Here is a 54,818-nt window from a genome sequence, read left to right on the forward strand (position 1 = left end):
CTCGGAATCGACCGCCGCGATGGCGTTCTCGATCTCCTCGGTGATCTCGACCTCGATCTGCTCCAGTACCGCGAGGAACAGTCCCCGTTTGTCGCCGTAGTGGTGGTGCAGCGCGCCCCGGGTGACGCCTGCCTCGGTGACCAGCCCTTCGGCCGAGGTTCCGGCGAAGCCGCGCTCGGTGAACAGGCGGCGTCCCGCCTGTTCGAGCGCGGCCCTGGTTGCGCGAGACCGGTCTTCCTGGCTACGGCGTGGCATGCAGCCGAGTGAACTCCAGGATCGATTCGGCGAGCAACTCGGGCTGGTCCTCCGACACGAAGGTGTAGGAGTCGTCGATGAGCTTCAGTTGCGCGTCCGGCAGGTCGCGGGCCAGGCGTTCGGCGAACGAAATCGGGAACAGCCGGTCCTCGCGCGCCCAGGCCAACAGCACCGGGATGTCGACGTCGGCGAAGTGGCGCGCGGCTTCCAGCGTGTAGCGGCGATGCGCCGATTTCAGGAAGCGGCGCAGGTCTTTCCGGATCGCGGCGGAATTGCGGCTCGGCAGCAGATAGGAGTCCACGATCTCGGGCGGAACGGGCCGCTTGGTGACCCATCCGAAGGCCAGCGGCAGGCGGTGCAGCGCCCGGATCCGCAGCGCCTCGGTGAGGGGGCGCAGCGATCCCGGGATCTTCGCCAGCAGCGGAAGCGACGTGAACTGCTGCGGCAGGAAGCTCTCGTAGCTGTCCACCGAGACGAGCACGACGCGGCCGACGCGGGACCGGTCGCGGGTCAGCAGCACCTGGGTGATCGCTCCGCCGGTGTCGTTGGCGACCAGGGTGACGTCGGTGAGGTCGAGACGTTCGAGGAACGCCGCGATGAGATCGGCGATGCCGATGGGGGTCAGTTCCGCGTCCGGGACCGGGATCTCGTGCGAGCCCAGCGGCCAGTCCGGTGCCAGGCAGCGGTATCCGGCCGCGGCGACCACGGGCACGACTTTGCGCCAGACGTCCGCGTTGACGAGCAGGCCGTGCACGAAGACGACCGGAGCGCCCTCCCCCGTCTCGTGATAGCGAATGCGGCCGCCGGGCAGATCCACCTCGTGGGTGCGGCCGAGAGCTGTGCTGGTTGCCATGGGTCCTCCCAGTGGTCGGGTTCCCGTCCACTGTTACATACATACCGTATGTATGTCTAGATGCGGCTCGATGGATCAGCGGAAGACAGCCTCCACCGCGTCCTTCGAGGCCATCACCGCGGTCGCCAAGGAGGCGACGCCCGCGACGGACTCTCCGACCGCGTGCAGGACACCGGTGAGAACGATCCGGTTCGGCCGATCCTTCGCCGCCTCGACCGCCGCGCGCCGAGTCGTCTCCTCGACCAGCTGCCGGTCCTCCAGGTCGATGTCGCACCCACTGATCCGGTCGAGCAGATCGCTCAGCGAAGAACGCAGATCCTCCACCGCCTTCGATGGGGCCGCACCGTCGCTGCCGATCCGCCTCCGTCGGGAACGCACACCACAGTTCCCGCAGAACGGGTAGCCGTGGCGGTTGAAATGCTGACACTCGGCGCATCGCACCTCGCCAGCCGAACATCCGGCTCGGGTCGAGCCGAGCGGAACCCGGAAGCCGTGCCAGGTATGGTCGGACACCGCCGTACCCGGGTTCGTTTCGGCTCGACACGAATCCTTGTCGGCAAGATCTTGCTCCAGCACTAGGGGATGCCGAGCATCGCGCGGAACTCCGCCTCTCCCAGCTCGTTCCACCGCTCCCGCGTTCCCCGCAGCAGCGTGTCGAGATCCACTCGGTACCTGCCGGAGGACAAGCTGCTACCGCAGGCGATCAACCGTGCGGCCAGGCCGGCCAGCGCCCCCGCGAGAGTCACCGCGGTGGCCAACTGCGGCCACGAGGGCAGGCTGCGGCCGACTTCGGTCAGCGAGTAGCGCGTCCGCGGCGTGACGTCGCTGCCGACGATGGCGGTGGCCAGTTCGATCCGTCGCGCCGGATCGCGCAGCTCGGTCGCCGTCAGGTCGGTCAGATCGCCCGCCCGGCCGTGCAGGAGCGGATAGTCCGGTTCCAGGTCGTAGCGCTCCACGTCGACGAAGGAGCTGTCGCCGTGATCGGTCGCCATCACCACGGGGATGCCGAGCGCGCGGGCGCGCTTGCGGATGTCCACTTTCAGCGCGAGGTCGTCCATCTCCTCGATGAGGACGGTCAGGGGCGCGGAGCCTCCCGGCCCACCCAAGTAGTCCGAGGCGTTCTCCGGCCGGTACCCCTGGGGGAAGGCGGTGATCTCGCTATAGGGGTCCAGCTCCAACGTACGGCGTTGCGCCAGCGTGAGTTTGGGTTCGCCCAGATCGCACACCGAGGCCTGGAGCCTGTTGAGGTTGGTGCATCCGAGAGTGTCGTGCTCGGCGAGCCGGAACCGCCGGGCGCCGGACAACGCGCAGACCGCCAGCGCGGAAGCGCCCACACTGAGCCCGGCCACTCCCACCACGGCGTCCGACCAGGCCCGTTGCTCGTCACCGGTCAGCAGGTGCCGGTTCCTGGCCGTGCGCAACCGCCAGAACTGCTCGCGGTCGGGCAGTTCGACGATGGTCCGGCGCCACGGGTACACGATGTAGCGGCTGATCCGGTCTACGGCCGCACCGTCCCGCCCCGAGGTCAGGTAGTCCTCCAGCGCTGCCGCCGCGGCCGGGGTCCCCGCGGCGAGTTCGGGCCGCTCGATCAACGCGAGTTCCCTTGCCGCGCTCGCCCAGCCGTCGACCAGCCGGTACCCGGATCCGGGTGCGCACAGTTCGGCGATGCGCCGCTCGTCGTCTGCCGGATGCAGGATTTCGATCATGACCGCGTCCCCGTCCACCGGTGCTTGACGCCCGTCTCGAAGCCCGCGCTGCCGTGCCGGTGCAGGCTGATCTGCGGCTCGGCGGCCGAGCCGAGCGCCCGATGCAGGCGGCGGTACTCGCTGTTGGTGCGCAACAGGGCATCGACCACCTTCCGCTCCAGCAGCGCGGTGAATCCGCCCGCGGGGCAGACGCCGTCGCGGAGTTCGACGCGCAGCCGCAAAGTCTGCTCGAATCGTGCGTCCGTGTCGGTCACCAGCACGAATTTTCCCGTGACCGTCGGACCGACGTCCGGGTCCTCCAGCGCGGCGCGGATGTTCTCCGGGTAGATCTCCAGCGCGTAGAACGACGCGGCGACGTCGGTGCGCCGGTGCAGGGCGAGGAACCCGCAGGAGTCGGCGGAGGTGCGCACCGGCAGACGGTGACCGTGCGCATCGAGGACGGCGGCGAGCTCAGCGGCGGAGAAGATCCGGCCGACATCGTTGATCCGGTAGCGCAGCAACGGGATCGCGGTATCGGCGCTGAACAGGAATCGGCCTTCGGCGTCGACTTCGGTATACCGATACTCCGCGTCGTACTCGACGAAGGTCGGCTGCGGGTGCGCCTCGCCGAACAACGCCTCGCTCAGCGCGGGATCCGCGCCGGCCGCGCGACGGACGGCGACACTGGTGCGCGTCTCGCAACCCATGATGCCCGCGTCGGCGGTGCCGTAGACGACGCGGATCTCCCCCGGCTGCCCCGGCTTGCCGATCCGGTCGAGCACGTAGTCCCGCCATTCTTCGGTGATGGCCTCGCCCGCCAGCAGAATGCGCAGATTCTGGCGCAGTACCTCGGCGGGCGCCCGATCCAGCACATCCTTGACGAACGGGGGGTAACCGGCCAGGACGACCTGGTCGTAGTGCGGGCCCAGTTCGGCGATGTCGGCCAGGATGGTCTCCGGTTCGATGCCGGGTGCGATGGTCGAGATGCGGTGCCCGCGCTGACGCATCGCGGTGGCCGCCGCGTAGGTGTAGGTGCCGCCGATCCAATTGCCCATCGCGAAGCCGACGACCAACAGCGTGGACCGCTGCCGCGTCTGGAAGCTGTCGCGGAACACCCGCGAGTAGAGCTCGATCGCCTCTTCCTGGGCGACGAGGTCCCTCGGCCAATAGCTGGGCCGGCCGGTGGAGCCGGAACTGCACGACCACGTCCCGGCCGAAGCGACGTCGCCGTGCCAGAGCAACATGCGCAACGGGTAGTGCCGCAGGTATTCCGCTTTGGTCATCGGCGGCAGCGCGGCGAAGTCATCGGCGGTTCTGATGTTTGCCGGTTCGATTCCGCGGCGCGCGAGGAAGTCGGCGTAGGCCGGCACGTGGATCGCCGCCCGGTGGAAGGTATCCAGGGCGCGGCCGAATCCGGGCCTCGGCCGGGTCGGCAACGACAGTGATGGTGCGGACATGGTGGCTGTTTCCTTTCCTCCCACTGCGGCGATGCGCGGAGCACGTTCGCGGCGTGGGTTCAGGAAATAGCCTCTGAGCAGTGCGTACGGTCGAGAAAGAAGTCAATACAAGGTCCATACGACACGCCGCGCCGCCGCCCGGATCTCGCTAGACTCCGGTCATGACCGATGGGGGCGGGAGGCGGGTGGATCCTCGATCCATCTCCACCCGAGAGGAATTCGCGGCGGCCTTCACACGGCTGCGCACTACCGCCGGGTTGACCGTCCGCCAGGTCGTCGACGACTCGGGAGGCCTGCACGGCACGGTTAGCGGATGGTTCGCCGGTCACCATGTGCCGACCGAGCAGAACGAGCGGATGTTCCGGGATGTGCTGACGGCGTGCGGCGTTCGTGACCCGGAGGGGCAACAGCGGTGGCTCGCGGCGGTCCGGCAGGTGCGTCCGACGAGCGGACGCAGGCGTAGCCAGGGACCTGTGCCATACCGGGGCCTGGAACCTTTTCGACCCGATGACGCCGAATGGCTCTTCGGCCGCGCCGAACTCACGGCGGATCTGCGACAGCGCGTTTCGTCGCTCGCCGGATCCGAGCAGCGGATACTCATCGTCACCGGCGCCTCCGGCTCGGGGAAGTCCTCGCTGCTGCGCGCCGGACTGCTACCCGCGCTCCGGCGCGAAGGCCGCACGGCCGCGGTGGTCACTCCGGGCGCGCATCCGGCACAGGTACTCCAAGACCCCGCCGACGTCCTGGTCATCGATCAGTTCGAGGAGACCTGGACACTGTGCCTCGACGACGGCGAGCGAGCCGACTTCCTGGCCGCGCTCGCGGGCGACGCGAGCGGCCGAACCCACGTGCTGGGACTGCGCGCGGATTTCTACCGCCACGCCGCCGAAGAGCCGTTCTTGCACCACGCGCTGGCGCATCATTCGGTCCTGGTCGGGCCCCTGAGCAAACAGGCGCTGTGCGACGTCATCATCGAGCCGGCCCGCAAAGCGAACTGGACCGTGGAAGACGAACTCGTGCAGTTGCTGATCGTGGAACTCGCGCCGCGCGGGTCCGCCGAAGCTCACGACACCGGCGCTCTCCCCTTGCTGTCGCATGCTCTGCTGGAGACCTGGCAGCGGTCCAGCCGCCGGAAGATGACCGTCGCCGACTACAACGCCGTCGGCGGAATCGCGGGCGCCATCGAGCAGACCGCCGAGACCGTGTATCGCGGTCTCACCGAGCCGCAGCGGCAGATCACCCGCCGCACGTTCCTGCGACTGCTCAACATCGACGACGATGTCACCACCCGTCGCCGGGTGCAACGCCAGGAGCTGTTCTTCGACCACGACTCCGTCGCGAACGTGAACACCGTGATCGAGCGGTTCGCCACGCACCGCCTGCTCACCGTCGAGGAAGAGACCGTCGCGATCACGCACGAGGCGCTGATCGGCGCCTGGTCCCGGATGCACCGGTGGCTCGACGAGGATCGTGAGAGCCTGGCCGTACACCGCAGGCTGACCCAGGCCACCCAGGTCTGGCTCGACAACAACGAGGACCCCAGCGCGCTGCTCGGACCCGCGAGGCTGGAGTTCGTCCAGGAGTGGACGCGCGACGACGGACATCGGCGAGACCTCAACCAGCACGAACGCGACTACATCGCCGCCAGTATCGCCCATCAGGCGGAGATCCGGGCCGGAGAACGCCGCCGCACCCGGATCTTGCAGCGGATGGTCGCCGGCTTGGCGACCGCGCTGATCGCGACGATCGTCTTGACCGGTGTCGCACTGGTGGCCCGGTCGAACGCCGCGCACGCGCGAGACGAGGCGCTGTCGCGCCAGATCGCGCTCCAAGCGGAGCGACTGCGCGGCACCGATCCCGCGCTCTCGGCGCAGCTCGCGCTCGCGGCCTTCCGCATCCAGCCCACCCTCGAAGCCCGCTCCGCGCTCTTGGACAGCACCGCGGTGCAGACGCCGACCCGGCTGCTCGGACCCGACGGCGGCACGCTGGTGGCCACCGACCGCTCCGGAGTCGTGCTCGCCGTCGGTCGCAGCGACGCCACGATCGACCTGCACCGCCTGCACAGGAGCACCCGTTCCGGGCAGCCCGGATCGGCGGATTTCCGCAGCCGCATTCCCGCGCCCCGGCCGGGAGCGGTTCTCGGCTCCGTGACGATGACGCCCGACGGCGCACTGCTGGCCGCGGCATTCGGCAGCCACATCGATCTCTGGGACATCGCGAACCAGGACGCACCCCGGGCGCTGGCCACCCTCGCCGGAACCGGCGTCCAGTACCGCACCCTCGATCTCGGTCCCGACAAGCGTTCCCTCGCCGCGACGACCACCACAGCGGAGATCGTCCGATGGGACATCACCGACCCCCGGCAGCCGATTCCGTTGCCCGCCTGGCAACTTCCCGCGGGCGCACCCGTCATCGCGTTCGCCCCGAACGGGAAACTTCTCGCCGCCGCGGGAAACGCGGGCGCACTGCGCATCTGGGCCACCGGCCGGGACTCTCCGCTGACGGACATTCCGCCCGACGGTTCCACGGCGCAAGCATTGTCGCTGCGATTCAGTCCGGACAGCTCCGTTCTCGCCGTCCCCGGACGCGCCAACGAGGTACGCCGCTGGGATGTGCGCGACCCGGCCGCCCCGGCGCCACTGCCCGCGCTGCGTGGATTCACCAGTTATGTCAACGACGTCGCCTTCAGCCCGGACGGCACACGGCTGGCCGCGGTCAGCTCGGACAACAAGACGCACGTGTGGCGCCTGGACACCGACCAACTGGAGATGGAACTGCCCAACCCGGTCATCGTGGTGTCGGTGCGCTTCGCCCTCGACGCGCACGCACTGATCACGGGCAGTCTCGACGGCACCGTCCGGATCTGGCCGCTGCCCGGCCCGGTCCTGCGCGGGGCACAGAGCGTGGTCTTCCAGACACCGATCGATCGCAGCGGGAAGCTCTTGCTCGTCGGCACCGGCGCGGGCGACGGCAGCGCCCACCTGTGGAACCTCGGCGATCCCGCAGCACCCGTCGAATACGCCGCGCTGCCCGTCGGCGCGGATGAGAAGAGTTGCGGAGCGGTCGCGCTGGCGATGGACGGTTCGACGGCCGCGGTCGGCACCCGTGCCGGGCACGTACTGCTGTGGGACCTGCGCGATCCGGCGCACCCCCGGCCGACATCGAAGGTGGCCGCCGTCAACGGCATCGTCTCCGCCATGACCTTCACCCCCGACGCCAAGACATTGGTCGTCGCGGGCCAGGACGATCCGACTGTGACGCTGTGGGACCTCGGCGACCTGGCCGCCCCGCGATCGCTCGGCGCGGTCTCCACCGGTCCCGGCCTGCCGGGTATCGCCGCCGTCGACGCCGCGGGCGCCCAACTCGCCATCGCCACGTCCAACGAGTCGGTGTTCCGCTGGGACATCCGTGATCGCGCCCGCCCGCGGGAACTGCCCGAGCTCTCCGGATTCACCAACGATCTGGCCGCCGTGGCCTTCAGCCCCACCGCGCCGATCCTCGCCGCGGGCAGCATGGACCACACCGTCAAACTCTTCGACCTGTCCGACCCGGAGGCGCCCCGGCATCTCGCCACGCTCATCGGCGCCGCCGACGCGATCATCACCGTCAATTTCGGCCCCGACGGCACGCGACTGGTCGGCGGCGCCAGTGACAACGGCATCTGGGTCTGGGACATCACCGACCCGCGCGACCCGCGGCGGCTGGCGGTGCTCAATGCCTACACCGGTCGGGTCAACGATGCCGTCTACGCGCTGGACGGGGATTTGCTGCTCGCGGCGGGACCCGACCGGATCGTGCGCGTCTGGGCGACGGACGTCGACGAGGTCGCCGCCGAACTCTGCGACAGCGGCAGCGGGCCGATCACCGCCACCGAATGGCAGCGCTACCTTCCGACCATCGCCCAGCACGGTCTGTGCCCGCGGTAGCGCACTGCCGGGCAAGATGTTGCAGCTCCTTACCGCACGGAGGCAACCATCGACGAAAAGGTCGCGTGGGGCGGCTATTACGGGCCGAGAGAGCCGGACGGAGTGCCAGATCCGGCGTCGATGATCTCCCCGTGCGCGTCCGCGCGAGGCCCATACTTATCTTCTCGCCGCGGGACGGAAAGTTTCCATCGGGATCACGAGAGGGGAAACGATTCATGCGACTTCTCGTCGCTTCACCGCTCGGAAACGTCATCGAACCGACGCTGTCGGCGTCCTTCCCTGCGGCGAAGGTCATCGTCGCCCGCGACCGGGCAGAGGTGGTCCACGCTGTCACCGGCATCGAGAAACTCGACGTGGTGATCGCGGACCTGGTGTGGAACGACCCCGAGCAAGAGTTCCGCTTCGACGGGCTGGATGTCCTGGACATGGTGCGCGAAAGCCGGGCGGGCACTGCTGTTCTGCTGGCAGGCCAAGGGCACAGCATGGAGCAGGATCACTTGGACGAGGCGTATCACCGGGCGGACGAGATCGCGGGTGTGCACGAGAAAGCCACGGGGGTAGCGGCGCTGCTCTCGGCGATACGACAAGCGGCCGACGGCGAACGCCTGCCGAATCGGCGCGCGACGAACGGTATTCCGTCGCTCTATGAACTTTTCACCGGACGAGACGGAGTAATCGCGGGCCGGCTCGCCGGGGCGATCGCCTCCGGACGCACGTGGGACCCCGCGTCCCTGGCAGCCGCGGCCGAGGTCGATCTCGACGCGGCCTATTCGCTCGCCGACGGCTATCTCGGACGAATCATCGCGCAACGGCTGGAGAACGAATCCCACGGAGAGCTGACCTCCGCCGTTGTGTACCGCTGGTGTGGATTACACGCGCGCTATCTGATGAGTTGGTGTCGCCGCAACGGGCACACGGAGGTTCTGACGCATGGGGACGAGAGCTGATGGCGATCTGCGGACTCCCGATGCGGAGCGTGCCGTCACGTGAATCGCGGACCGAGGACATCGGCATGGCCGTTGCGGCGGCACCAACTGATCAGATAATGCGCGTGCTCACCGCACCAGCGGAAGACCGCCCCCTGGGTCAACGGCGTACCCTCCGGCAACTCCTTGCGGGCGAGAATGATCGGCCCGATATAGGTGTTGGTGGCCTTGTTGGCGGTGTTGAGACCCACCCGGGCGACTTGGGCGAGAGAGTTGTAGTCCCAAGCGGATTTGGCCGCGATCGCACCGGCCAACCGGCCCGCCGTCTCACCACGCTGTTCGGTGAACAGCGCGCACAGTGCGGGCGGCCCCTGCCGCGGGAGCGCGATCTGTTCACTGCGGCCGGTCGCGGCGCGCTGGATGGCCGCGAGCAGTGCGGGGACGCCGGATGACTTGTCGTAGAACTCGGCGATCTCGGCCGCCCGCAGGCGCGCCTCGTCGAGGTGATCGCTCTCCATGCTGTGCCCTTGCGCGGCGAGCAGGACCTCGCTCTGCCGTTTGGTGTCACGGAGCAGGTCCAGGACATCCAAACCGTCGAAACGGTACTCCATTTCGGGTTTGTTCCAGATCAGATCCGAGATGACCACGTCGAACCGAAAACGTCCCACGATTTGACCGCGCACCTCGTCTACATCGGAGGCAACCGCGACGGTCGATGCCGGAAAATATTGCGACAGTGTGGGAGCGATGATTCCCCCCAGTGGCGAGGCGACGAGTACTCGTAAGCTCGGTTCCATATCGCGATCTTCATCGCTGGCGATACACGTCGGCAAGACGTCGAACGTCTTTCGAACCAGTAGGTTTCATAGCGCGCGGACCGAAGCGAGATCGGCAACCCGGGCAGAAGACCGGGATTCGAACCCCGGTAGCAAGATCTTGCCGAGTACGGGGCACTCCGAGCAATAATCCAGCGACATCGTCAGGGCACGGCAACAATTCGGTCCGCCGCCGATAATACGGGCCGGAAATCACTGCGAAGTTCGCTGATTACTTGCCCTCCCCGACTTATATGATTCTAAACCTGTGCACCCCGATGGCTCTGGAGCACAGTTCCCACTACCGGAAGGCCGATAATGGCTGAAGTGTGTCCGCAATGCAGCAAGAAGACCGGAATGGACATCGGCGAGAAGGATCGTCAGGGCTGGCAGAAATACCAGTGCCAGATGTGCAAATTCGAATGGAAGGCGCCGAATCCCTGACCGCTCCCGCCGACCGTCCGGTGCGTGGCGGGCGTCCGAAGCCGACGCGTGCCACCACAGGAACCGCACCGGGTCGAATATTTCGCAGTATTCGTTTTTCATGCACCGTCACCAGGTGCATCGGGAGGGCAAACAGTGGCATATACCGTCGGTATCGATCTCGGTACCACGTATTCAGCGGTCGCCGTCGTCGGCGCGAGCGGTAGGCCGGAGATCCTGGTCAACCGGGACGGCGAGCGACTCACGCCGTCGGTGGTCTTCTTCGACTCCGAGAGCGTGCTGGTCGGCTCGATGGCCAAACGGTCCACGGTGACCGCGCCGCTGGATGTCGCGCAGTTCGTCAAACGGCAGATGGGTAACCCGGACTACCGATTCGTCACCTCCGACGACCGCGCCTACTCGGCCGAGGAAGTGTCGGCGATGATCCTCAGACGACTGAAGGAGGACGCCGAACTCGTCCTGGGGCAGGGGCAGGTCACCGACGCGGTGATCACGGTCCCGGCGTTCTTCGACGACGCGCGACGGCGGGCGACCAGGGACGCGGGCACGATCGCCGGTCTCAACGTGCTGCGTGTGGTGAACGAGCCGACAGCGGCCGGGCTGGCCTTCGGACTCGATCGCGGCAGCGGCACCGTCATGGTGTACGACCTGGGCGGCGGCACGTTCGACGTCACCGTCATGCGCATCAGCGACGGCGTGTTCGACGTGCTCGGCACCGACGGGTTGCACGAACTGGGCGGCTTCGAATGGGACAACCGGCTGATGCAGCACCTCAACGAGGAGTACATGGCCCAGGGGGGCGGCGATCTCACCGACGCGTTCGAGACCGAAGCCGACCTGCGTGAGAAGGCCGAACTCGCCAAACGCACGCTCAGTTCGACCCGGTCCACCCGAGTGGTGCTCAGTCACGACGGTGTCACCCGAACACTCACCGTGACCCGCGAAACGTTCGAAGACCTCACCAGCGACCTGCTCAACCAGTCGCGGGACCTGGCCCACTCCCTCGTGGAGGAGTTGAGCCTGCGGTTCGCGGACATCGACCACACCTTGCTCGTCGGCGGGTCCACCCGCATGCCCATGGTGGCGACGATGCTGGAGGAACTGACCGGCAAGCCACCGCTGCGGGCCGGAAACCCCGACGAGCTCGTGGCGCTCGGCGCGGCGCTGCGTGCCGAAGCCGAGACGTCGTCGAGCGCGGCGCGCAAGCCGGTGATCCTCGACGTCACTTCGCAGGCGCTGGGAACGGTCGCGCTGAACGACAGCTTGCAGCCGGGCAACAGCATCGTGATCCCGCGCAACACCAAGATCCCCGCCAAGGCGAGCAAGGTGTTCGGCACCGTCGCCGACGGCCAGACCGAAGTGCGGATCTGCGTCACCCAAGGCGACGACGAGGACATCGACCACGTCCGGTTCGTCACCAAAGGAAAATGGCCCGACGGCGGGCAGCTTTTCGCCATCCCGCCTTATCCGGCGAACGCTCCGGTCCTGATCACCTTCCACTACGACATGGATCAGACCATCCAGGTCGAAATCACCGACCTCACCGCGGACAGATCACTCGGCACGTTCGAGGTCGACAACGTCGCCAATCTCAGCGCCACCGATATCCGTGCCGCCCGCACGAAGAACGAAAATCTCGAGGTGAATTGAACATGACCACGACAACCGAAGAGTTCGTCAACTACTACGAAATCCTCGGCCTCGCTGAGACTGCCGACGAGGATGCCATCAAGACGGCAATCCGCGAACAGCGCAGAATGTGGAACAAGCGCGCGGGCCAGTCCGATCCCGTGAAACGCGCGCAGGCCGAAGCCCGGGTACGCCACCTCGGTCAGGCCGAACGCGTGCTGCTCGACGCGAACCGACGACGGCAATTCGACCAGCAGGCCGGACAGTATCGGCCGACGAGCAATCAACCGGCGCCGGTGGCGCAGAGCGGCCGGGACTGGCTCGGCCTCGCCCGCGAGTACTTCGAGCGCGGTAACGCGCCCTCCGCGTACTACTGTGCCCGCGAGGCGATCTCGGTCAACGGCGCCGACCACGAGGCGTGGGCGGTGCGCGCGAACTCGTCGTTCGTCATGGGCAACTACAAGGACGCCGGCTTCGAGTTCCGGGAAGCCATCGGTCTCAAGCCCGACAGCCCGGAATACCACTTCGACTACGCCGAAGCGTTCCTGGCCACCGGCGCGTTGAACGAAGCGCTCGGCGAATACGAGACGGCACTGCGTCTCGCGCCCGGCGAGCCGCTCTACCGGACCGCCATCGCCAACGTCTACTTGCAGCAGAACAAGAACGACAAGGCGCTGGAGCTGATGGAGGATGTGGTCCGGCATCATCCGAACGAGCAGATCTTCCAGTACTACCTGGCACTCGCGCTGGAACAGGTCAACCTCGGCATGTGGTCGCAGGTGCGCAGCGGAGCGTACTGCATCACCTCCGAGGCCCAGATCGCCGTCACCCGCGACATGTCCGGCCGCGCGTTGAAACTCCGGTTCGACGACGGTCCGCTGCGCGCCTCGCTGCAAGAGAACATCGAACTCGCCGACAAAGCCGCCGAGGCCAGGTGGTTCCACACCGGCATGGGCCCGTGGGCGGTGGCCCTCATCATCGGCTTGGCCCTGATACCCATGAAGGGCATCGGATTGCTGATCGTCGCCGCCGTCGTCGCCGGCTACACGCTCACCCACCGCATGCCGGTCTGGAAGCACAACTCGAAGCGGTACGACATCGTCAAGCGCGGCATATGACGGCCCCGCCCGGTACCGATGATCCGCTGACAACGCTGGCCGGAGAGATCGCCCAACTGCGCGACCTGTTCCACCGCCGGTTGCTCGAGGACAAGGCGAAGAATCGAGCCCTGGACGATCTGCACGAGCAACTCTCCCTCGCCCGCGGAGGGTTCGCCGAACAACTGCTCGCCCCGCTGTTCCGTGAACTGCTCATGCTCGTCGATCGCGTGGCGTCGCTGAACGACGAGCACGACGAGGTGCTCGGCAGCATCGTCGACGAACTGCACGAGGTTCTCGAGCGCCGTGGCGTCCGGCGCGTGCCCGCCAGGGCCGACTTCGATCCCGACATCCATGAAGCGGTCGCCGCCGAGGCTTCCGGCCGATCGCCGGGCTCGGTGCTGCGGGTCGTGCGCCCCGGATACGTCATGGGTGCGCGCCTCTTGCGACCGGAACAAGTCGTCGTCGCGGCTCGCTCGGCGCGATCCGAGTCCGTCGAGACGGAATCCCATATCGAAAGGTTCGAATAATGCGCAAGTCCCTCCGCACCGCCGTTGTGCTCTCCGCTTCGGCGGCATTCCTCGGCCTGGGCCTGCCGAGCGCGTCGGCGGCGCCGACCACCGTGAGCGGCACCATCGGGTGCATCAACAGTGCCTCGCCGGTCGGGGTCTGGGTCCAGGCCAAGACGTCGAAATCGGGTTGGGCGCAGACCAAGGTCCCGGTCCGGCTCGGCGGCCACTCCAAGGTCGATTATTCCTTCACGCTCGACAAAGGCGGCGACTACCAGGTGCACGTCGGGTGCGGGGGGACACCGCAGAAGTGGGCGAAATCGCTGAAATCCAAGGATGTTTCGGGCGCCAAGAACGATTTCCTCTGCAACGACATGGAGAGGTTCTCGGTGGCCGCGTTCAACGCACTGGTCGGCCGGATGTTCGGCAGGCCCGATCTCACCCAGGGCGTGCCCTACGGCGAGTGCAAGCACATTCGCTGAGCCCCCATAGCCGCGCACCGATATGGACGATTGACCAACTTCGCGCTACCGTCTGGTGGATCACGACGAGACGGAGCTCACATGATGGTGTCCGATCCCGCACCCGACACGCGGCGGCTGGGGCTGGCCGAACAGGCGGCCGCGATCGCGGGCGGCGCGATCACGTCGACCGAGGCGGTCGGCGAGGCACTGGATCGGATCGACGCGGCCCAGGGCACGCTCAACGCCTTCCGGATCGTGCGCCGCGAGCGGGCTCTGGCCGAGGCCGCCGACGCCGACCGGCGCTGGGCCGCGGGCGAACGGCTGCCGCTGCTGGGGGTGCCCGTCGCGGTGAAGGACGACACGGACGTCGCGGGTGAGCCGACCGCGTTCGGCTGCGGCGGCGATTTCGCGCCGAAGACCGAGGACGCGGAATCGGTCCGCCGCCTGCGTGCCGCGGGCGCGGTGATCGTCGGAAAGACCAACACCTGCGAACTGGGCCAGTGGCCGTTCACCAGCGCCGCGTGGTTCGGGCACACCCGGAACCCCTGGGACCGCACCAGGACGCCGGGCGGGTCCTCCGGCGGCGCTTCGGCAGCCGTCGCGGCCGGATTGGTCCCGGCCGCCCTCGGGTCCGACGGCGCGGGCTCGATCCGCATCCCGGCCGCCTGGACGAATCTGGTCGGCATCAAGCCACAGCGCGGACGCATCTCGACTTGGCCGGAGGCCGAAGCGTTCTACGGCCTCACCGTGAACGGACCGCTGGCGCGCACCGTCGCGGACGCGGCGCTCCTGCTGGACGCTGCGTCCGGTCCGCACCCGGGAGATTCGCATACGCCGGAGCCGATCAGCGCCTCGGACGCGGTGAGCCGCGATCCGGGCCGGTTGCGCATCGCCCTCTCGCTGCGTATTCCGTTCACCGCGACCAGAACCGTCCTGGATCCCGAGGTCGAGCGAGCCGTGCGAAGCACCGCCGACACCCTGCGCGAGCTCGGGCATACCGTGACCGTGGCCGACCTGCACTACGGCATCCTGATCGGCGCCTCGTTCCTGCCGCGTTCACTCGCCGGAATCCGGCGGGTATTCGGCCGTATGCCCGGCCTCGAGGTAGACCCGCGCACCGCCGCCAACGCCCGGATCGGGCGCGTACTCGACGGCCCCGCCCTCTACGCGGCACGGCAACTGGAACCCCTGCTGCACAGGCGAATCGGCCACTTCTTCCGCGACTACGACGTCGTCCTCGCACCCACCACCGCGACTCCCCCGCCGCGCGCCGAGGAGATCGACGGCATCGGCGTCAACGCCACCAACAACCTCATCACCGCGGCCTGCCCCTACACCTGGCCCTGGAACGTCCTCGGCTGGCCGAGCATCAACGTCCCCGCCGGCTTCACCGCCGCCGGTCTCCCCGTCGGCGCCCAACTGATGGGCACGGCGAATTCCGAACCTCTGCTGATCTCGTTGGCCGCCCAGCTCGAATCGGAACTCCGATGGCACCGCCACCACCCGGACCCGTGGTGGTGATCCGAACCCGAATCCGGCTCGGGCCGTATCGGTTCCGTATCAAGCGGGCTGACGCACGCACCGTGCCGAATCATGCCCGGCATCCATCGGCGCGATGTACCTTGTGGATGCGCCGAGTCCCCGCACACGTGTCGGTACGGCCGCCGCCGGGCCCCCGCGGGTTCCGAGCGCAGAGGCCGCGACCTCTCGGCCGACCCCGGAACGGGAGGAGGGCCCCGATGGCCGATCGTCATTCGGTAGACGCTCATGTCTTGGTGGTGTGCGACGAGGTACTACTGTCGACTCGGTGCCGTGGGGACGTATTCGCAGGCCAGCGGCGTCTGAGCTGAGGAAGCCGCGGCGATCGGGCCGAGGGCGTTGTTGTGCTGACCAGATCCGACTTGATCGCACGGGCATATGCCCGCTTCGCCCAGCACTTGAGCAACGAGATCAGGAGAATCGCCAGGGCTGATGCCGAACACGGCGTCCGGCCCTTCGCTCGGGAAGCCGAGGGTGCGGCTCGAGTACTTTCCGACGCCGACAGAGGTTTTCGCCACGAATTCGGTACCGGCGACCCGTCATTCCCGCATCCCCTGTCGGAATCCGGGTCCACATCGCCGGATCGTTTCTACAACGGAGCACGCCTGTGGCAGGTCGATCAGGTGTTTCCCAGGGCTTTTCGCGGTAGAGAAGCCTCAGCCGAGGATGGCTATATCCGCACGGCGTCGCACAGCACCGCCGGAGACGTCGTATACCTGACCGACGGCACAGACATCGCCGGAGTGTACGGAACGATCACGAGCTGGACCGATGTCCGCGACGGCACGATGCGGTTCCACCCCGCGGGCATGGTCCTGGGTATCGACGCCAACCGTATCCGGGTGAATCCGATGATCGAAGAGGGGCATTCGGCGGCCAACTTCATCGAAGGCGTCAGCGATCGCGTATTCACCACTCCGGGCCGGGTGGACACATCCAAAATCGTCAGCGTCGAATTCCAGACCTACGACGACATCATCAGCAACCCCGAGGTAACCCTGGTCGCCGACGGGTTCCCCGGCTTCGAAGGCCTGAGTCAGCAGGCGCTACGCGACCCCGCAGTAGTCGCCGATCGCCTCTCCACCATCGCCGACGCCGTGCGCAGGAACTACCCCACGATCGACGTCACCACCGGCGCCAACCATCTCTCCAGCGACGAAGCCATCAGAACCTTCCTGGCGACATGAGGAGCAGAAGCAGTTGCCGCCGCTCGGATAGCACGATTGTCACGGCTCCAGGTAAAGGCGTTCGTTGGGCAAGCGCGGCAATCCGGCCGGATCACCGGGGATTACGGTCACCGCGTCCGGATAGTGGTAGGCGCGCCAGTCCTGGACGAAGCGCGTCGCCGCGGTTGTACAGGCGGCGAAATTCAGGCGTAGATCGTGGAATTGGATCGACAGGTGCACGTCGTCTTCTTCGGGGCGCGGTGAGGGCTGGGATTCCATAGCGTCAACGCCTGGGCTGCGGTCGGCAAGCTCGGATCGACTCGATGATGGCCATGCCGGAGGGGCGGAAGGCGTCCCGTGGGGGTGCGACCCAGACGCGGAATCCCGCCTGCCGGACACCGGGTGAGGGCAACGCGATTTGTGCGCCGAAGCGTGATACCGAAACGTTGAGCCGGAACAACTCGGCGAACAGCCTGTTCTCGTCCGGCACGTCCGGCACGATGAGGAAGGTCCATCGTTTCGAACGCGGATGCGAGACGATCGGACCGACTCGCACACCCAGATTGTGCATACGAGCCTTCACCGCAGCTCCGAGCTGATGAGGCATGGTGATCGCCCCGACGCTGCCCGCAGGCACGATGATGCTTCCGATTTCGGGTTGGACCCTGGCGGGTAACCCGCAGGTCTCACGATAGAAGCGGCACCGCGTCAACGGCGTGTCGGCCTGCACCGGCGGCAGCACCTGAGTGTCCTCCAACCCCATCCCCGCATCTCCCTGCTCGTGGTGTGATGAGCACCCGGCGCCGAGGAGCACGCGCCACCGATCGGCCGCTCACAGCCGATCGGTGTGCCGTTGGGCGCAACGGCATCGACCCGGCACCGGGTGCAGGACCAGCATCCGGTGGCGAAGCGACGTAATACAGGTACGCAGCAGGCATTTTGGTCCTACTCTTCCGGTATTCGACACGTCCAGGTGAGGGTGGGGCCAGCGATGATCGACAAGTGGACCGGCGCTGACGTTCTGGCGCTTCGGACAGCGATGCGGCTGACGCAGGAGGAGTTCGCGGCGGTCTGCGGGCGTGCGGTACGCACGGTCGGGAAGTGGGAACAGCAGGGCAGTCGAGCCGCACTGAGCCCGCGCTCCTCGGATGCCATGGACACGGTGCTGGAAGGTCTCAGCCCCGAGCAGGCGTACCGGTTCTACAACGATGGCGCATCGCTGACGACTGCGATCGCCACCTCGTCACCGCCACCCCGCCTACACTCGTCTCTGGATGCCGAACTGAGGACGTGGGTCGAAATGAACCGACGTGAATTGCTTCGCCTGTTCGGCGGCGTTTCCGGCGGATTGCCTGCTGTCGCCGCAATCCTGGCGGGCCTCGATCCGGACGAGCAACGGCGAGTCGGTGAAGTGCTTATCGAGCCGGGCCGAGTCGACAGCACGACCATCGGCCACATCGAGGCTGCGATGAAGATCGCGTCGTCACAAGAGGACCTTTACGGTCCCTACACCGTAATACCAATGGTTTCCGCTCAATTGTCCATCGCGTCCGCTCTGCTGCGTGAGTCACCTGCGCATTTGCGGCCCCAGCTGCTGATTGTCCACAGCAAGCTCGCGAGACTGGCGGGTTGGATGCAGTTCGATATGCACGATTTCGATTCCGCGAGCATGAGTTACGCGCAGGCTCGCCAGTCCGCGCATGAGGTGGGTGATGACGCCCAGGTGGCACTCGTCCTATGCAACATGAGCTACCTCGCAGTATGGAGCGGCTCCCTGCGCGCGGGAATCGACCACGCGGTGGCTGCGCAGAACTGGGCGCGGTCGGTGGACGATGGTCTGCTTCGCTCATACGCCGATGTCATCGCGGCATACGCCTACGCCCACACTGGACGCGACCAGGCATGTATCGCAGCGCTCGACGCCGCAGACGCCACGCTGGACAATGTTCCACCGGCAGTGAATTCTGTCGCGCATTTCCATAGGCCAGGGTTGTCATTGTCGTTTCGAAGCGACTGCATGTACCGGCTCGGACGTGCCGCCGAGGCACAGCATGCCGCCGAATCGTCACTGGGTCTGATTGGGGACGGCTCCTACCGGGTCGCCCGCAATCGGGCAATGGCCTACATCGACCTAGCACACGCCCATATCGCTGGACGGGAGATCGATGAAGCGGCCCAAGTCATCGGCAAAGCAGCCGATATGACAACGTCGTGTCGTTCGGATCGGCTCATCGGCATCATCTCCGATACGCGAGCGGATCTCGCCCCGTGGACAGACGCGCTGTGCGTGCGCGAACTCGACCAACAGCTAGCGGACTGTGGACTCCTCATCTCACGAGCATAGATATCGAACTCGGCACTGAATGCCACTATGTTCAGAGGATCGAAATCACCCTGATCTCGAAACCACAAGGGCGGTGGCGAAGTAACTGGAATCACCGAGATCGCAGCGGAATTCCGACAGCTCGCTGATCGGGAAACTCTGCCGACGCTCGCGGCTGACACGAACGGAGAATGACTCCATGGCCGAGGACTTCACGTGGGATCACTGGTGGTGGCGACCGGGATGGAAGCCGGGCAAGTCGTTCTACACCTGGCACATCACCTTTGACGATGATTCCCCGGCCGGGCAACTGGTCGAGATTTTCGCGCCGACTCTCTCGCAGATCCCCACTATGGATCCCGTTGCTCGCGAAGGACTGCACATCACGCTACAGGGCGTCGGATTCACCGATCAGGTGACGACAGCAGACATACAGCTGATCAGCGAGGCCGCCGCGAACTACCTGTCCCGACGCGGGCCATTCGACGCCCTGATCGGACCACCGCGTGTGGATAAGGAAACTATCGGTATGCCGGTCGCGAACCCGGAGTGCCTCAAAGAAATCCGCGACGATTTGCAACACGCCATCGCCGATACCTGGGGCAGCGACCAGGTGCCCGAGCGTGGCGACGACTTCCGGCCCCACTTGTCGCTCGCCTACTCCACCGGAGTGGCATCGATGCCTGACCTGCGCAACCTGCTCGCTCGAAATGAGCTGGGGGATATACAGATTGCGCAGGCAGTGGCGGCGGTATCGCTCATCGCACTGAACCGGGACAACCATCGATACGAATGGCGCGAGATAACCAAGATTCCGCTGGGCGTGCGGTGATTCCGGCGCAGGACATGTCAGAGCACCGCACCGAAATCTCCGACACGTTCCATCAGGCGAGGAGATCAACCTGTAAGCGCGGTTCGCTGCTCAGCATTCCGGTCGCCCTGTCGGGAGCAGCGCCGGATGTCGGTCGCGGCAACACCATTCCCGGATGGACAACGCCCAGCGGGTCTCCCGGAAACCGCATGGAGACGACCGAACCGCTCAGAACCCGAGTTTGCCCAATTGTTTGGGATCCCGCTGCCAGTCCTTGGCCACCTTCACGTGCAGGTTCAAATAGATCCGGGTGCCGAGGATGTGTTCGATCTGCTTGCGGGCGTTGGTGCCGACTTCTTTCAGGCGGGAGCCGCCCTTGCCGATGACGATGGCCTTCTGGCTGGGGCGCTCGACGTAGAGCAGGGCGTGTACGTCGAGCATGTCCTCCCGCTCCTCGTAGGGCAGGACTTCCTCGATGACCACGGCCAGTGAGTGCGGCAGTTCGTCGCGTACGCCTTCGAGCGCGGCCTCGCGGATGAGCTCGGCCATCAGCGTTTCCTCCGGCTCGTCGGTGAGTTCGCCGTCGGGGTAGAACGCCGGGCCCTCCGGCATCTTCGAGGCGATGACGTCGACGAGTACCTCCACCTGCTCGCCCTTGACCGCCGAGACCGGCACCACGTCGGCATCCGGGCCGAGTAGCTGGGAGACGGCCATCAGTTGTTCGGCGACCTGGTCGCGGCTCACCTTGTCGATCTTCGTGACCACGCCGAGCAGCGTGGTCTTCGGCGCCATCTGCCTGATCTGCTGCACGATCCAGCGGTCGCCCGGACCGACCTTCTCGTCGGCGGGGATGCACAGCGCGATCACGTCGACTTCCGAATAGGTATCGCGCACAAGGTCGTTGAGCCGCTGACCGAGCAGAGTACGTGGGCGGTGCAAGCCGGGGGTGTCGACCAGGATCAACTGCGTGTGCTCGCGGTGCACGATGCCGCGAATCGTGTGCCTGGTGGTTTGCGGGCGCGACGAGGTGATCGCGATCTTCGCACCCACCAGCGCGTTGGTCAGCGTGGACTTGCCGGTGTTGGGGCGACCGACGAAACAGACGAATCCGGAACGGAATTCCCGCGCGTCAGCCACCGCGAACCTCGCCGGACTCGGCGCTCACCGCGTCGGCCGCGTCGGCGGAGTCGTCGACGACCTCGAACACCGCGCCGTCGCGGTCGGTGAAGATGATCCGCGCCTCCGCCGACACCTCGCGCACCGCGGTCACACCGAAATCGGACAACCGCCCGCCGACCACGACGGCCGCCTCGAATCCCTCCGCGCCGCTGGACAACGCCGCCGCCACGGCGGCTTGCAGCGCGGTCAGCCGCAGTGCGGTCAACGTGACCTCACCGGCGGCGTAGGTGCGGCCGTCGGTGTCCCGGATCGCCGCTCCGCTCGCCCCGCCGGTGCGGCCGAGCGCGCCCCTGGCCAGCACCACCAGTTTGTTGTCCTCGGCGTCCAGTTCGGTCATTCGCTGTCTCCGTCCTCGTCGCGATCGGCAGGGATCTCCCGCTCCGATCCGTTGGCCTTGCGCTTGCCATTGGCATTGTCCCCGTTGGTCTTCCCCGCGGGGACCTTCTCGCGCGCTTTGCGTACCACTACGGTGTTCACCCGCATCCGGCCCCGCGCGTCCGCGCCGCCTTCGCCGCGCAGCACCAGCCCGTGCGCCTCGATCTTCGACCCGGGCAGCGGCACGCGCCCCAGCTCGTGTGCGAGCAGGCCGCCGACGGTGTCGACGTCCTCCTCGTCGATCTCCAATCCGTACAGCTCACCGAGGTCCTCCACCGGCAACCGGGCCGAGACGCGGTAACGGCCGTCACCGAGATCCTCGATGGGCGGGGTCTCGTCGGTGTCGTACTCGTCGGCGATCTCACCGACGATCTCCTCGAGCACGTCCTCGATGGTCACCAGACCCGCGATGCCGCCGTACTCGTCCACCAGCAACGCCATGTGGTTGCGCCTGCGCTGCATCTCGTCGAGCAAAGTGTCCAGCGGTTTGGAGTCGGGCATGAACACCGCGGGCCGCATCACCTCGCGCACCCGCACCTTGCGGCTGCGATCGGTATACGGCACCAAATCCTTCAGATAGACCACGCCGAGGATGTCGTCGACGTTCTCGCCGATCACCGGGATCCGCGAATGCCCGGAACGCACCGCCAGCGACATCGCCTGCGCCGCGGTCTTGTCCGCTTCGATCCACACCATCTCGGTGCGCGGCACCATCACCGCGCGCGCCGGTGTGTCGCCGAGTTCGAAGACCGACTGGATCATGCGCCGTTCGTCGTCGGCGACCACGCCGCGCTCACCGGCCATCTCGACCACCTCGCGCAGCTCGATCTCGGAAGCGAAGGGGCCGTTGCGAAAACCTTTACCCGGGGTGATCGCGTTACCGATGAGGATCAGCAGCCTGCTCAGGGGGCCGAGCAGCGCGCCGATGAACTGTAGCGGCAAGGCCGCGGCCAGCGCGATGGAGTACGCGTGCTGCCGGCCCAGCGTACGCGGGCCGACGCCGATCACCACGTAGGACACCAGCACCATCACCAGCGCGGTAACCAGCAGCGCCCAGTTCTCCCCCCAGACCGTCATCAGCCCCGCCGCCAGCAGCACCGTGGCGCCGATCTCGCACAGGATGCGCAGCAGCACCATGAGATTCACGTAGCGCGCCCGGTCGGCGACGACCCGGCTCAACCGCACCGCGCCGGGCCGGTCGGCGCGCATCATGTCGTCGACGCGGGCGGGCGAGATCGTGTTCAGGGCGGAATCGACACCGGCGAAGACCCCACCCACCGAGATGAGCAGGACCGCGAGCAGAACGAGGGTCAGCGAATTCACGCTTGACCCGAGGAGTCACCCGGTGTGGTGAAGCCCGCCTTGCCCAGCAACCGCGCGTCGCGTTCGGCCAGCTCGGCGCGCCGCTGAGCTTCCCGCAGGCTCTCGTACCACTCCTCGAGCAGCCGGGCCTGCAACGCGAACATCTCCTTCTCCTCCTCCGGCTCGGCGTGGTCGTAGCCGAGCAGGTGCAGGACGCCGTGCACGGTGAGCAAGGCGAGTTCCTGATCCAGGGAATGCCCTGCCTTGCGCGCCTGCCCGGCGGCGAACTCCGGGCACAACACGATGTCGCCGAGCATGGACGGGCCGGGTTCGGGGCTGTCGGGCCGCCCGCCCGGCTCGAGCTCGTCCATCGGGAAGGACATGACGTCGGTCGGGCCGGGTAGGTCCATCCAGCGCATGTGCAGATCGGCCATGGTGTCGAGATCGACGAGCACCATCGACAGCTCCGCGGCCGGGTGCACGTCCAACCGGGCGATCACGAACCGCGCGACGCTGACCAGCTCTTCTTCGGGTACGTCGATACCCGACTCGTTGGCGATCTCGATGCTCACCCGAACAGCCTACGATCCCCGCTATCGCGTCGGCGGAGCGGAGCCCCGCCCGGCGAGACGAGTTATCGCCGGTCCGACCGGTTCGCCGCGCGACGCTGCGCTCGGTTGCCCCCGTAATGCGGGGCGACCTGCGGGCGCGTCTCGGCCTCGAAGCGGTCGTAGGCATCGACGATGTCGGAGACCAGCCGGTGGCGGACCACGTCGCTACTGGTCAATTCCGCGAAGTGGATGTCTTCGATCTCGGTGAGGATCTCGCTGGCGGCACGCAGACCGGACCGGGCGCCGTGCGGCAGATCGACCTGGGTCACGTCACCGGTCACCACGATCTTCGAGCCGAACCCGAGGCGGGTGAGGAACATCTTCATCTGCTCGGCGGTGGTGTTCTGCGCCTCGTCGAGGATGATGAACGAGTCGTTCAGAGTGTTGTGCGTAAGGAGGAAGTCTTCGGTGACATACAGCGAGTCGCTGGCAGCCACTCGGATGCACACTGCTTCTTCGGTGCCGACGGATTCGATTCGGTCGATGAAACGCATCGGCCGACCGCCACCGGACTCTCGGTACTTCGTCGCCTTGCGTGCCAGCCGGAACGGCGTGACGCCTTCCGGCAACCGGATATCGAGAACGTGCGCATCCGACCGATGTGTGACCGACCGGCCCCTCGCCAACCCAGGCTTCCGGCCTTCAGCAGCCCTGGTCCGAACGGTGACGACCCCACCGAGCGATTGGACCAGGAACACGACGTCGTCGCGCAACTGTCGGGATACCGTCGAGAATTGGATACGGCAGGTTCGACCACTCTGCGTAACCGGACCACCATCCGAGTCGAGCAATCCCTGCAGAACACCCAATCTGACTTCGTAGTCGTTGAGCAGGTATTCGCGAGGGACGAACTTGGTATCGGATCGGGTGCCCGCGAGTCCGAGTTGCCTGGCGATCAGGGTCACCGGGTTGGGGGTAGTGACCGGCTCACCCGGACGCCGGATTCGACCGATCACATAGTCGACCTCGGACGTCCGGCGAAGAACAACGCCGGGGATCGCTTGTTCGAGCGCTGCGGCCAGTTCCGGATCGTTGGTCGCAAAGCTGGGGGTTGTGCTGCCTGTGAGGCATCCATCGCCGAGTAGCAATCCCAGGGCGTACGGATTCATCGGCACCATGCGCGCTTCGAAACGAACAGGCCCGCTCAGGACCGGCAACTCGTAGCGGTGGTAGTGCGCTGCTCGAAGATTTCCGATCATCTCCTTTGTTTGCAGCACACGCGGCGGCTTGCCCCGACGACGGTCGGAACGCGTGTATACCGACCACAGATGGTCGCCCGACGCGAGCGTGGATGCGCCATCCTGCGTGTAGACCCGGTAGATCTCCTTGAAACCCTGTGGGTAAACGCCCAGTACCTCGGTGGGATGTCCGTTCGACCCGATGACGAGGTCACCGACCTGCAGCTCGCCGATCGGGCGGAAGCCCTCCGGAGTCAAAACCTTCGTATGAAGCGGTTGCGCCCGGCCGCGCATGTAGGCCAGCGGCGCGACCTCGATGACACCGGCCGCCATCAGCTTCGGAATTGCCTCCGGGTCCATCATGTCGTGCAGCGCGTCGTAGAGCGGGCGCAGATACGGATCGATCTTCTCGTTCAGCGTGCCGGGCAGGAAGCCGAGCCGCTCCCCCGCCTCGACCGCAGGGCGGGTGAGGATGATCCGGTTGACCGACTTGGTCTGTAGCGCCTGAACCGCCTTGGCCATGGCCAGGTAGGTCTTGCCGGTACCGGCGGGGCCGATGCCGAACACGATGGTGTTGGCGTCGATCGCGTCGACGTAGCGCTTCTGGTTCAGCGTCTTGGGCCGGATGGTCTTGCCCCGCCGGGACAGGATGTCCAGGCTGAGCACCTCCGCGGGCGACTCGCTGGAGCCCTCGGTGAGCATGGACACGGTGTGCCGAACGGCCTCGGGCGTCACCACGCGATTGCGGCCGGTGAGCGCGACGAGCTGCTCGATCACCCGCTCGGCGAGCGCGACGTCGGCCGCCTTGCCGGTGAGGGTCACGGAATTGCCGCGGACGTGAATGTCCGCGTCGAGCAGCGTTTCCAGTTCACGAAGGTTCTGGTCGGCCGAACCGAGGAAGGGGAACACGGATTCGGGAGCGAGTTCGATACTCGAGCGCACGGTGCGCGCTGCGGGACCCGAACCGTTGTCGCCGGCGCCGATGCCCGCCGCTGGGGTGGCCGGGTCGCCGATCTCGCCTTGTGTTCTCAAAAGTGGCTATAGCCTGCTTTCCGGTCTCGACTGCTGTATGGAGAGAAGTTTAACCCGCCCCACCGACACCGCCCAGTGAATATGCTCCGGGCGCAATCAGGTCCTCACGGGATTCCCCCACGTCGGCGCGCCCAATCCTCGGTGAAGTCACGAAAGCGTCGCACCGCGTCCGGTGGCGTCGCCGCGGCGGACCAGACCAGCCCCACCGCGCGAGCGGCGCCCGCGTCCGCCAGCGGCACCGTGGCCGGGCCGGACAGCGGTCCCGCCGACAGCGGGTCTTCCCCCGGCAGGATGGCCAGCCCCAACCCGGCCGACACCAGCCCGGCCACGGTGACGAGATCACTCGATTCGAACGCGATCCTCGGCCGGATATCCGCGGCGGCGCACAGTTCGTCGAAGATGCGCCGCATCCCGAAGCCGTGGTGCATGGTGACGAACTCCGCGTCGGCAACCTCCGCGAGCCGGACCTGCCGCCGCCCGGCCAGCCGATGTTCCGGCGGTACCGCGAGGACCAGCGGCTGGCGCAGCACGGCGCGCCATCCGATGCCCGCTACGGCGGGGCTTGGCGAGACGATGCCCAGATCGGCTTCGCCCGCGAGCACCCGCTCGGTCACCGCTTCGGCCGCGCCCTGCCACAGGGTGATCGTGATCCGGCCGGAAACGCGCCGGAAACCGCTGATCAGCTGCGGCACCAGCGAACCGCCGAAAGAGTGCTGAAACGACAGCCGCAGCACGCCCCCGGCCGGATTGGACCGATCGGCGAGCGCCAGTTTCGCGGCGTCCAGTTCGGATCGCGCGCGGCGGGCGTGCTCGTAATAGATCCGCCCGAACTCGTTGAGGGTGATCCGCTTCCCGTGCCGATCGAACAGTTCGACACCCACCCTGCGTTCCAATCGGGCCAGCATCCGCGACAGCGTCGGCTGCGCGAGGTGCAACCGATCCGCGGCCGCACCCACCCGCTCCAGTTCGGCGAGTGTCGTGAACCACTCCAGATCCTCGCCCAGCACGCTCCGGCCTCCCTATATGCGATCAGCGCATGAACTCGGCTCTCATTATTCATTTCCGTTCTCGATAACGGCTGGTGATGCTGGTCGAAAGGAGGAAGCCATGTCCACGACTTCGAGCGGGGTGGCACGGGAGGCCGCCCACGACCGCAGGATCACCACCGCGCTGTTCGCGGCCGGCTTGACGACCTTCGCCTCCATGTACAGCGCCCAGGCGCTGCTGCCCAGCCTTTCGGCCGCGTTCGGCGCGACGCCTGCGCGAGCGGCGCTGGCGGTCTCGCTCACGACCGGATTCCTCGCGCTGACGATCATCCCGGTGAGCGCGCTCTCGTCGCGGATCGGCCGGACCAGGGTGATGACCGGTTCGGCCATCGCGGCGGCGGTGATCGGACTGCTGTTACCGCTGAGCCCCTCGTTGGATGTGCTGCTCGCCGGACGCGCGCTTCAGGGCGTCGCCCTGGCCGGTGTGCCCGCGGTGGCTATGGCATATCTGGCGGAGGAGATCGGCGGGGACGGGTTGGGCGCGGCGATGGGCGTCTATATCGCGGGCACCACGATCGGTGGGCTGGCCGGGCGGTTGATTCCGGCGTTCACCTCGGACCTGGCGTCCTGGCGGTGGGCGCTGGCAGTGGCCTCCCTCGCCGCCGCGGCCTGCACCGTGTGGTTCGTCCGGTGGCTGCCGCCGTCTCGCGGCTTCGTCCCGCGGCCCGCCGGGATCCGCACGGTGCTCGGCGACCTGGGCGGCCAGTTGCGCCATCGCGGACTGCTCGCGCTGTTCGGACTGGCTTTCGTCCTGATGGGCGGGTTCGTCTCGGTGTACAACTATCTCGGCTACCGGCTGACCAGGGCGCCATTCAGCCTGCCGGAAGCGCTGGCAGGGCTGGTGTTCGTGCTGTATCTGGCCGGAACGGCGGCCTCCGCGGCGACCGGACGGCTGACCGACCGGATCGGCAGGCAGTGGGTGCTCACGATCTCACTGGTGGCGATGACAATCGGGCTCGTCCTCACGATTCCCGATCACCTCGGTACCGTGATACTCGGCGTATTGCTCTACACCGCAGGGTTTTTCGGTGCGCACACCGCGGCGAGCGCATGGGTGGGCACGATGGCCGAAGGCAATCGGGGCGCGGCGTCGTCGCTGTATCTGTTCGCCTACTACCTGGGCAGCGCGCTGGTCGGCGGCGCGGCGGGAATCGCTTACGCCCGAGCCGGATGGCTCGGCCTGACCTGCGGCATCGGCTTCCTGATGGTCCTCGCGGCGTTACTGCTGGGCGTATCGCATCGCGCGCAGCGCGAGGCGGCGATGCGCGCCGCTCCCACACTGGAAACAACCTCCGTCGAGGTTTGAGCGGGGCAACGCACCGACTGTCTCGCCGGGTGACACTCACCAGCGCGGTGTCAGCGCCCCGAGTGCGCCGAGGGCGACCGCCGCCGCGGTGGAGGTACGCAGAACCGTCGGACCGAGCAAGGTCACGTCCGCGCCCGCCTCGGTCAAAGCGGCGAGTTCCGCGTCGTCCAGCCCGCCTTCCGGACCGACCACGAGGAAGACTTCGGTGGCTTCGGCGAAGGGCAATTCGGTGAAGCGAGCGGTACCGGATTCGTGCAGCGCCGCGACGATCGCACCAGCGGACTTGGCCTTGCGGACCAGCTCCAGCAGCTCTTTTGTGCGGTGCAGGTCGGCGACTTGCGGGATGTAGGCGCGGCGGGACTGCCGGGCGGCCGAACGCGCCGCGGCCCGCCATTTGTCCACGCCTTTGGCCGCCTTGGCCTCCCAGTTCGCGACGCAGCGCGCGGCCTGCCAGGGAATGACGGCGTCGGCGCCCGCCTCGGTCATCAGCTCGACCGCCAGCTCGGAACGGTCGGATTTCGGCAGCGCCTGCACGACGGTCACCGCCGGCGTCGGCGGGGCCGCGAGCCTCCGGTCGCGCACCGCCAGCTCGAGCCGGTCACGGTGTGCGGCGACGACTTCCGATTCGGCGAGCACGCCGCGCCCATCGGAGAGGGTGATCGGCTCGCCGACCCGGATACGGCGCACCGTGGCGGCGTGCCTGCCCTCCGGTCCGTCGAGCACCGCGACCGCACCCGGCTCGGGCACCTCATCGAGGTAGAAGACCGTCGCGGCCACCTAGCGCCCGCTGAACGAGGCACGCAGCCGCGCGAACAGGCCGCTGTTGTGCTCGGACTGCGCCGACATCACCTCGGCGCGTTCGCGCTCGCGCATTCCCTTGTACTTGCGCAGCAGTTCGGTCTGCTTGCTGTCCAGCTTGGCCGGGATCACGATGTCCAGGTGCGCGAGCAGGTCGCCGCGCGCGCCGGAGCGCAGCCGCGGCATGCCGTGCCCGCGCAGCACCGAGATCTCGCCGGGCTGGGTGCCCGCCGGAATGGTCAGCTCGGTGGGGCCGTCGAGGATGGTGTCGATCACGACGGTGGTGCCCAGCGCCGCGTCGACCATAGGCACCCGGATGGTGCAGTGCAGATCGTCGCCGTCCCGGACGAAGACGTCGTGCGGCTGCTCCACGATCTCGACATACAGGTCACCCGCGTGACCGCCGCCCGGGCCGACCTCGCCCTGCGCGGCCAGCCGCACCCGCATTCCGTTCGCGACGCCGGCGGGAATCGGGGCGGCGATCTCGCGGCGCGCCCGCACCCGGCCGTCGCCACCGCACTTGTGGCAGGGGTCGGGGATGGTCTCGCCCGCGCCGCGGCAAGTGGGGCAGGGGCGCGAGGTCAGCACCTGGCCGAGGAAGGACCGTTGCACGGACTGGACTTCGCCCGCGCCGCCGCAGGTTTCGCAGCGCACCGGCTTGGAGTTGCCGTTGGTGCCGGAGCCCTGGCAGATGTCGCACAGGATCGCGGTGTCCACGGTGAGGTGCTTGGTCACGCCGACCGCGCATTCGGCCAGGCTGAGGCGGGTGCGGATCAGCGAGTCGGCGCCGGGCTGGACGCGGCCGCGCGGTTTGCGCGCGCCGGCCGATCCGCTCATACCGCCGAAGAACGCCTCGAACACGTCGCCGAGCCCGCCGAAGCCCGCGCCGTTGAATCCGGCCCCGCCGCCGCCGGATTCCAGCGGGTCGCCGCCCATGTCGACGATGCGCCGCTTCTCCGGGTCCGACAGCACCTCGTAGGCGGTCGACACTTCCTTGAACCTGGCCTGCGCCGCCTCGTCGGGGTTGACGTCGGGGTGGAGCTCACGCGCCAGCTTGCGGTAGGCCCGCTTGATCTCCTGATCGGTCGCGTTCTTCGCGACGCCGAGCAGTCCGTAGTAGTCCCGTGCCACTTGAGTTCTCTAGTCCTTGGTCGTTCTCGACGGTGCCGCCGGTGCCCGCGCCGCGTTCGAAGCGCGCCGGCAACAGCATTAGTCTTGTGCACTCAACTTTATCCGGCCGAAAGGTCGAGCGTAGCAGTGGCGTCTCCCCGCGCTGGTCAGGTCAGCGCTCGGCGAGGACCTCACCGATGTATCGGGCGACGGCCGCCACCGATGCGATCGTGCCCGGATAGTCCATCCGGGTCGGGCCGAGCACCCCCATTCCGCCGAGCACCGCTCCCGCCGCGCCGTAGCCGGTGGACACCACCGAGGTGCCGCGCATCTGCTCTACCTGCGTCTCCTCGCCGATCCGCACCGTGACCGTCCCCGGGTGCTGGGCCGCGGCGAGCAGCTTGAGCACGATGACCTGTTCTTCCAGCGCCTCCAGGACCGCGCGCAGCGAGCCGGGGAAACCGAAGTCGGCGGCGTTGCGGGTGAGGTTGGCGGTGCCGCCGAGCACCAGTCGCTCCTCCGGGTGCTCCACCAGGGTCTCCACCAGCACCGTGGACACCCGCACCAGCACGTCGCGCAGCCGCACCGGCGCGTGCTCGGGTAGCTCGGCGACCGCCGCGGAGGCCGAGGCCAGGCGTTTGCCGTCCATCGCGCCGCCGAGCATGCCGCGCAGCGCGGCCAGGTCCTCGTCATCGATCAGTGCGCCGAGTTCCACCAGGCGCTGGTCGACCCGGCCGGTGTCGGTGATCACCACCAGCAGCAGGCGCGCGGGATTGAGCGCGACCACCTCGATGTGGCGGACCGTGGACGCCGAGACCGTCGGGTACTGCACGACGGCGACCTGCCTGGTCAGCTGGGCCAGCAAACGGACGCCCCGGCGCAGCACGTCGTCGAGATCGACACCTGACTCCAGGAACTCCATGATCGCCCTGCGCTCCGCCGCCGACAGCGGCTTCACCTCGGAGATCCGATCGACGAACTGCCGATAGCCCTTGTCCGTCGGGATGCGCCCGGAACTCGTGTGCGGCTGGGTGATGTAACCCTCGGCCTCGAGCACCGCCATGTCGTTGCGCACCGTCGCGCTGGAAACACCCAGGTTATGCCGCTCGACCAGCGTCTTCGACCCGATCGGCTCCTTGGTCGCGACATAGTCCGCGACGATCGCGCGCAGGACCTCGAAGCGCCGATCCTCGGTGCTCGACATCGGCCCCACCTCCTCGCTGTTCGTCTCCGATCACGCCGTACCCGGCGCCGACGCACCGCGGCCACCACGCATCGCAGGCGAATCACGGTTCGTCCGTTCCGTCAGTCTAATTGTCGGTACCCGGAGCGCTCGCCTGCAACGCCTCCTATATCAGCGGGGGACGGCGCCGTCGATCAGCGCGGCCACGGCGTCGGGCCGGGAGACCAGCGAGGCGTGCGAGGCGTCGATCTCACTGGTTCGCGCTCCCATTCGCTGGGCCATGAAGCGCTGGGAGGACGGCGGGATGACCCGGTCCGCCGCCGAGACCAGATACCAGCTCGGCGTGCCCGACCAGGAAGGCGGCCCGGAGGGCTCGAGGTTGGCCTTCACCGCGATGGAGTGCTGATGGGCGATCATGTCTGCCGCGGTCGCAGGCCCGACGTCCTGGGCGAAGACGGCGTTGAAGCTGTCGGGCGCGACATAACCGTCCACATTCTTCCCGGCGACACCCGTGACGTCGTCGACGACCTTCACCTGCAACGCGGGCGGCAGCAACTGGCTGCCCGGGAAGCGGATCGGGTCCAGTTCCGCTTGGGCCACCTCGCCTTGCACCGGTGCGAACGCCGCGATGTAGACGAGGGATTCGACCTTCGGATCGCGCACGTTGCTGATCACGAAACCGCCGTAGGAGTGCCCCGCCAGCACGACGGGACCGCTGATCGTGTCCAGTGTGCGCTGCACGGCGGCCGCGTCGTAGGCGGGCCCGCGCAGCGGGTTGTCCGGCGTGACGACGCGATAGCCGCGCTCGCGCAGCACGGCGGCGACGCCGTCCCAGCTGGTGGTGTCGGCGAAGGCGCCGTGCACGAGCACGATGGTGGGCAGCGGCTGTGCCTGCGCGGGCCCGGCGGACACCGTGGCGGCGAGCGCGAGGGCCAGCACGGCCACGGCGCGGCGCAGGCAATGTTTGCTCGTCATCGGTTCTGTTCTCCTCATTGCTTCAGGAAGTCCAGCAGATCGGCGTCGAACGCTTTCTCGTAGTCGCCACACAGACCGTGCGGGGCGCCCGGATACACCTTCAACTGGGCTCGGGGCAGCAATTTCGCCGTCTTGGCGCCCGCCGCGGCGAACGGCACGATCTGGTCGTCGTCACCGTGCGCCACCAGCACCGGGATGTCGATGCTCGGCAGTTCGGCGGTGAAATCGGTCTCGGAGAACGCCTTCACGCAGTCGAACGCCGCCTTGAGCCCGACCTGCATGCCCATCAGCCAGAAGTGGTCGCGCAGCCCTTGCGAGACCGTCGATCCCGCGCGGTTGGCGCCGTAGAACGGGACCGACAGGTCCTTCCAGAATTGCGATCGGTCGGCGGCCACACCGGCGCGGATGTCGTCGAACGCCGCGAGCGGCGTCCCTTCCGGATTGCCGCCGGTCCGCAGCATCAACGGCGGAACGGCACCGAGCAGCACGGCCTTGGCGACGCGCGAGGTGCCGTGCCTGGACAGGTACCTGGTCACCTCCCCACCGCCGGTCGAGTGCCCGACCAGGGTCGCGTCCTTGACGTCCAGCTCGTTCAGCACCGCGGCGAGGTCGTCGGCGTAGTGGTCCATGTCGTGCCCGTCCCACACGTCGCTGGAGCGGCCGTGCGCGCGCCGGTCGTGCGCGATGGCGCGGTAGCCGTTGCTCGCCACCAGGTTCATCTGGTTGTCCCAGGCATCCCCGTTCAGCGGCCAGCCGTGGCTGAACACCACGGGACGTCCCGCTCCCCAGTCCTTGTAGTAGATCTCGACGCCATCGGTGGTGGTGATCGTCGGCATGGCAGTTCCCTTCGATCGGCTGGATGGTCGGATTACGCGTCACCGGACTCGTGGCCGCACCAGCGCGCCTCCGGGGCCGAACCGGAGCCGGGCTCGGTCGATCGCCGTTCGACAGCGTATGACGGGCGACCGCCGGAAAAACGACTCTCCGTGCACGATCTTCGGCTCAGAATGCACGGCCGGATCGAGGGTGTCCGTGCGAGGATTGCCGAATCTGTCTCATTTGCGACGGAGGCTGTGATGACGGTCGTGTTCGATTCGGACACCATCGCGCCGCACGAGCGAATGGCCGCAGTGGCCGCGGCGCTACAGGAGGCATCGGTCCCGTCCCATGTGGTGCTGGACGGGCCGGACGAGCGTGTCCACGCCACGGTCGACGTGTGGCGGTTCGGCGAGGCGAGCATCTTCCGCACCCGTACCTCGGCCGTCCAGCTGGTCCGGACGCCGAAGCAGGTACGGACCTCACCCGCGCCGGTGCTGGCGGTCGCGGTGCAGCAGGCCGGCGAGGGTCGATACGACCAGGGTGACGTCCGGCGCGTGGTGCGACCGGGCGATCTGCACGTCATGGACCTGAACGCGCCCTACGATTTCGGCTGGCGCGGTGACGGCGCCTCGACCTGCCTGCACGTGCCGCTGGATCGACTCGGCCTGCCCGCCGAGCTGATCGGTCAGGCCGCGACGAGGGTGCAGGACAGCCCGCACTACCGGCTGGTGGCCAACCACATCGTCCAGCTGACCGCCGACGCCGACGCGCTCAGCGCCGACCCGGCGGCCGCGCTGTCCGGCTGCGCCAGCATCGAGTTGATCCGGGGGCTGCTGTTGTCGGCGGGCGGCGACGACGGCAACGGGCCCGTCGTCCCGACCGACATCCTGCTGTCGGGCATCCGCGCCTATGTCCGGCGCAACCTGGCCGATCCCGACCTCGGCGCACAACAGATCGCCAAGGCACACAACATGTCGGTCCGGCAGCTGTACAAGATCTGCGCGAACGCGGGATACAGCCTGGAGCAGTGGATCATCAGCCAGCGGCTGGAGCAGGTGCGCGACGATCTGGCGCGACCGGATCAGAAGCACCGGACGATCGCGATGATCGCGCGGCGCCGGGGTTTTCGCGATCCGAGCCATGTCGCCCGGCGTTTTCGCGCCGCCTATGGACTCTCACCCCGGGAATGGCGCAGAATCGCGCCGTCCGCGGACGAGTCGTAGCGGTTCAGCCGCGATTGGCGACTTTCGCTTGCTTGCCGGCCTCGGCGTCGAGGCCGAGCATCGCGAGTAACGACTCGCAGTCGGCGGCGTTCTCCGCGTAGCTGGCGACGGTGCGGGCGGCGACGGCGCACTGGCGCGCATTCGCCGCCTTCTCCGCTGCTCGCGCCTCCGCGAATTCGCCAGGTTCATGGATCAGGGTGATGTGCCGTGCCGACGCCATATGTCTCCTTGGGGGTTACCCGCAGACTACGCGGCCGCTCGCCGCCGCGTTACCGCAATGAGACGCAAAGTTCGTCGCCTCGATGAATTCGTGATCTTCCACCGCGATCATTCGAGCAGCTCGCGGACGATGCCGTCGGCCAGGAGGCGGCCGCGGTCGGTGAGGACGAGCCGGTCGTCGGCGGTGCGCGTAGCCAAGCCGTCGGCAACCACCCGCTCGACGGCGACAAGGGCGGAGGAGGCCAGATCGGCCAGCGGCAGGCCGATGCGCAGCCGGACGGCGAGCATGACCCGCTCGGTGTACCGCTCGTCCGCGCTGAGGGCTTCCCAGCCCGCGGCGGGCAACGCGCCCGTGGCGGCTCGATCCGCGTACCGCGCGGGGTGCTTGACGTTCCACCACCGCACGCCGCCGACGTGACTGTGCGCGCCCGGACCGGCGCCGAGCCAGTCACCGCCGTCCCAGTAGCCGAGGTTGTGCCTGCAAACCGCGGCGTCGCCCGCGGCCCAATTCGACACCTCGTACCAGTCGAGCCCCGCCGATCGCAGTCGCGCGTCGATCCGTTCGTAGCGCGCGGCGAGTACGTCGTCGTCCGGCGCGGGCAGCTCGCCACGGCGGACCCGCCGGGCCAGCGCGGTGCCGTCCTCCACGATCAGCGAGTAGGCCGAGACGTGATCGACGCCCGCCGCGAGCACCGCGTCCAGGCTGGCGTCGAGATCGGCGTCCCGCTCGCCCGGCGTCCCGTAGATCAGGTCCAGGTTGACGTGCTCGAATCCCGCGGCGCGGGCTTCCCGCGCGGCGGCAACGGCGCGCCCGGGGGTGTGCGTGCGATCGAGCACCTTCAGCACGTGCGCCGCGGCGGACTGCATCCCCAGTGAGACCCTGGTGAACCCGGCCGCCCGGATGCGCTCGAAGAATTCCGGCGACGTGGATTCCGGATTGGACTCGGTGGTGACCTCGGCACCGGCGGCGAGGGTGAACTCGGCGCGCACGGCGTCCAGCACCTCGGCGAGCCCGTCACCGCCGAGCAGGGAGGGCGTCCCTCCGCCGACGAAGACGGTGGAGACCTCCGGCGTAGGGCTCGGCAGCGCGGCGAAGTCCCGCGCGGCGGCGGCCAACTCTTCCCGCAACGCCGCCGCCCAGGACTGCGGCGACGCGGACGTACCGAGTTCGCCCGCGGTGTAGGTGTTGAAGTCGCAGTAGCCGCAGCGCGTGGCGCAGAACGGCACGTGCACGTAGATCCCGAACGGCCCGCCGCCGAAATCGCGCAACACCGGCACGGACGTGTCGGTGCTCGCGGACGCGACGGAAGAATTCACCTGTCCAGTGTGAACGTCGCCGGCCGCGCGCCGACGTCCGGGACTCCGCCGCGCGCCCAGCGACCTCGAATTCCGGCTCGGGCCGATTCGCGCGATGAGCCCTCGGCCGTCGTGCCCGGCGGATCGGGACCCGTCGCGCACCGTTGGATCAGGAGTCGATGACCCCTTCGATCGCGGGAATGACCTGGACCCGGACCGATGCTGACCGTCTCAGTCCGACACGACCGGCGTGTTCTGGTTGGCGGTGAGCAACCAGCGGCCGCCCTCCTTGGACATCACGTACATCGGACTGCCTTCGCTGTCCAGCGCGCCGTCCGGGGTGAAGTAGCGCTGGCGTACCTTGACCGCGGCGACGTCGGGCCGGATGAACAGCACGTGCTCGACCTCGTAGGTCGCCGTGCCGTGCGCGGTGGCCCCCGGCAGCACCCGGGCGGTGAATTCGCCGATGGCGGCGCGTCCGTAGAGTCGGCGGCCGTGTCCGGTGGTCCAGATCGCGTCCTCCCGGAACAGCGCGACGAATTCGTCGACGAGTTCGTTCCGCTGGGCGTGCTGGACGCTCGCGACGACCGCACGGATGGCCTCGGTCTCTGCGGCGGTGTCGACCGCTGGGGTGCTCATGGCGACGAGCGTGCTACCTCGAGCCGACTCGAGGTCAAGCGGCGTGCGCAGCATCACGAACGATGCGGCGGTCGTATCACACGCCCGGTTCGGGCCTCGAACTATGACTGCCGTCACAAACCGGGTCGAACGTCCAGGGGATTTCCCGCGAAAAGGCGGGAAATACCGGACGGGGGGTCGGAAGGCCCGCGCTGACGTGGCACAATAGGCCGCATGCGCGCTTTGGAGATTCGACTTGTGGCACGTCGCCACGTCGATTACAAGCGCGTGTGTAGCGCCTGCTGTCTGCCTCGTTCCCCTCGGTAGTTCAGCGCGCCCCGATCCCGGGTCCCCGGCGATCCCCGACTTCATCGGCCCGCTGACACCGCAGGCGTGAGTCAGCCCCTCACGCCCTTCAGCAGGATGTACCACCCACCCCGCAGGAGCGACCCCATGACGTCGAGCACCGACGCCGGTCCGACCGATCAGCCCACGCCCGAATCCCAGCCCGGGCATCGCGCGCGTCCCGACCGCCCGGCCTCCGAACGCCGCGTCCGCCCGGATCGCCCGCGTCCCGAGGCGACCTCCACCGGCCCGCGCGTGCGCACCGGCAAGCCCGTTCGCCGCAAGGCCGAGGGCCAGTGGGCGCTGGGCTACCGCGAACCGCTGAACCCGAACGAACAGTCCAAGAAGGACGACAACCCGCTCAACGTCCGCGCCCGGATCGAGAACATCTACGCCAAGACCGGCTTCGACGGGATCGACAAGGGCGACCTGCGCGGCCGGTTCCGCTGGTGGGGCCTGTACACCCAGCGCGAGCAGGGCTACGACGGCACCTGGACCGGCGACGAGAACATCGATCTGCTCGAAGCCAAGTACTTCATGATGCGCGTGCGCTGCGACGGCGGCGCGCTGAATCTCGCGCAACTGCGCACACTCGGTCAGATCTCCACCGAGTTCGCTCGCGACACCGCGGATCTGTCCGACCGGGAGAACGTGCAGTACCACTGGATCGAGGTGGAGAACGTCCCCGAGATCTGGAAGCGCATCGAAGCGGTCGGACTGAAGACCACCGAGGCGTGCGGCGACTGCCCGCGCGTGGTGCTCGGGTCCCCGCTGGCGGGCGAGTCGCTGGACGAGGTCATCGACCCGACGCCCGCGATCGAGGAGATCGTGCGCCGCTACATCGGCAAGAAGGAGTACTCCAACCTGCCGCGCAAGTTCAAGACCGCGATCTCCGGCCAGCAGGACGTGGTGCACGAGATCAACGACGTGGCGTTCATCGGTGTCGAGCACCCCGAGCACGGCCCCGGCCTCGACCTGTGGGTCGGCGGCGGCCTGTCCACCAACCCGATGCTCGCCCAGCGGGTGGGCGTGTGGGTGCCGCTGGACGAGGTGCCGGACGTGTGGGAAGCCGTCGTGTCGGTGTTCCGCGACTACGGCTACCGCCGCCTGCGCACCAAGGCGCGCCTGAAGTTCCTGATCAAGGACTGGGGCATCGAGAAATTCCGCCAGGTGCTCGAGGACGAGTACCTGAAGCGCAAGCTGATCGACGGTCCCGCGCCGCAGCAGCCGACCAAGCCGATCGACCACGTCGGCGTGCAGCGGCTGCGCAACGGGCTCAACGCCGTCGGCTTCTCCCCCATCGCGGGCCGGGTGTCGGGCACCGTCCTGACCAAGGTGGCCGACGCGGTGCAGCGGATCGGCTCCGATCGCGTCCGGTTCACCCCGTATCAGAAGCTGATCGTGCTCGACGTTCCCGACGACAAGGTCGACGCGCTGATCGACGAGCTCGAGCCGCTCGGCCTGCAGGCGCGGCCCTCGCTGTGGCGGCGCAATCTGATGGCCTGCAGCGGCATCGAGTTCTGCAAGCTCTCCTTCGCCGAGACCCGCAAGCGCTCCCAGGCGCTGGTGCCGGAGCTCGAGGAACGGCTCGCCGATCTGAACGCGCAACTGGACGTGCCGATCACGATCAACATCAACGGCTGCCCGAACTCCTGCGCCCGCTCGCAGATCGCCGACATCGGGTTCAAGGGCCAACTGGTCGACGACGGCAACGGGAATCACGTCGAGGGCTTCCAGGTTCACCTCGGTGGCAGCCTCGGCTTCGACAGCGCCTTCGGGCGCAAGCTGCGCCAGCACAAGGTGACCACCCAGGAACTGGGCGACTACATCGACCGTGTGGTGCGCAACTTCGTCAAGCAACGTACCGACGGCGAAAGGTTCGCCCAGTGGGCGGTCCGCGCCGACGAGGCCGACCTGAGATAAGTGTCGACGGGAGATCAACTGTGACAACCCAACTCGCGGAAAAGCTGTCCGAGGACGAGCTCCGCGCCATCGCCGCGCGCGGTGCCGCCGAACTGGACGGCGCCTCGGCGACCGAACTCCTGCAGTGGACCGAGGACACCTTCGGCACGAACTACATCGTGGCCTCCAACATGCAGGACGGAGTGCTGGTGCACCTCGCGGCGGGCATCCGCGCCGGCGTCGACGTGCTGTTCCTGGACACCGGCTACCACTTCGCCGAGACCATCGGCACCCGGGACGCGGTGGAGGCCGTGTACGGGGTGAACGTGATCAACGCGCGGCCGGAACACACGGTGGCCGAACAGGATCAGCTGCTCGGCAAGGATCTGTTCGCCCGAGAGCCGAACGAGTGCTGCCGGTTGCGCAAGGTCGTCCCGTTGCAGAAGTCGCTCGCGGGATACAACGCCTGGGTCACCGGCATCCGCCGGGTGGAGGCGCCGACCAGGGCGAACGCGCCGCTGGTCTCATTCGACGAGGCGTTCGGACTGGTGAAGATCAACCCGATCGCGCCGTGGTCCGACGACGAGATGCAGGACTACATCGAGAAGCACGGCATCCTCGTCAACCCCTTGGTGGAGGAGGGGTATCCGTCCATCGGCTGCGCTCCCTGCACACGGAAGCCGGAGCCGGGAGCCGATCCGCGAAGCGGCCGTTGGGCCGGCCTCGCCAAGACCGAATGCGGGTTGCACACAGCATGACCGAGTCAGGGCCCGAAGGAGGCAGCCCGCGTAACCACGCAGGGCCCCTCGGGCATGCGAAAAAGGGACACAGCATGACCGAGTCAGGGCCCGAAGGAGGCAGCCCGCGTAACCACGCAGGGCCCCTCGGGCATGCGAAGAAGGACACAGCATGACCGAAACCATCCAACGTCCGTTCGGCATCACCGATTTCGACACCCTCGCCGCGCTGGAGTCCGAGGCGATCCACATCTTCCGCGAGGTGGCGGGCGAGTTCGAGCGGCCGGTGATCCTGTTCTCCGGCGGCAAGGACTCCACCGTGCTGCTGCATCTGGCGCTCAAGGCGTTCTGGCCCGCGCCGCTGCCGTTCGCGCTGCTGCATGTCGACACCGGGCACAACCTGCCGGAGGTGCTGGAGTTCCGGGACAAGGTGGTCGAGCGCTACGGCCTGCGCCTGCACGTGGCGAAGGTGGAGGACTACCTCGCCGACGGCAGGCTCACCGAGCGCCCGGACGGCATCCGCAATCCTTTGCAAACCGTCCCGCTGCTGGACGCGATCAGCGAGCACCGGTTCGATGCCGTGTTCGGCGGCGGACGCCGCGACGAGGAGCGCTCGCGCGCCAAGGAGCGCATCTTCTCGCTGCGCAACGCCTTCGGCCAGTGGGATCCGAAGCGCCAGCGCCCCGAGCTGTGGAACCTGTACAACGGGCGCCACGCGCCGGGCGAGCACGTGCGGGTGTTCCCGCTGAGCAACTGGACCGAGCTGGACATCTGGCGCTACATCGCCCGCGAGGACATCGATCTGGCGAGCATCTACTACGCGCACGAGCGTCCGGTGTACCTGCGCGACGGCATGTGGATGACGCCCGGCGTGTGGGGCGGCCCGCGCGAGGGCGAGGTGCTGGAGACCAGGTCGGTGCGCTATCGCACCGTGGGCGACGGCTCAACCACCGGCGCCGTCCTTTCCGACGCGGCCGACAACGAGGCGATCCTCGCCGAGGTCGCCGCGTCCCGACTGACCGAACGTGGTGCGACCCGCGGCGACGACCGGGTTTCCGAAGCCGCGATGGAAGACCGCAAGCGAGAGGGTTATTTCTGAGATGTCCGACCTATTGAGGCTGGCCACCGCCGGTTCTGTCGACGACGGCAAGTCCACTCTGGTCGGACGCCTGCTCTACGACACGAAATCCGTTCTGGCCGACCAGATCGACGCCGTCACCCGCGCGTCGGTGGACAAGGGTCTCGCCACACCGGATCTCTCGCTGCTCGTGGACGGGTTGCGCGCGGAACGCGAACAGGGCATCACCATTGATGTCGCCTACCGCTACTTCGCCACTCCCCGCCGCTCTTTCGTGCTCGCGGACACCCCGGGGCACGTGCAGTACACCCGCAACACCGTGTCCGGCGCGTCCACCGCGCAGCTGGTGATCCTGCTCGTGGACGCGCGCAAGGGCGTCATCGAGCAGACCCGCAGGCATGCCGCCGTGCTCGCGCTGCTCGGCGTGCCGAAGCTGGTGCTCGCGGTGAACAAGATCGATCTGGTTGACGACGCCGCCGCCGTGTTCGCCGCCGTCTCCGCGGAGTTCAACGAACTCACCAGCACGCTGGGCTGGTCGAGCGAGGACGTGCTGGAGATCCCGGTCTCGGCGCTGCACGGCGACAACATCGCCTCCCGGTCGGACAACACCCCGTACTACGACGGCCCCTCGCTGATCGAGCACCTGGAATCGGTGCCGGTGGACGCGGACAGCACCGGCAGTCACGCGCTGGGCCTGCGGTTCCCCGTGCAGTACGTGATCCGGCCGCGCACCGCCGAATACCCGGACTATCGCGGGTACGCCGGACAGATCGCGGCGGGGGCGGTGGCTCCGGGCGACGAGGTCGTGGTGCTGCCCTCGGGCATCCGCACGACCGTCGAGCGGATCGACACCCCGGACGGCGAACTCGCGGTGGCGCAGACCGGGCGCAGCGTCACGCTGATCCTTGCCGACGACGTCGACATCTCCCGGGGCGACATCATCGCCTCGGCCGCCGACGCGCCGGAACCGGTGGACACCTTCGACGCCACCGTGTGCTGGCTGGGTGACAAGCCGCTGCGGCCGGGTGCGCGACTGCTGCTCAAGCACGGCACCCGCACCACCCAGGCGATCGTCGGCACGCTGCTGGAGCGCTTCGACGAGCAGCGGCTCGCGGCAGATCCGAGCCCGGAGGCATTGGAACTCAACGACATCGGGCGCATCTCGGTGCGGGTCGCCGAGCCCATCCCGGCCGACGACTACCGGGCGAACCGGCACACCGGCAGCTTCCTGCTGATCGACCCGGCCGGCGGCAACACGCTCGCGGCCGGACTGGTCGGTGATGTGCTGTCCGCCGTAGAGGTCGGCACCGGAGCCTGACATGGCAGCGCGGCGAGCACTTTTCGGCACTCCGCCTGTGGGCCGTTCGGGCTGCGCGACCCCTCGGGCCGGGCTCGGCGGGAGCGCACCGCGACCGCCCGCGCTGATCGCGGTGGCCCACGGCAGTCGTGATCCGCGCTCGGCCGCGACGGTCGCGGAAGTGGTCGGCACGGTCGCGGCCGCGCGGCCGGAGCTCGACGTCCGTACGGCGTTCCTCGATCTCACCGCCCCGTCGGTCGAACAGGTCGTGGATGCCGTTGCCGCCGAAGGTCATACGCATGCGGTGGTGACACCGCTGCTGCTCGGCAGCGCCTTCCACGCCAGGGTCGACCTGCCCGGACTGCTCGCCACGGCAGGCGCGCGCCATCCCGGGCTGCGGTTGACCCAAGCCGACGTGCTCGGCGCGGACGCCGGATTGGTCGGTGCGTTGCGCGACCGGGTCCTGGCCGCCGGTGGCGCCGAACACGCCGCAGCGGCCCGGCGCCTGGGTGTCGCGGTCGCGGCGGTCGGATCGTCGTCGGCCGCGGCCAATGCCCGCACCGCCGAAGTGGCCACCCGCTTGGCCGCCCGCACCGGCTGGCGTACCGAGATCTGCTTCGCGACCACCGAACCGTCCGTCTCGCAGGCGGTCTCGCGACTGCACGCCTGCGGCGCGGACCACGTGCTGGTCGCGCCGTGGTTCCTCGCACCCGGCCTGCTGACCGATCGCCTGGCCCACGCCGCGCCGCAGGCCACCCACGCCGGTGTGCTCGGCGCGCATCCGGCCCTCACCCAGGTCGTCCTGGATCGCTACCACGCGGCGATCGCGGAGACGCGCGCGCTTTCGGCCTGAGGGCGCACGGGAGACCAGCCGCGGACGACGGCCCTGTTCTCTCTCCCGGCGACCATGCCCGTTCCGCCGACGGTGCCGCATGCTAGGAACATGGCATGGCCGAGTCGTTCCGCACCACCTCCTGCGCCAGCCACGGACACCCCGAGTTCACCGTCGTTTTCACCGAGCCGCAGCTGACCGGCATGGAGACCTGGTTGCTGTCCTACTTGGAATCCACCGTCGCGGCGGGCACGCGATACCACCCCGGCGAGACGATCCGCATCGGCTGGAATCTGGTCCGGGTACGCGGCCGCGACGACGGCACACTGGGGCTGGCCGAACGCGCCGATGCGCAGAACTGGGTCGAACAGGTCGATCGCACCCTGCGTGACGTCTGGTTCCAGCGCGAAGTCGCGGCCGGCGTCGGCCTGGCCGACCACCTCGACTTTCCCGGCGAGGATCAGCAGGCGATCGTCTCGTCGTGCGGGCTCGAGTCGCCGGTGCTGGTGCTGGCCCGCACCGCGACGAAGGACCCGGATTCCTCCGGTTGGTCGGTCGAGTGCTTCGAAGACCACGCGCACCGCGCGTCGTACTACACCACCCTGCTCGAACTGGCCGCCGCCATGCCGTTCGCGGTGCAGTTCTTCGCCCTTCCGGTCACGACGACGGTGCTGATCGAAAGCCCCGAGATCACGCCCACCGGCACCATCCGGCCCCACATCGTGGACGCGGACGGCGTGGAACTGCCCCCGATCCCCGGCTCCTACCTGGACTACCTGGTCAACGGTTCGCCGAACGATTAGCCGGACGTCGCGAGCAGATCCGCCACGACAGCGCGCGCGGTCGCGACCCCCGACTCATCGCCCATCTGACGGGCGGTATGCGCCGCGCCGATCACCGCGTCCAGTTCGAACGCCACGACATCGGCCGAGCGGCCGGCGAGATGCCCTTGCTCTTGGGCCCGGCGAATCTGCTCCACCAAGAACGCGAGCCAGTCCCGGCGGTCTTCGGCGATGGCATCGCGCACCGGGCCCGGTCTGCTGTCGAACTCGGCGAGGGTCGCTACGCGGAAGCATCCACCGGGAAACGCAGGCTGGACCACCTGACCGATCCAGCGCTCGACCAGGGCGCGCAGGCGCGGTAGTCCGGCGGGCTCGCTCAGGCTCGGCGTGATGACCTCATCGATGAACACCTGCCGCGCGCACTTCACCGCCGCGATCTGCAAGCTCTCCTTGCTGCCGAAAAGGGTGGCGATCCCGCTCTTGCTCAGTCCCAGATCTGTCGCCAATCGGCCGATACTGACGCCGTTCAATCCTTCGACGGACGCCACGTCGGCGGCGCGGCGCGCGATCGACGCCCGCGCCCGAGCGCCTTTCGCCAAGCGCTGATCGGTGCCGCGCGGCGGGTCGCCCGCGGTGACGGACTCGGTCATGACCTCATTCTTCCACTCCACTGTTGCACATACGAACGTATGGTCGTACTTTAAGTGAACGAACGATCGTGCGTTTTGTTTCCCTTCTTCTAAGGACTTCCCATGACCGACGCGTCCGTGCGGCTCGACAGCCCGCCGACCGCGCCCGCGGCTACCCGCACCTTGCTGATCGCTTGCGGCGCGGCATTCATCGCTTTCCTCGATCTCTCGGTAGTCAACATCGCCTTCCCCTCGATCGCCCGGGACTACCCCGGTACGGCCACCACCACGCTGACCTGGATCGTCAGCGGCTACGCGGTCGCCTTCGCCGCGTTGCTCACCCCGGCCGGACGCTTCGCCGACGCGCTCGGACGCCGCAGACTGTTCCTCGGCGCGCTGGCCGGTTTCGCCCTCACCTCCTTGCTGTGCGGGCTCGCGCCGACAGCGGGCTGGCTCATCGCGGGCCGGGTACTGCAAGGCGGCACCGCGGCGCTGATGGTGCCGTCCGCGCTCGGCTTGGTACTGGCCGTCACCCCGCGGGAAAAAATCGGCGCGGCCATCGGAGCCTGGTCGGCCGCGGGCGGGTTCGCCGCGGTGGTCGGCCCCGCGCTCGGTGGCGCGCTGGTCGAAGGATTCGACTGGCGCGCGGTCTTCGTGATCAACGTGCCGGTGGCGCTGCTGCTGATCGCGGCGGCGGCCCGCATTCCGGCCGTGGAGGGCCGTCGGGCGGGCGGCGGGTTGCCCGATCCCCTCGGCACCCTCGCGGTCGCGCTGGGTCTCGGCGGACTGGTCGCGGGCGTCACGGAGGGGCAGCGCTGGGGCTGGACCTCGGTGGGGACGCTGACCGCGCTGATCGGCGGTGGCTTGCTGGTCGTCGCCGCGCTCGCCCGTTCGGCGCGCCACCACGATCCCGCGATCGCGGTGGAGCTGTGGCGCAGCAGGTCGTACGCGCTGGCCAACGCGACCTCGTTCGTCTTCGGCGCCGCCATGTTCGCCTGGCTGCTGGCCGGACCGCTGTTCCTGGACGCGATCTGGGGTTACTCGGTGCTCGGCTCCGCGGGCGCGATGACGATCGGGGCGGTGGCGTCGATGGTGACGGCGACCGTCGCGGGCCGGGTCGGCTCGCCCGTCGTCAGGCGATGGCTCGGCGTGCTCGGAGCGTCGATGTTCGTCGCGTGCACCGTGTGGATGAGCACGGACGCCTTCGGCGCCACGCCGAACCTGTGGGCGGCGTGGATCCCGGCCGGGGTGCTCGGCGGCGGCGGCATCGGCTTCGTCGTCACGGTACTCGGCACCGCGTCCGCCAGTTCGCTTCCGCCCCAGCAGTTCGCCGCCGGAACCGGCATGAATCTGACCGCGCGGCAAGTGGGCGGCGCACTCGGTGTAGCCGTACTCGCCGCCGTGTTCGCGGCGCGTCCCGGCGATCCGCTCGGCGCGTTCCACACCCTCTTCGCCGTGTGCGCGGGCATCGCCGCCGTGGCCGCCTGCCTGGCCGCCCTCCCCGCCCGTACCCCGTCATTCTCTTCCGAAAGCTAGGAAACACAGTGAGCGACAACACTCTTCGCACCGAAGCCAACGATCCCCTGGTGCTGCCGCCCGAAGAACAGCGGCGTCTGCTCGCCGACGCCCCATGGCAGCGCTACGCGGTGCTCGGCGACTCCATCGCGCAGGGCGTCGGCGACCCCAGCCCCGGGTACGAACCGGTGGGCTGGGCCGACCGCGTCGCGGCCGTGCTCACCACGGTCCGCCCGGATCTGGCCTACCTGAACACCGGCCGGATCGGCGCCACCTCCGCCCAGGTTCTTGCCGAACAGTTGCCGGGCGTGCTCGAATTCCGCCCGGATCTCGTCCATCTCAGTTGCGGCGGCAACGACCTGTTCCTGCCCGGCGGCGATCTCACCGAACTGCGGACGAACCTGGACACGATGTTCGCCACACTGGCCCGCACCGGAGCGCAGATCGTCACCTTCACCCTGGCCGATGTCTGGGAAGTCGAGCGCATGGCGCCGATGCGTCCGATGCGCGAGCGGATGGCCCAGCTCAACGACCTGACCCGCGAGCTCGCCGCCCGCTACGACGCGCTGCTGCTCGAACTCTGGGACCACCCGCTACGCCTGCGGCCCGACCTGATGAGCGCCGATCTCATCCACTTCAGCATGAGCGGCCACGCCGTGCTCGCCTCGGACATGGTGCGCACCCTGGCCGACCACGTGCTCGCGCCCCGCTGATTCGGTCACGATGCCGCACCGTCCGGTCCGTAGCGGTCGAGTAACTCGGCGCCGAGGCGGGCCAGTTCGGCGCGCACCTCGGCGGGACCGAGGACCTCGATCGAGGCGCCCCAGCCGGCCAGTTGCTGGGCGAGCATCCATGCGGTGGGGGCGGTGACGCGGACCCGGATGCGACCGTCGTCGGCCGGGCCGTCCACGACGCAGTTCCTGCCCTGCTGGTCGCGCAGGATCGGCAGCAGGCGTTCGGAGATCAGCACGGTGGCGGCGGTGGTGGCGCGCCGCCGCTCCATTTCTTCGACCACCTGCGCCCAGGCGGCGGAGAGGTCGAAATCGTCCGGACGGTGGACCGGTTCGCCGGTGAGCGACGCCTCGGCGATCCGGTCGACGCGAAACGTGCGCTGCCCCCGCTCGGTTCCCGCGACCAGGTACCAGACGGCATCCTTGTCCACCAGTCCCCAGGGATCGACGAGACGCTCGGACGGCTCGCCGGTGCGATTCGCGTAGCGCAGCCGCACCTTGGTGCGCTGCACGACAGCGCGTTGCAGCAGTGCCACCACCGGCGGCAACTCCCGGTCGGTCGCACCCCAGCGCGCCGGATCGATCACCACGGCATCGGCGGCCGCCTGCGCGTCGCCCCGAAAGGTCTGCGGCAGCGCCCGGACCAGCTTGCGCAGCGCCGACTTCGCCTCCGGCACCGCACCGGCGGAGGGACCGGCCAGGAGGAACAACGCGCGGGCCTCCTCCGCCGTCAGCCCGCTCAGATCCGTGCGCGCACCGCCCACCAGCGACCAGCCGCCGCCGCGCCCGGGCTGCGGGTACACCGGCACCCCGGCCGAAGAGAGCGCTTCGAGATCCCTGCGCGCGGTGGCGACCGAAGTCTCCAGCTCCGCCGCGACCTGCGCGGCCGTCACCCGACCACGGGTCTGCATCATCAGCAGAATCGCCACCAACCGGTCCGCTCGCATGCGCACAATTCTGCCGTCGAAAGTGCTCATTCCTTGCGCACTTTTGCTCGGATGATGGTTCTACAAGCACGAAACACAACGATTCGAAGGAGAACCACCATGCTGCGCGGAATGGCGACGAGCACCTTTTACGCCGATGACCTGGAGGCCGCCAAGGACTGGTACACCGAGTTCTTCGGCGTCGAGCCCTACTTCCACGTTCCCGACGGTTACTACGAGTTCCGCATCGGCGACTACCAGCACGAATTCGGCATCGTGAACCGCGCCTACGCCCCGGCCGGAGCACGCAACGCGCCCGGCGGCGCGATCGTCAACTGGCACGTCGACGACTTGGGGGCGACCGTCGACCGGCTGTTGGAACTCGGCGCGACCGTCTACGACCCCATCACCCCGCGCGGCGAGGGCTTCGTCACGGCCGCCGTGGTCGATCCGTTCGGCAACGTCCTCGGCCTCATGTCGAACCCGCACTACCTCGCGGTTCTCGCCGAGACCGGTCCCGCGTAGACCGGAGAGGGGGCAGACCGCCCCGGTCGTGTCAGGGCCGGAACCAGCGCTCCAGCACGGTGGCGACGCCGTCGTCGAGGACATGGCCGGTCACTTCGTCCGCGAGATCACGGACGTCCGTCGGCGCGTTGGCCATCGCGACCGAATGCGCTGCCCAGCGCAGCATGTCCCGATCGTTGTAACCGTCACCGATGGCCAGCGTCGCCTCGTCCGGCACACCGAGGGCGACGCGGAGTTGTTCCAGCGCCCACCCCTTCGACACGCCCTGCCGGGATACCGTGAGCCACGGCCCGTACTCGCCGTGCACCCAGCTCGCACCCGGCACTCGCAGGGAGCGCAGCACGAGCAGCATCTCCTCCAGCGAACCGTCCGGCAGCCAGTGGCCCAGGTACCGATGCCGACCTTTTCCACAGCGAAGATCATCGCCGGGAACAGCGCGCGCAACGCCACGATCGCGGGTGCGGGGTCGAAGGACTGGATCGCGACCGGTTCCCCCCTGGCCACGTCGATGTGCACGGCTCCGTTCGAGCACAGGGCATGTCCTTCGAGCAGGCCGAGTTCGGTGAGCACCGGACGGGTGGTCAGCAGGGTGCGTCCCGTCGTGACCACGACATGCGCGCCCGCTGCCACGGCCGCGCGCACCGCCGCGACCACACGCGTACTGATCGGTGTTCCCGTGTCCAGCAGCGTCCCGTCCACGTCCAGCGCGATCAGCTGGGGACCCCCGGATGCCATCAACCCATTGTGCCTCGGCGGCGGCGCACCCGTCGCTGATTCCGGCGCGCCGAGACCCGCACGCGCGCTGGTCAATTGGGCATCCCCGCCCGCACAGCTACCGACCGCGGGCTCCACCGCCGCCCGCACCTCCGGCACCTCCCGCGGACGACCCACCCGACGACCCACCCACCGAACCGGAACGGCCCCGCGATCCACCGGACGACGAAGCGCCCGAGGAGTTCCCGGTCGAGTGACCACCCGCCGACGACGCACCGCCCGGGTGCCCGCTCGACGAGCCACCGGTCGAGGGCGAACCGCCCGCCGACGAATTGCCCGCCGAGCCACCGTTGGACGAACCGTGCGCCGACGAGTTGCCCGCCGAACCGCCCGACGCCGAGTTGCCCGCCGACCCGGCCGAAGTCGACCCGTCCGACGACGAATTGCCTGCCGACCCACCGGAGGACGAACCGTGCGCCGACGAGTTGCCCGCCGATCCACCCGATGACGGACCGCCCGACGACGAATTCCCCGCCGACCCGGCCGAAGACGGACCGCCCGACGACGAATCACCGGCCGAGGACGAGCCGTGCGTCGAGGAGTCGCCTGCCGACCCGCCCGACGACGACGCGCCCGGCGACCCGCCGGACGACCCGCCGGACGATCCGTTCGCGGACGAGTCGCTCGTCGACCCACTGCTCGATGCGGTTCCGCCGGAGGAGGAGCCCCCCGTGGACGTGCCCGCGGAGGAGGACGAATTCGAGCCCGAGCCGCCGTGCTCGTCCGAGCCCGTACCGGTGCCCGGTGCGTCGGACGTCCCGGTCGACGGACTGCCCGGTGTGCTCCCGCCGGACGCCGGACCGGTCTCCGCCGGAGTCGAACCGTTCTGCGGCGCGGGAACACTGGAGCCCCCCGGTGGCGACCCGGCTCCCGGCGCGGGCGGCTGGCCGGGTACCTGCCCCGGCTGGCCCGGCTGACCAGGGGTCGCGGGAACGGGAGGCTGTCCGATGTCCCCCGGTGCGGGGCGGACGACCGGTGCGAACGGCAGCGGATTCACGAAGTAGGCGGGATCGCCGTATCCCCGGTAGCGCAATCCGCCCGGGGCGCAGCAGTTTCGCGGGTCCCGATGCGAGCCGAGCCGCGACTCCGCCACCGAAGGCCCATAACCGGCACCGCGTGCGGCCGGTGTGATGAATCGGGTATAGGCGGAGGTCCGTTGCGCGAGCAAGGCCCGGCCCGAGTTCGAGGTGGTGGCGGACATCGCGGACCAGGCGACGGCGAGCTGCTCGTTCCCGACGTCGACCAGCAGGCTGTCGGTCGGCACACCGAGTTCCGGCAGACGCTCGAGCAGCGGCGACAGCTCGGGAACCGTAGGTCCGCCGAAGACCGTGACCGCCGACATGGCGACCGCGGAGACCACCGCGGCACTGGAGAACACCGCCACCCGCGGCGCGGTGGATCGGCCGTCGGAGGCGCCGAGCGCCATCGTGCGCGCCGCCATGAGGGCGGCGCCCGCGGCGGTCGCCTGCCCCGGGTCCGCCGAGATCAGCACGGGGCGGCCGAGTTCGGCGAGCGTCCGCGCCACCTCCGCGGGACGCGACGCACCTCCCACCAGCAGAATGCAGCCGATATCGGACAGGCTGACACCCGATTCCCGCACGCACGCGCGGACCAGTTGCAGCGAATCCTGCACGTGTGCCGTGCGCAACCCGTCGATATCGACGATGGACGTCATCGACAATCGAGCGGACCCGGGCTTCACCTCCGGTGCGTAGCGCGCGATCATCGACCCCAGCGGCCTGCCGCCGAAGTCGTAGGAGCGCACCGGCTTACCGATCATCGGATGGTTGTCCCAGTCGGGACCGACCCGCACGATGCTCACGTCGAGGCTGGTACCACCGAGGTCGTAGATCAAGACGAAGCCGGTTTCCAGCGGGCCGTACTCGTGCTCCAGCCATTCCGCGGCCGCGACGGGTTCGGGTACCAGGAGCACGTCGCCCGCCCCGGATAGGTCCAGCGCTTGGCGCAGCAACGCGACCTGCTTGTCGGAATACACGGCGGGATAGGTGGTCACGACGCCCGCCTCGGACGCGCCCGGCTCGACCGCGCGGAGTTCACCGACCACCGCGGCGACGAGATTGGCAGGCGACCAGATGCGTCCGCCGACGATCACCGCCTCCGGATCACGGGCGAGATCGGCGAAATCCGTGACCGCCGTGCTGAACTGCGCGATCCCGCCCAAGCGCAGCCCGCCCGCGCTGTCGAAGGTCACCGCGGTGCGCCGCGACCGCACCGCAGGACGTGGTCGGTCCGCGCTGACCGAAGCCGTCACGGAGTTCACTGCACCAATGCTGAAACCCAGACCTGTAGTCATTCGCTATCCCGTCAACGCACCGTGACCACGTCCATCACATGGAGTTCCCCTGTGGCCGCGGTCGTCTTCCAAACAGCCACCACAGGTTAGCTGTTTCGGGTTCATACGGATGCGCAATTGATACGGATCGTTCTACTTTCAGCAATAATCGTCCGAAATGCCAGGTAGATAGGAGTCAGCATGGGCGTCCAGCCCACTCGACGCCGCGAATCATCCTGCGCTCTCGATGATTCCGCTACCGTACAGCGATCACGAAATATCGAAGCCAACCAGACCGAGCGCCGGTTTATCTGCCGAAAAGCACACCGGTGGACAGACACCAACCGGTCGGTAACCAGATGCTTGCCATCACCGTGCATTTCGGCCAGCCCCCACTTCCGGAAGTCGAATGACACATCAACTAGATGTCCGATACTCGCCAGCGTCGTGGTTCGGATCCGGCTTGACTCGATAGCGGTCCACCACGGAGGTGAGATCGCGAGAGTGGAGAGGGAATCGAACGATGGCAACACGGTTCGCGGAGCAGGTCGTACTGATCACCGGCGCGACCTCGGGTGTGGGCAAGGCGGTGGCGCTGCGGGTCGCGAGCGAAGGCGCCGCGGTCGTGCTCGGTGCCAGGGGCAAGGACGCGGGTGATCAGGTGGCCGCCGACATCCGCGCGGCAGGTGGCCGCGCGCTGTTCGTGCCGACCGATGTCACGGTGGAACAGGACGTCGCCCGGCTGACCGACGCGGCGCTGTCCGAATTCGGCCGCCTGGACGCGGCATTCAACAACGCGGGCGCGGTGTGCGCCTTCGGGACGGTCGCGGAGATCGACGAGGCGGGCTGGCGTGCCGATCTGGAGCTCAATCTCACCAGCGTGTTCTACGGCCTGCGGCATCAGGTTCCCGCGCTGGCGGCCTCCGGCGGCGGCGCGATCCTGAACAACGCCTCGAATCTCGGGGTGGTCGGCATGGGTTCGGTGGCTCCGTATGTGGCGGCCAAGCACGGGGTGGTCGGCTTGACCCGGGCCGTGGCGCTCGAGGCCGCAGAGCAGGGGGTACGGGTGAACGCACTGGTCTCCGGAGCTGTCGACACCCCGGCGTTCCGGAATTCCATGGGCGCGACGCCCGAAGGCGAGGCCGCCATCGCGGCGCTGCACCCGGTGGGCCGCATCGCGACGCCGGAGGAGATCGCCTCGTTCTGCGCCTACTTGCTCAGTGGCGAAGCGAGTTTCGTCACCGGCGCGGCGCTGGCCATCGATGGCGGATTCACCGCACGCTGACCCGCCCGACCTGGGGACCGCCTCGAGATACCGGCGCGCGGCCGGGGTATCTCGAGGCGGGGTTCGTCAGGCGCGAGCCAGCAAGCGGCGGACTCGGCCGGGGCGGGCTTCCGCCGCTCCCGCGGCTCGGACAGCCGGTTGCCGCAGCCGCACCATGCGATCGAATTCCGAGGCGGAACCGGCGGGTTCGGGCAGGCGCCCCGCGTTGAAGTCCGCGGCCAGTTGCCGCACCGTCTCCTGCGCGCAGGATTTGTTGGTGCCGATGAAGCCGGTGGGCCCGCGCTTGATCCAGCCGGTCACGTAGGTGCCGGTGACGACGGCGCCGTCCGGGCGCTCCAGCACCCGGCCCTCCTGGTTCGGGATCACCGCGGCCTGCTCGTCGAACGGCAGGCCGGGCACCGCGACGCCGCGGTAGCCGACCGAGGTGAGCACCAGTCCCGCGTCGAGCCGATCGGTCTGCCCGGTCGGCACGGCGCGGACGCGGCCGTCCGGATCGGTGACGAGTTCGGTGCGGGCGATTTCTAGTCCGGTCACCCGATCGGTCCCGTGGATCTCGGTGGGCGCGGCCAGGTAGCGGAACACGATGCGCTTGCGCTCCCCCACCGGCCGGGTGCGCACGCTGTGCAGCAGCCGCAGCTTCTGTTCGACGTGGAAGGGCAGTTCCGCACCGAGTTCGGGCAGCTCACCCTCGACCACGATGTCCACATCGCAGCCCAGCAGGCCGACGAATTCCGGCACGGTGAAGGCGGATTCGAGGGGGCCGCGCCGACCGAGCACGACCACTTCCTCGATCTTGCTCTCGCGCAACGCCCGCAACGCGTACGGCGCGATGTCGGTGCCCGCCAGTGTCGCGGGGTCACAGGTCAGCACGCGCGCGACGTCGAGCGCGACATTGCCGTTGCCGACGATCACGGCCCGCCGGGCGGACAGGTCGAAGACATGGTCGACGTGATCGGGATGGCCGTTGTACCAGGCGACGAAATCGGTGGCCGACACCGTGCCCGCCAGGCCCTCACCCGGAATGCCGAGCTTGCGATCCGACGAAGCGCCGACCGCGTAGATCACCGCGTGGAAATGGTCGAGCAGCTCGGAGTGCGAAATATGTCCGCCGACTTCGAGATTCAGGTAGGAACCGAAACCCGGCTGCGCGGAGATGACATCGAACAGCTCGCCGACCTTGCGAGTCTTGTCGTGATCCGGCGCGACGCCGTGCCTGGCCAGGCCGTAGGGCACCGGCAGCCGGTCCAGCACCGTGACCGACACGTCGGGCTGGGTCAGCAGTTCGTCGGCGGCGTACATCGCCGACGGCCCCGATCCCACGATCGCCACCCGCAGCGGCGCGCGCTCGGTGTGGATCCGCGCCGCGGGCACCGGTCGCGCCAGCAGCGGGCGCGGCCGGGCCTGCCGGTAGAAGTCGGCGTTGATCTCGATGAACGGCTTCTGCTCTGCGGTCAGCTTCGTCGCCGACACGATGGCGTCGACCGGGCACGCGGTGGCGCAGGCGCCGCAGTCCACACACGCCTTCGGGTCGACGTACAGCATCTCCGCCGTCCGGAAGTCCGGTTCGTCGGGCGTGGGATGGATGCAGTTGACCGGGCAGGCGTATACGCAGGACGCGTCGCTGCAGCAGGATTGGGTGACGACGTACGGCATGCCGGCTCAGGCGACCTTGCTCGCGGCGCGCAGCGGTTCCGACCGGTACCGCGTGCTGGGACCGTCGATCCCGAGCGCCTTCCAGAACGCCTTGGCGACCGGGTTCATCAGCCCGATGTCCTTGGCCAGGGCGCGCACGTCGCAGAAGTAGTCGCTGAAGACCCGCTTGGCCTCCTTCGAACCGAAGAACAGCTCTTTGCGGACCTCGTCCGGGATGCCGAACTCGGTGAAGAACGACCGCGGCGGAGTGACGATCGCGCGGCCGAGAATCCACATGACGAGCGGCATGGCCAGCGAGAGGACGAACTTCTGCGCGGGCTTCGCCTCCGGCACGTGGTTCTTCAGGAACTCGTGTGCGAAGGAGATGTGCCGCGCCTCCTCCGCGACGTGAATCGCCATCACGCCGCGCATGATCGGGTGCACGTCTTCGCCCGAGCGCAAGATCTGCTTCTGGATGTGGTCGATCGGCTCCTCACCGGCCAGCACGGCCATGAAGAACAGGTTCGGGAACCAGGCCGCGACCGGCGCGCCCAGGTACTTGAACTTGCTGACCAGCGGGCCCATGCCGGGCACGTCCAGCCCGATGCGGTTGACCATCTCCTGGAACATCAGGGTGTGGTTGTGCTCCTCGATCATCTCGTGGGAGCAGTACCGGAACTCCGGCGAACCGTTCGGCAAGCCGAAGTTGTGGATGACCATGCCACTGATCAGGATCGACTCGAACTGCAGGCCGACCTTGGCGATATTCGCCTGCCGGTATTTGCCGACCGCGATCTTCTGTTCCTCGGACAGCGCCTGATACCAGGGGTGGCGGGCCACGGTATCGGCCGACTCGGGCAGAATCCAGCGCTCCTCACCGGCGTCGGCGGCGAAGTCGGGATTGTCCCAGTCGATGTCCTCGAAGGGGTCGAAGTGCTTGTTGACCGATCCCTCCGACAGCAGCAGCAGCTTCGCAGCGTACTCCTGCGCCTTCTCCAGATCGGGATCGACTGCGGGTGTCACGGCTGCAGACATCGTCGTCACTGCCTCTCCTCGATGGGACCGTTTAACTGTATCCCATAGTTACACCAACGGAGAGTCACGTCAACCCAGCAGTTGCTAGGACCGTCCGGCGGCGCGCGCCCTCATCACGCGCACCGCCGGACGGCCCCTGTTCTTCCCGGACCTCGCCGGAGCCCTAACTCACCAGCACCCCGTCACCGGCCGCCAAGAGGGAGGTCCCGAAACCGAAGACCGCCGACATACTCGTCACGACGACCACCCGGCCCAGCCGCCGACGGGTTCGCCGCGACAGCATCAAGGCTCGTGTCGCGGCACGCCGACGGGTGCGGCGGCGCCGGGCCCG

51 protein-coding genes and 1 pseudogene (1 of these 52 cut by a window edge) are annotated in these 54,818 nt (G+C 68.3%); 23 read left to right on the forward strand and 29 right to left on the reverse strand.

Annotated features, from left to right (window positions below; all coding sequences use genetic code 11):
• From NG1_RS09880 to NG1_RS09900, 5 genes are all read right to left on the reverse strand, one after another.
• On the reverse strand, positions 1-255 hold the start of the coding sequence (locus tag NG1_RS09880) for a TetR/AcrR family transcriptional regulator (protein ID WP_062969742.1). It extends 351 nt beyond the left edge of the window; the window shows 255 of its 606 coding nt (coding positions 1-255); its start codon is at positions 253-255; its stop codon lies off the left edge, out of view.
• Complete coding sequence (locus NG1_RS09885; RefSeq protein ID WP_062969743.1) at positions 242-1,108, reverse strand: alpha/beta fold hydrolase; 867 nt, start codon at positions 1,106-1,108, stop codon at positions 242-244. Before NG1_RS09885 ends, NG1_RS09880 begins: the two co-directional genes overlap by 14 nt.
• Before the next feature lie 75 nt (positions 1,109-1,183).
• Positions 1,184-1,486: a hypothetical protein gene (locus tag NG1_RS09890; RefSeq protein WP_157113955.1), complete on the reverse strand. Its 303-nt coding sequence runs from the start codon at positions 1,484-1,486 to the stop codon at positions 1,184-1,186.
• A 197-nt stretch (positions 1,487-1,683) separates the two neighbouring features.
• Positions 1,684-2,814 carry a ThiF family adenylyltransferase gene (locus NG1_RS09895; protein WP_062969798.1) on the reverse strand — a complete coding sequence of 377 codons (1,131 nt, stop codon included), beginning with the start codon at positions 2,812-2,814 and terminating at the stop codon, positions 1,684-1,686.
• Positions 2,811-4,250, reverse strand: a complete 1,440-nt coding sequence (locus tag NG1_RS09900) for a phenylacetate--CoA ligase family protein (protein WP_062969745.1) — start codon at positions 4,248-4,250, stop codon at positions 2,811-2,813. Before NG1_RS09900 ends, NG1_RS09895 begins: the two co-directional genes overlap by 4 nt.
• Positions 4,251-4,411: 161 nt before the next feature.
• On the opposite strand from NG1_RS09900, the gene NG1_RS09905 reads away from it, so the two are divergent.
• On the forward strand, positions 4,412-8,176 hold the full coding sequence (locus tag NG1_RS09905) for an nSTAND1 domain-containing NTPase (RefSeq protein ID WP_063910306.1): 3,765 nt from the start codon (positions 4,412-4,414) through the stop codon (positions 8,174-8,176).
• A 215-nt stretch (positions 8,177-8,391) separates the two neighbouring features.
• The gene (locus NG1_RS09910; protein ID WP_062969747.1) at positions 8,392-9,123 is read left to right on the forward strand and encodes an MSMEG_1198 family transcriptional regulator; all 732 of its coding nucleotides are present in this window, start codon (positions 8,392-8,394) and stop codon (positions 9,121-9,123) included.
• Positions 9,124-9,158: 35 nt separating this feature from the next.
• Here NG1_RS09910 and NG1_RS09915 read toward each other — a convergent pair whose 3' ends face one another.
• A complete protein-coding gene (locus tag NG1_RS09915) occupies positions 9,159-9,899 on the reverse strand; it encodes an MSMEG_1198 family transcriptional regulator (protein ID WP_062969748.1) in 741 nt (246 codons plus the stop codon).
• Between the two features lie 597 nt (positions 9,900-10,496).
• Between NG1_RS09915 and NG1_RS09920 the strand changes: the two genes are divergently transcribed.
• The 6 genes from NG1_RS09920 to NG1_RS36545 all read left to right on the forward strand — a co-directional run bounded on the left by NG1_RS09920 (position 10,497) and on the right by NG1_RS36545 (position 16,786).
• Positions 10,497-12,011: an Hsp70 family protein gene (locus NG1_RS09920; protein WP_062969749.1), complete on the forward strand. Its 1,515-nt coding sequence runs from the start codon at positions 10,497-10,499 to the stop codon at positions 12,009-12,011.
• A 2-nt stretch (positions 12,012-12,013) separates the two neighbouring features.
• Positions 12,014-13,108, forward strand: a complete 1,095-nt coding sequence (locus tag NG1_RS09925; protein ID WP_062969750.1) for a tetratricopeptide repeat protein — start codon at positions 12,014-12,016, stop codon at positions 13,106-13,108.
• Entirely contained in the window at positions 13,105-13,617 is a 513-nt protein-coding gene (gene grpE / locus NG1_RS09930) for a nucleotide exchange factor GrpE (RefSeq protein WP_062969751.1), read from the forward strand. The genes NG1_RS09925 and grpE overlap by 4 nt, the downstream gene beginning before the upstream one ends.
• Positions 13,617-14,078 carry a hypothetical protein gene (locus NG1_RS09935; protein ID WP_062969752.1) on the forward strand — a complete coding sequence of 154 codons (462 nt, stop codon included), beginning with the start codon at positions 13,617-13,619 and terminating at the stop codon, positions 14,076-14,078. The genes grpE and NG1_RS09935 overlap by 1 nt, the downstream gene beginning before the upstream one ends.
• A gap of 81 nt (positions 14,079-14,159) precedes the next feature.
• Entirely contained in the window at positions 14,160-15,581 is a 1,422-nt protein-coding gene (locus tag NG1_RS09940; RefSeq protein ID WP_062969753.1) for an amidase, read from the forward strand.
• 761 nt (positions 15,582-16,342) lie between these two features.
• On the forward strand, positions 16,343-16,786 hold the full coding sequence (locus NG1_RS36545; RefSeq protein ID WP_157113956.1) for a hypothetical protein: 444 nt from the start codon (positions 16,343-16,345) through the stop codon (positions 16,784-16,786).
• 39 nt (positions 16,787-16,825) lie between these two features.
• Here the strand turns inward: NG1_RS36545 and NG1_RS09950 are convergent, their stop codons facing one another.
• Positions 16,826-17,044, reverse strand: a complete 219-nt coding sequence (locus tag NG1_RS09950) for a hypothetical protein (protein ID WP_062969755.1) — start codon at positions 17,042-17,044, stop codon at positions 16,826-16,828.
• A gap of 4 nt (positions 17,045-17,048) precedes the next feature.
• The gene (locus NG1_RS09955) at positions 17,049-17,528 is read right to left on the reverse strand and encodes a hypothetical protein (RefSeq protein ID WP_062969756.1); all 480 of its coding nucleotides are present in this window, start codon (positions 17,526-17,528) and stop codon (positions 17,049-17,051) included.
• 228 nt (positions 17,529-17,756) lie between these two features.
• Here NG1_RS09955 and NG1_RS09960 point away from each other — a divergent pair, with 228 nt between their 5' ends.
• Together NG1_RS09960 and NG1_RS09965 are read left to right on the forward strand one after the other, a co-directional pair.
• Positions 17,757-19,109: a helix-turn-helix domain-containing protein gene (locus NG1_RS09960; RefSeq protein WP_062969757.1), complete on the forward strand. Its 1,353-nt coding sequence runs from the start codon at positions 17,757-17,759 to the stop codon at positions 19,107-19,109.
• A 178-nt stretch (positions 19,110-19,287) separates the two neighbouring features.
• Entirely contained in the window at positions 19,288-19,920 is a 633-nt protein-coding gene (locus NG1_RS09965) for a 2'-5' RNA ligase family protein (RefSeq protein WP_062969758.1), read from the forward strand.
• A 207-nt stretch (positions 19,921-20,127) separates the two neighbouring features.
• Here NG1_RS09965 and era read toward each other — a convergent pair whose 3' ends face one another.
• The 6 genes from era to NG1_RS09995 all read right to left on the reverse strand — a co-directional run bounded on the left by era (position 20,128) and on the right by NG1_RS09995 (position 26,583).
• On the reverse strand, positions 20,128-21,036 hold the full coding sequence (era, locus tag NG1_RS09970) for a GTPase Era (protein WP_062969759.1): 909 nt from the start codon (positions 21,034-21,036) through the stop codon (positions 20,128-20,130).
• A complete protein-coding gene (locus NG1_RS09975) occupies positions 21,029-21,415 on the reverse strand; it encodes a cytidine deaminase-like protein (RefSeq protein WP_040865610.1) in 387 nt (128 codons plus the stop codon). Before NG1_RS09975 ends, era begins: the two co-directional genes overlap by 8 nt.
• A complete protein-coding gene (locus NG1_RS09980) occupies positions 21,412-22,776 on the reverse strand; it encodes a hemolysin family protein (protein WP_062969760.1) in 1,365 nt (454 codons plus the stop codon). Before NG1_RS09980 ends, NG1_RS09975 begins: the two co-directional genes overlap by 4 nt.
• A complete protein-coding gene (gene ybeY / locus NG1_RS09985; protein ID WP_062969761.1) occupies positions 22,773-23,327 on the reverse strand; it encodes an rRNA maturation RNase YbeY in 555 nt (184 codons plus the stop codon). The genes NG1_RS09980 and ybeY overlap by 4 nt, the downstream gene beginning before the upstream one ends.
• A gap of 62 nt (positions 23,328-23,389) precedes the next feature.
• The gene (locus NG1_RS09990) at positions 23,390-25,528 is read right to left on the reverse strand and encodes a PhoH family protein (protein WP_062969799.1); all 2,139 of its coding nucleotides are present in this window, start codon (positions 25,526-25,528) and stop codon (positions 23,390-23,392) included.
• 152 nt (positions 25,529-25,680) lie between these two features.
• Positions 25,681-26,583 carry a LysR family transcriptional regulator gene (locus tag NG1_RS09995; RefSeq protein WP_062969762.1) on the reverse strand — a complete coding sequence of 301 codons (903 nt, stop codon included), beginning with the start codon at positions 26,581-26,583 and terminating at the stop codon, positions 25,681-25,683.
• Between the two features lie 100 nt (positions 26,584-26,683).
• On the opposite strand from NG1_RS09995, the gene NG1_RS10000 reads away from it, so the two are divergent.
• Positions 26,684-27,928, forward strand: coding sequence for an MFS transporter (locus tag NG1_RS10000; RefSeq protein ID WP_062969763.1), 1,245 nt, complete (start codon positions 26,684-26,686; stop codon positions 27,926-27,928).
• Between the two features lie 36 nt (positions 27,929-27,964).
• On the opposite strand, the gene NG1_RS10005 is transcribed toward NG1_RS10000, so the two are convergent.
• From NG1_RS10005 to NG1_RS10025, 5 genes are all read right to left on the reverse strand, one after another.
• Positions 27,965-28,705 carry a 16S rRNA (uracil(1498)-N(3))-methyltransferase gene (locus NG1_RS10005; protein WP_062969764.1) on the reverse strand — a complete coding sequence of 247 codons (741 nt, stop codon included), beginning with the start codon at positions 28,703-28,705 and terminating at the stop codon, positions 27,965-27,967.
• Complete coding sequence (gene dnaJ / locus NG1_RS10010) at positions 28,706-29,857, reverse strand: molecular chaperone DnaJ (RefSeq protein ID WP_040865605.1); 1,152 nt, start codon at positions 29,855-29,857, stop codon at positions 28,706-28,708. It abuts the gene before it with no gap.
• Between the two features lie 151 nt (positions 29,858-30,008).
• Entirely contained in the window at positions 30,009-31,040 is a 1,032-nt protein-coding gene (hrcA, locus tag NG1_RS10015; RefSeq protein WP_062969765.1) for a heat-inducible transcriptional repressor HrcA, read from the reverse strand.
• 150 nt (positions 31,041-31,190) lie between these two features.
• Positions 31,191-31,994 (reverse strand): alpha/beta fold hydrolase, encoded by an 804-nt coding sequence (locus tag NG1_RS10020; RefSeq protein ID WP_062969800.1) that lies wholly within the window; start codon positions 31,992-31,994, stop codon positions 31,191-31,193.
• Between the two features lie 14 nt (positions 31,995-32,008).
• Entirely contained in the window at positions 32,009-32,830 is an 822-nt protein-coding gene (locus tag NG1_RS10025) for an alpha/beta fold hydrolase (RefSeq protein WP_062969766.1), read from the reverse strand.
• 240 nt (positions 32,831-33,070) lie between these two features.
• On the opposite strand from NG1_RS10025, the gene NG1_RS10030 reads away from it, so the two are divergent.
• Positions 33,071-34,036, forward strand: coding sequence for an AraC-like ligand-binding domain-containing protein (locus NG1_RS10030; RefSeq protein ID WP_062969767.1), 966 nt, complete (start codon positions 33,071-33,073; stop codon positions 34,034-34,036).
• Between the two features lie 4 nt (positions 34,037-34,040).
• Here the strand turns inward: NG1_RS10030 and NG1_RS10035 are convergent, their stop codons facing one another.
• The 3 genes from NG1_RS10035 to NG1_RS10045 all read right to left on the reverse strand — a co-directional run bounded on the left by NG1_RS10035 (position 34,041) and on the right by NG1_RS10045 (position 36,190).
• On the reverse strand, positions 34,041-34,256 hold the full coding sequence (locus NG1_RS10035) for a hypothetical protein (RefSeq protein ID WP_062969768.1): 216 nt from the start codon (positions 34,254-34,256) through the stop codon (positions 34,041-34,043).
• 107 nt (positions 34,257-34,363) lie between these two features.
• The gene (gene hemW / locus NG1_RS10040; RefSeq protein WP_084498821.1) at positions 34,364-35,572 is read right to left on the reverse strand and encodes a radical SAM family heme chaperone HemW; all 1,209 of its coding nucleotides are present in this window, start codon (positions 35,570-35,572) and stop codon (positions 34,364-34,366) included.
• A gap of 210 nt (positions 35,573-35,782) precedes the next feature.
• Positions 35,783-36,190: an SgcJ/EcaC family oxidoreductase gene (locus tag NG1_RS10045; protein ID WP_062969802.1), complete on the reverse strand. Its 408-nt coding sequence runs from the start codon at positions 36,188-36,190 to the stop codon at positions 35,783-35,785.
• Positions 36,191-36,403: 213 nt separating this feature from the next.
• Between NG1_RS10045 and NG1_RS38990 the strand changes: the two genes are divergently transcribed.
• From NG1_RS38990 to NG1_RS10075, 7 genes are all read left to right on the forward strand, one after another.
• Positions 36,404-36,496: an Ms4527A family Cys-rich leader peptide gene (locus NG1_RS38990; protein WP_357037344.1), complete on the forward strand. Its 93-nt coding sequence runs from the start codon at positions 36,404-36,406 to the stop codon at positions 36,494-36,496.
• Positions 36,497-36,622: 126 nt separating this feature from the next.
• Positions 36,623-38,437 carry a nitrite/sulfite reductase gene (locus NG1_RS10050; protein ID WP_247611151.1) on the forward strand — a complete coding sequence of 605 codons (1,815 nt, stop codon included), beginning with the start codon at positions 36,623-36,625 and terminating at the stop codon, positions 38,435-38,437.
• A gap of 20 nt (positions 38,438-38,457) precedes the next feature.
• On the forward strand, positions 38,458-39,174 hold the full coding sequence (locus tag NG1_RS10055) for a phosphoadenylyl-sulfate reductase (protein WP_062969769.1): 717 nt from the start codon (positions 38,458-38,460) through the stop codon (positions 39,172-39,174).
• Positions 39,175-39,325: 151 nt separating this feature from the next.
• Positions 39,326-40,252, forward strand: a complete 927-nt coding sequence (cysD, locus tag NG1_RS10060) for a sulfate adenylyltransferase subunit CysD (RefSeq protein WP_062969770.1) — start codon at positions 39,326-39,328, stop codon at positions 40,250-40,252.
• Between the two features lies 1 nt (position 40,253).
• The gene (locus tag NG1_RS10065; protein ID WP_062969771.1) at positions 40,254-41,549 is read left to right on the forward strand and encodes a sulfate adenylyltransferase subunit 1; all 1,296 of its coding nucleotides are present in this window, start codon (positions 40,254-40,256) and stop codon (positions 41,547-41,549) included.
• Position 41,550: 1 nt separating this feature from the next.
• The gene (locus NG1_RS10070) at positions 41,551-42,381 is read left to right on the forward strand and encodes a sirohydrochlorin chelatase (RefSeq protein ID WP_084498814.1); all 831 of its coding nucleotides are present in this window, start codon (positions 41,551-41,553) and stop codon (positions 42,379-42,381) included.
• A 95-nt stretch (positions 42,382-42,476) separates the two neighbouring features.
• Positions 42,477-43,163 (forward strand): hypothetical protein, encoded by a 687-nt coding sequence (locus tag NG1_RS10075; protein WP_062969772.1) that lies wholly within the window; start codon positions 42,477-42,479, stop codon positions 43,161-43,163.
• Here the strand turns inward: NG1_RS10075 and NG1_RS10080 are convergent.
• A complete protein-coding gene (locus NG1_RS10080; RefSeq protein ID WP_062969805.1) occupies positions 43,160-43,792 on the reverse strand; it encodes a TetR/AcrR family transcriptional regulator in 633 nt (210 codons plus the stop codon). The two genes, NG1_RS10075 and NG1_RS10080, sit on opposite strands and share 4 nt — an antisense overlap.
• 102 nt (positions 43,793-43,894) lie before the next feature.
• Here NG1_RS10080 and NG1_RS10085 point away from each other — a divergent pair, with 102 nt between their 5' ends.
• Both NG1_RS10085 and NG1_RS36550 read left to right on the forward strand, forming a co-directional pair.
• The gene (locus NG1_RS10085; RefSeq protein ID WP_062969773.1) at positions 43,895-45,307 is read left to right on the forward strand and encodes an MFS transporter; all 1,413 of its coding nucleotides are present in this window, start codon (positions 43,895-43,897) and stop codon (positions 45,305-45,307) included.
• Between the two features lie 8 nt (positions 45,308-45,315).
• Complete coding sequence (locus NG1_RS36550; RefSeq protein WP_062969774.1) at positions 45,316-45,999, forward strand: SGNH/GDSL hydrolase family protein; 684 nt, start codon at positions 45,316-45,318, stop codon at positions 45,997-45,999.
• 5 nt (positions 46,000-46,004) lie between these two features.
• Here the strand turns inward: NG1_RS36550 and NG1_RS10095 are convergent, their stop codons facing one another.
• A complete protein-coding gene (locus NG1_RS10095) occupies positions 46,005-46,964 on the reverse strand; it encodes a helix-turn-helix transcriptional regulator (protein ID WP_062969775.1) in 960 nt (319 codons plus the stop codon).
• A 99-nt stretch (positions 46,965-47,063) separates the two neighbouring features.
• Between NG1_RS10095 and NG1_RS10100 the strand changes: the two genes are divergently transcribed.
• The gene (locus NG1_RS10100; RefSeq protein WP_062969776.1) at positions 47,064-47,468 is read left to right on the forward strand and encodes a VOC family protein; all 405 of its coding nucleotides are present in this window, start codon (positions 47,064-47,066) and stop codon (positions 47,466-47,468) included.
• A gap of 31 nt (positions 47,469-47,499) precedes the next feature.
• Here NG1_RS10100 and NG1_RS38995 read toward each other — a convergent pair whose 3' ends face one another.
• The 3 genes and pseudogenes from NG1_RS38995 to NG1_RS10110 all read right to left on the reverse strand — a co-directional run bounded on the left by NG1_RS38995 (position 47,500) and on the right by NG1_RS10110 (position 50,523).
• The gene (locus tag NG1_RS38995; protein WP_309247329.1) at positions 47,500-47,820 is read right to left on the reverse strand and encodes an HAD family hydrolase; all 321 of its coding nucleotides are present in this window, start codon (positions 47,818-47,820) and stop codon (positions 47,500-47,502) included.
• A 167-nt stretch (positions 47,821-47,987) separates the two neighbouring features.
• A pseudogene (locus NG1_RS39000) lies at positions 47,988-48,203 on the reverse strand (HAD hydrolase family protein); the annotation flags it as partial.
• A gap of 97 nt (positions 48,204-48,300) precedes the next feature.
• On the reverse strand, positions 48,301-50,523 hold the full coding sequence (locus NG1_RS10110) for an Hsp70 family protein (protein WP_168434111.1): 2,223 nt from the start codon (positions 50,521-50,523) through the stop codon (positions 48,301-48,303).
• Positions 50,524-51,058: 535 nt separating this feature from the next.
• Between NG1_RS10110 and NG1_RS10115 the strand changes: the two genes are divergently transcribed.
• The gene (locus NG1_RS10115) at positions 51,059-51,820 is read left to right on the forward strand and encodes an SDR family NAD(P)-dependent oxidoreductase (protein ID WP_062969778.1); all 762 of its coding nucleotides are present in this window, start codon (positions 51,059-51,061) and stop codon (positions 51,818-51,820) included.
• 66 nt (positions 51,821-51,886) lie between these two features.
• On the opposite strand, the gene NG1_RS10120 is transcribed toward NG1_RS10115, so the two are convergent.
• Together NG1_RS10120 and NG1_RS10125 are read right to left on the reverse strand one after the other, a co-directional pair.
• Positions 51,887-53,473 (reverse strand): FAD-dependent oxidoreductase, encoded by a 1,587-nt coding sequence (locus NG1_RS10120; protein WP_062969779.1) that lies wholly within the window; start codon positions 53,471-53,473, stop codon positions 51,887-51,889.
• Positions 53,474-53,479: 6 nt separating this feature from the next.
• Positions 53,480-54,496, reverse strand: coding sequence for an AurF N-oxygenase family protein (locus NG1_RS10125; protein ID WP_373686185.1), 1,017 nt, complete (start codon positions 54,494-54,496; stop codon positions 53,480-53,482).
• Positions 54,497-54,818: the final 322 nt, after the last annotated feature.

Origin of the sequence: Nocardia gamkensis NBRC 108242 (assembly GCF_001612985.1) — a bacterium.
Classification (GTDB): Bacteria; Actinomycetota; Actinomycetes; order Mycobacteriales; family Mycobacteriaceae; genus Nocardia; species Nocardia gamkensis.

What these genes read in the sequence shown, in the direction of transcription:
- NG1_RS09895 (WP_062969798.1), bottom strand. Translation starts at nt 2,814, where the DNA reads ATGATCGAAATCCTGCATCCGGCAGACGACGAGCGGCGCATCGCCGAA.
- NG1_RS10025 (WP_062969766.1), bottom strand. Translation starts at nt 32,830, where the DNA reads ATGCCGACGATCACCACCACCGATGGCGTCGAGATCTACTACAAGGAC.
- NG1_RS10045 (WP_062969802.1), bottom strand. Translation starts at nt 36,190, where the DNA reads ATGAGCACCCCAGCGGTCGACACCGCCGCAGAGACCGAGGCCATCCGT.
- NG1_RS10095 (WP_062969775.1), bottom strand. Translation starts at nt 46,964, where the DNA reads ATGCGAGCGGACCGGTTGGTGGCGATTCTGCTGATGATGCAGACCCGT.
- NG1_RS09915 (WP_062969748.1), bottom strand. Translation starts at nt 9,899, where the DNA reads ATGGAACCGAGCTTACGAGTACTCGTCGCCTCGCCACTGGGGGGAATC.
- NG1_RS10050 (WP_247611151.1), top strand. Translation starts at nt 36,623, where the DNA reads ATGACGTCGAGCACCGACGCCGGTCCGACCGATCAGCCCACGCCCGAA.
- NG1_RS09900 (WP_062969745.1), bottom strand. Translation starts at nt 4,250, where the DNA reads ATGTCCGCACCATCACTGTCGTTGCCGACCCGGCCGAGGCCCGGATTC.
- NG1_RS09940 (WP_062969753.1), top strand. Translation starts at nt 14,160, where the DNA reads ATGATGGTGTCCGATCCCGCACCCGACACGCGGCGGCTGGGGCTGGCC.
- NG1_RS09905 (WP_063910306.1), top strand. Translation starts at nt 4,412, where the DNA reads ATGACCGATGGGGGCGGGAGGCGGGTGGATCCTCGATCCATCTCCACC.
- NG1_RS09950 (WP_062969755.1), bottom strand. Translation starts at nt 17,044, where the DNA reads ATGGAATCCCAGCCCTCACCGCGCCCCGAAGAAGACGACGTGCACCTG.
- NG1_RS09885 (WP_062969743.1), bottom strand. Translation starts at nt 1,108, where the DNA reads ATGGCAACCAGCACAGCTCTCGGCCGCACCCACGAGGTGGATCTGCCC.
- NG1_RS09955 (WP_062969756.1), bottom strand. Translation starts at nt 17,528, where the DNA reads ATGGGGTTGGAGGACACTCAGGTGCTGCCGCCGGTGCAGGCCGACACG.
- NG1_RS09960 (WP_062969757.1), top strand. Translation starts at nt 17,757, where the DNA reads ATGATCGACAAGTGGACCGGCGCTGACGTTCTGGCGCTTCGGACAGCG.
- NG1_RS09975 (WP_040865610.1), bottom strand. Translation starts at nt 21,415, where the DNA reads ATGACCGAACTGGACGCCGAGGACAACAAACTGGTGGTGCTGGCCAGG.
- grpE (WP_062969751.1), top strand. Translation starts at nt 13,105, where the DNA reads ATGACGGCCCCGCCCGGTACCGATGATCCGCTGACAACGCTGGCCGGA.
- NG1_RS09935 (WP_062969752.1), top strand. Translation starts at nt 13,617, where the DNA reads ATGCGCAAGTCCCTCCGCACCGCCGTTGTGCTCTCCGCTTCGGCGGCA.
- NG1_RS10100 (WP_062969776.1), top strand. Translation starts at nt 47,064, where the DNA reads ATGCTGCGCGGAATGGCGACGAGCACCTTTTACGCCGATGACCTGGAG.
- NG1_RS09925 (WP_062969750.1), top strand. Translation starts at nt 12,014, where the DNA reads ATGACCACGACAACCGAAGAGTTCGTCAACTACTACGAAATCCTCGGC.
- NG1_RS10085 (WP_062969773.1), top strand. Translation starts at nt 43,895, where the DNA reads ATGACCGACGCGTCCGTGCGGCTCGACAGCCCGCCGACCGCGCCCGCG.
- NG1_RS10120 (WP_062969779.1), bottom strand. Translation starts at nt 53,473, where the DNA reads ATGCCGTACGTCGTCACCCAATCCTGCTGCAGCGACGCGTCCTGCGTA.
- NG1_RS10000 (WP_062969763.1), top strand. Translation starts at nt 26,684, where the DNA reads ATGTCCACGACTTCGAGCGGGGTGGCACGGGAGGCCGCCCACGACCGC.
- NG1_RS38990 (WP_357037344.1), top strand. Translation starts at nt 36,404, where the DNA reads ATGCGCGCTTTGGAGATTCGACTTGTGGCACGTCGCCACGTCGATTAC.
- NG1_RS10020 (WP_062969800.1), bottom strand. Translation starts at nt 31,994, where the DNA reads ATGACGAGCAAACATTGCCTGCGCCGCGCCGTGGCCGTGCTGGCCCTC.
- NG1_RS10065 (WP_062969771.1), top strand. Translation starts at nt 40,254, where the DNA reads ATGTCCGACCTATTGAGGCTGGCCACCGCCGGTTCTGTCGACGACGGC.
- NG1_RS10075 (WP_062969772.1), top strand. Translation starts at nt 42,477, where the DNA reads ATGGCCGAGTCGTTCCGCACCACCTCCTGCGCCAGCCACGGACACCCC.
- hrcA (WP_062969765.1), bottom strand. Translation starts at nt 31,040, where the DNA reads ATGTCGAGCACCGAGGATCGGCGCTTCGAGGTCCTGCGCGCGATCGTC.
- NG1_RS10115 (WP_062969778.1), top strand. Translation starts at nt 51,059, where the DNA reads ATGGCAACACGGTTCGCGGAGCAGGTCGTACTGATCACCGGCGCGACC.
- NG1_RS09965 (WP_062969758.1), top strand. Translation starts at nt 19,288, where the DNA reads ATGGCCGAGGACTTCACGTGGGATCACTGGTGGTGGCGACCGGGATGG.
- NG1_RS38995 (WP_309247329.1), bottom strand. Translation starts at nt 47,820, where the DNA reads ATGCTGCTCGTGCTGCGCTCCCTGCGAGTGCCGGGTGCGAGCTGGGTG.
- NG1_RS10035 (WP_062969768.1), bottom strand. Translation starts at nt 34,256, where the DNA reads ATGGCGTCGGCACGGCACATCACCCTGATCCATGAACCTGGCGAATTC.
- NG1_RS10070 (WP_084498814.1), top strand. Translation starts at nt 41,551, where the DNA reads ATGGCAGCGCGGCGAGCACTTTTCGGCACTCCGCCTGTGGGCCGTTCG.
- NG1_RS10030 (WP_062969767.1), top strand. Translation starts at nt 33,071, where the DNA reads ATGACGGTCGTGTTCGATTCGGACACCATCGCGCCGCACGAGCGAATG.
- cysD (WP_062969770.1), top strand. Translation starts at nt 39,326, where the DNA reads ATGACCGAAACCATCCAACGTCCGTTCGGCATCACCGATTTCGACACC.
- NG1_RS09910 (WP_062969747.1), top strand. Translation starts at nt 8,392, where the DNA reads ATGCGACTTCTCGTCGCTTCACCGCTCGGAAACGTCATCGAACCGACG.
- NG1_RS10080 (WP_062969805.1), bottom strand. Translation starts at nt 43,792, where the DNA reads ATGACCGAGTCCGTCACCGCGGGCGACCCGCCGCGCGGCACCGATCAG.